Raw genomic sequence first — 54,288 nt, forward strand, 5'->3', positions numbered from 1 at the left:
CCGTCGCCGGCCCCGGGTGGCGGCGGCGGTCCGGGTGGCGGCGGCGGTCCGGGTGGTGGCGGTGGCGGCGGCGGTCCGGGTGGTCCCCCCGTGGCACCGGGCCAGGAGGAGTTCGGGCCGGGTTTCCCGTTCGACGACTGACGTCCGACGACTAGCCCAGCTGGCGGCGGACCTCCGCGGCCACCCGCGAGCCGTCGGCCCGGCCGGCCACGATCCCGTTCGCGGCGCCCATGACCTTGCCCATGTCCTTCATCCCCGAGGCGCCGGTGCGGGTGATGACATCGGCGACGATCGCGGTGAGGTCCGCGTCCTCCAGCTGCGCCGGGAGGTAACCGGCGAGCACCTCGCCCTCGGCCCGCTCGCGCTCGGCCTGCTCGGCCCGGCCGGCGTTGCCGAACGCCTCCGCGGCCTCCTTGCGCTTCTTCGCCTCGCGGCGCAGCACCGCCTGCACCTCGTCGTCGTCGAGCTCGCGGGCCTCCTTGCCGGAGACCTCCTCGGCGCTGACTGCGGTCAGGACCATGCGCAGCGTGGCGGTCCGCAGTTCGTCGCGGGCCTTCATGGCGGTGGTCAGGTCGTCGCGCAGCTGCTTCTTCAGGTCGGACACGTCCCCAGCCTGGCACGACGCGCTCCGGGCGCGCGCCCGTAGGCTCCCTGTCGTGCGCTGGTACACCGTTCCCGCAGCCGTCGCCGCGACCGGCGCCGGCACGCTCGCCTACGCGAGCCTGGTCGAGCGCACGTGGTGGACACTGCGGCGCTTCGACGCGCCGGTGCTCGCCCCGGGCTCGGCCCCGCTCACCGTGCTGCACCTGTCCGACCTGCACATGACCGCCGGGCAGCGGTCCAAGCAGGAGTGGGTCGCGGGGCTCGCCGCCCTCGAGCCGGACCTGGTGATCAACACCGGCGACAACCTGGCCGGCTTCGACGCCGTCCCCGGGACGCTGCGGGCGCTGGACCCCCTGATGGACCGGCCCGGCGCGTTCGTGCTGGCCAGCAACGACTACTTCGCGCCGCGGCCGAAGAACCCGCTCAAGTACTTCTTCCCCGGCCACAAGCGCGTGCACGGCACCGAGCTGCCCTGGCGCGACCTCCGTGACGGGATGCTCGACCGGGGCTGGCTCGACCTGACCAACGCCGCCGGGGAGCTCGTCGTCGGCGGACGGCGGATCACGTTCGCGGGCGTCGACGACTCGCACCTCGGGCGCGACCGGTACGACGTCGTCGGCGGGCCGGCGGATCCCGGCGCCGACCTGCGGATCGGGCTGGCCCACTCCCCCGAGCCGCGGGTGCTCGACCGGTTCGCCGCCGACGGTTACGACCTGCTGCTGTGCGGGCACACGCACGGCGGGCAGCTGCGGGTGCCGTTCTACGGCGCGCTGGTCACCAACTGCGGCATCGACCGGGAGCGGGTGCGCTGGCTGCACCGCTGGGCGCCGCCGGCGGCGGGCCGGCCGAACGGCACCTGGCTGCACGTCTCGGCAGGTCTGGGCACCAGCCCGTACGCGCCGGTCCGCTTCGCCTGTCCGCCCGAGGCGACGCTGCTCACGCTCACCCCGCGCCCGGCCTGAGCCCGCCGCCGGGACCCGCGGGGAGGAGCGTTAGACTCGTCGAGCGCACCTCGGGGTGTGGCGCAGCTTGGTAGCGCGCGTCGTTCGGGACGACGAGGCCGCAGGTTCAAATCCTGTCACCCCGACACACAGCTCAGGGGCCGCCGATGGCGGCCCCTGAGTCGTTCCCGGGGGCTGACTCGATCCCCGGTCCTGGGAGGATGGATCGGTGACCGCCGAGCAGACCGCCCCCGCCCTTCCCCCCGAGGTCACCGCCCGCTGGCAGGCGCGGTTCCGCGCGCCGCGGGTCTCGCTGCCGGACTGGGCCTTCGACGCCCCGCACCGGAACCTGTATGCCTCCGACGTCAGCGGCGTCATCGAGCAGTACGCGTGGGACCGCTCGACCGGCACCCACCGGCAGGTCACCGACCGGCCCAACGGCACGCTCATCGGCACGCTCAGCCCCGACGGCGAGACCATCTGGTGGTTCGCCGACACCGACGGCGACGAGTTCGGCGTCTGGATGACCCAGCCCTTCGGCGGTGGCGAGGACACCGTCGCGGTCGCCGAGGTCGGGCCGGCGTACCCGGCCGGGCTCGAGATCGGCGACCACCTGGTCGCCATCGGCCGGTCGACCGACGACGGCAGCGAGCTGTGGCTGGCTCCGTTCGGCGGCACCCCGCGGGTGATCTACCGGCACTCGGACCCTGCGTCGGTCGACGCCCTCACCCACGACGGCGACCTGCTGGTCATCTCGCACTCCGAGCACGGCGACCCGCGCTATCCGGCGCTGCGGGTGCTGCGGACCAGCGACGACGCCGTCGTCGCGGAGAAGTGGGACGGCGAGGGCCGCGGTCTGCACGCCTCGGAGTTCGCCCCGCTCCCCGGCGACACCCGGCTGCTCGTCGGTCACGAGCGCCGCGGCCGCGAGGAACTGCTCATCTGGGACGTGGTGGCCGACACCGAGACCGAGATCGTCCTCGACCTGCCCGGCGACGTCTCGGCCGGCTGGTATCCCGACGGGACGGCGCTGCTGGTCGGGCACGACCACGCCGCCCGCACCGAGCTGTACCGCTACGACCTCGCCAGCGGCGCGCTGGAGAAGCTGGACACCCCGAAGGGCGTCGTCCGCGGCGCCACCGCCCGCCCCGACGGCACCGTGGAGCTGGCCTGGTCCAACGCCGAACTGCCGCCGGTGATCCGGCGGGCGGACGGCCCCGTCGTCCTGTCGGTGAGCGAGGAGGAGCCGCCGACGGCCTACCCCGTCGAGGACCGGTGGGTGCCCGGCCCGGGCGGCGACGTGCACGCCCTGCTGGTGCGGCCGGCCGGCGAGGGTCCGTACGCGACGGCGTTCCTGGTGCACGGCGGTCCCGAGTCGGCCGACGACGACTCCTACCGCGCCCGCCGGGCCGCCTACGTGGACGCCGGCTACGCGGTGGTGCACGTGAACTACCGGGGCTCCACCGGCTACGGCTCGGTCTGGCGCGACGCGCTCACCGGCCGCCCGGGACTCACCGAGCTCGAGGACGTCGGTGCCGTCTACGACGCGCTCGTGGCCGAGGGGGTCGTCGACCCGACCCGGGCCATCCTGTCCGGCGGCTCGTGGGGCGGCTTCCTCACCCTGCTGGGCCTGGGCACCCAGCCCGAGCGCTGGGCGGCGGGTATCGCCGAGGTGCCGGTGGCCGACTACCTCGCCGCCTACGAGGACGAGATGGAGGGCCTGCGCGCCTACGACCGCGCGCTGTTCGGCGGCTCACCGGACGAGGTGCACGACGTCTACGTGCGCTCCTCGCCGATCACCTACGTCGACGCCGTCGCCGCGCCCGTGCTGGTGGTCGCGGGCGCCAACGACCCGCGCTGCCCCATCCGGCAGATCGACAACTACCTGACCCGGCTCGAGGAGCTCGGCAAGGACCACGAGGTGTACCGGTTCGACGCCGGCCACGGCTCGCTGGTCATCGAGGAGACGATCCGCCAGGTCGAGGTCGCCCTGGCCTTCGCGCTGAAGCACGTGAAGCCCTGAGAGCCCCGTGCGGTCAGGGCTGGGCGGCGATCAGCTCCGCGATCTGGATGGTGTTGAGGGCCGCGCCCTTGCGCAGGTTGTCGTTGCTCACGAACAGCACCAGCCCACGGCCGCCGTCGACGCTCTCGTCCTGCCGGATGCGGCCCACGTAGCTGGGGTCGCGGCCGGCGGCCTGCAGCGGGTTCGGGACGTCGGAGAGTTCCACGCCGGGCGCCGCCGCGAGCAGTTCGGTGGCCCGCTCCGGCCGGATCTCACGCTGGAATTCGAGGTTCAGCGACAGGGAGTGACCGGTGAAGACCGGCACCCGCACGCAGGTGCCCGAGACGCGGAGGTCCGGGATGCCGAGGATCTTGCGGCTCTCGTTGCGGAGCTTCTGTTCCTCGTCGGTCTCGAAGGTGCCGTCGTCGACCACGGAGCCGGCCATCGGCAGCACGTTGAACGCGATCGGCGCGACGTACTTCTGCGGTTCGGGGAAGTCCACCGCGGAGCCGTCGTAGGCCAGCTCGTCCGCCTTGTCGACGACGGCCCTCGCCTGCGCGTGCAGCTCCTGCACACCGGCGATGCCCGACCCGGAGACCGCCTGGTAGGTGCTGGCGACGATGCGGACCAGGCCGGCCTCGTCGTGCAGGGGCTTGAGCACCGGCATCGCGGCCATGGTGGTGCAGTTCGGGTTGGCGATGATCCCGCCGCGCGCCTTCGCGATGTCACCGGGGTTGACCTCGCTGCAGACCAGCGGGATCTCCGGATCCCGGCGGAACGCGGAGCTGTTGTCGATCACGATGACGCCGGCCGCGGCATACCGGGGGGCCTGCGCGCGTGACGTCGTGGCGCCGGCGGAGAAGAGCGCCACGTCGAGCCCGCTGGGATCCGCGGTGGCGGCGTCCTCGACGGTGATCTCGCCGTCGCCCCAGGGCAGGGTGGTGCCGGCCGAGCGCGCGGAGGCGAAGAAGCGGATCGAGGCGATCGGCAGGTCGCGCTCGGCGAGGATCGAGCGCATGGCGGCGCCGACCTGGCCGGTCGCACCGACGATGCCGATGTGGAGCGGTCGCATGCTCATCGTCCGGTCCCTCCGTAGACGACTGCCTCGACGTCGGAGCCGAGGTCGAACGCGTCGTGCACCGCGCGGACGGCGATGTCGACGTCGGTGTCGCGGCAGACCACGGAGATGCGGATCTCCGAGGTGCTGATCAGCTCGAGGTTCACCCCGGCGTCGGCCAGGGCCCCGAAGAAGCGCGCCGACACCCCGGGGTGCGAGCGCATGCCGGCGCCGACCAGCGACACCTTGCCGATGTGCTGGTCGAAGTCGACGCGGCTGAAGCCGACGGTGTGCTTGACCCGCTCGAGCGCCGCGAGCGCCACCGGGCCGTCGCTCTTGGGGAGCGTGAAGGAGATGTCGGCCAGCTTGTCGGCCCCGATCGACACGTTCTGCACGATCATGTCGATGTTGATCTCGGCGTCGGCGAGCACGCGGAACAGCTGCGCCGCCTCGCCCGGCCGGTCCGGCACGTCGTAGACGGTGATCTTGCCTTCGGAGCGGTCGTGCGCGACGCCCGTGATGATCGCCTGTTCCACCGGGAGGTCCTCCATCGAGCCGGCCACGATCGTGCCGGGAAGGTGTGAGTAGGAGCTGCGGACGTGCACGGGGATGCCGTAGCGGCGGGCGTACTCGACGCAGCGGAGCATGAGCACCTTCGCGCCGGAGGCGGCGAGCTCGAGCATCTCCTCGTAGGTGATGGTGTCCAGCCGCTTGGCGTTCGGGACGATCCGCGGGTCGGCGCTGAAGACGCCGTCGACGTCGGTGTAGATCTCGCAGACGTCGGCGTCCAGCGCGGCGGCGACGGCGACGGCGGTGGTGTCGGACCCGCCGCGGCCCAGCGTGGTGATGTCCTTGGTGTCCTGGCTGACGCCCTGGAACCCGGCGACGATGACGATCGAGCCCTCGTCCAGGGCCGACCGCAGCCGGCCGGGCGTGACGTCGATGATCCGCGCCTTGCCGTGGCTGCCGGTGGTGATGACGCCGGCCTGCGAGCCGGTGAACGACCGCGCCTCGTACCCGTGCGTGGAGATGGCGATGGCCAGCAGCGCCATCGAGATCCGCTCGCCCGCGGTGAGCAGCATGTCGAGCTCGCGGCCGGGCGGGTCGTCGGTGATCTGGCTGGCCTGGTCGAGCAGCTCGTCGGTCGTGTCGCCCATGGCGGAGACGACGACGACGACGTCGTCGCCGTTCTTCTTCGCAGCGACGATCCGCTCCGCGACGCGCTTCATGTGCGTGGGCGAGGCGACGGAGGAACCGCCGTACTTCTGGACGACGAGGGCCACGGGTCCACAGGCTACCGACGTATCGCGCGGGCCCGGCGGTTGCGTCCGCCATTCCCGCACGATGGGATCACCCGGTGGACGACCCGGCAGCATGGCTCCTCACCGCCGAGGAGCGCGGCAACACCGGCACGCCCCTGTCCGCCTGGACCGCCGGCAACCTCGTCCGGCCCCTGGTCCACGGCGTCGCCTACTTCGACCGGCTGGTCGAGGAGGTGGAGCGGCTGGGCGAGGGTGACCGGGTCTGGTTCACCGATTGGCGCGGCGACCCGGACGAGCGGCTGCGCCCCGACGGCCCCACCGTCGACCAGCTGTTCAGCGCGGCGTCGCACCGGGGCGTGGACGTCCGCGGGCTGGTGTGGCGCTCGCACACCGACGCCCTCTCCTTCAGCAAGGAGCAGAACCGGGCGCTGGACCGGGAGATCGAGGAGGACGGCGGCAAGGTCGTGCTCGACCAGCGGGTGCGCCGCGTCGGCTCGCACCACCAGAAGATCGTCGTCATCCGCCGCCCGGCCGACCCCTCCCGGGACGTCGCCTTCGCGGGTGGGATCGACCTGTGCCACAGCCGCCGGGACGACGCCGATCACCACGGCGACCCGCAGACGGTGGACATGTCCGACGCCTACGGCCCGACCCCGCCGTGGCACGACGTGCAGGCCGAGATCCGCGGGCCGGCGGTCGCCGTGCTGGACACCGTGTTCCGGGAACGGTGGGACGACCCGACCAGCCCGGTGCAGGGCAATCCGATCGCGTACGTGATCGACCGGTTCCGGCGGGCCCGGCTGGACCCCTCACCCCTGCCGGCCGAGCTGCCCCCACCGCCGGAGTGCGGCCCGCACCTGGTGCAGACGCTGCGCACCTATCCCAAGATCCGGCCCCGGTACGACTTCGCGGCCGAGGGCGAGCGGTCGATCGCCCGCGGGTACACCAAGGCCGTGCAGCGGGCCCGGCGGCTGATCTACCTGGAGGACCAGTACCTGTGGTCCGCGGAGGTCGCGCAGTTGTTCGCGGACGCGCTGACGGCCAACCCCGACCTGCACCTGGTCGTCGTCGTGCCGCGGCTGCCCGATCAGAGCGGGTCGTTCAACGCCACCCCGCAGTACGTCGGCCGCCGGCAGGCGATCGACCTGTGCGTGCAGGCCGGCGGCAAGGCCCGGGTCCACGTCTTCGACGTCGAGAACCACGAGGGCACGCCGGTCTACGTCCACGCGAAGGTCTGCGTGGTCGACGACGTGTGGGCCAGCATCGGCAGCGACAACTTCAACCGCCGTTCGTGGACCCACGACAGCGAGCTGTCCACCGCCGTCCTCGACACGACCCCGGATCAGCGGGAGCCGATCGATCCGGCCGGCACCGGCGACTGCGCCCGCGTGTTCGCGCGGGACCTGAGGCTGGAACTCGCGCGGGAGCACCTGGACCTGGCCCCCGACGGCAGCGAGGACGAGCTGGCCCTCGACCCGGAGCGCTTCGTCGCGACGCTGGAGTCCCGCGCCGCGGCGCTGGCGGAGTGGCACGACGGCGGCCGTCGAGGTCCCCGCCCACCCGGGCGGCTGCGGCCGCACCGGCCGGAGAAGCTGTGCCGGTTGACCCGGCTGTGGGCCACCCCGGTGTACCGGATGCTGGTCGACCCCGACGGCCGTCCGCTGCGCCTGCGCCTGCGCGGAGGTTTCTGACCGGTCCGTCGACGACCCGCCCGTTCCCGGTGCCGCCGCTCCCTGGTCCCGGCCCCCTGGAGAGTCGGCCCTTGCCCCCAGTTGTGGGCAAGGGCCGACTGTCCACAGATCGTCTCGGCACACTCCTGGCCCACGGGTCGGACCGGATGCTGGTCACCGTGTCCTCCGACCTGCCCGGATTGCTCCGCCGCATCCGGCGCACCGCGGACCTCTCACAGCGCCAACTCGCGGAGCGCACGGGCATCCCCAAGTCCACGCTGGGCGCAGCGGAGGCGGGCGTGCGCGACCTGCCTGTCGGCCGGCTGGTGGACGCGGCGGGCGTGGCCGGTCTGCGGATCGCCCTCGTCGACGACGCCGGCCGGGAGCTGCCGCCCATGACCTCGGACGGCGCGCGCGACGGCTCGGGACGCCACCTGCCGGCCCATCTCGACACGTTGCACACCGACGAGGTTCCCGATCGCTGGGAACACCGCCCGGCACGGCGGCAACCGTGGTTCACCTTCGAGCTGGACCGGTCCTCCCGCGATACCCGGCGCGAACGGGACGGGGTCCCCGGCGACCACGACGTCCCGTTGGCAGGTGACTCACCGCCGGAGAGGGCGGCGGCTCGTCGGCGCGCCGCCCGGCAGCGCCGCCAGGCTGAGTGGGCGCGGCGGAGAGCGGCCGGGGAGCTGCGCCCGGCAGAACCGTTCATCTGCACGTGCCCACCCGCGTGCGACGACCTCGACGACTGGTCCCGCCGACCGGTGCACGCGGAGAACTGCCCGTGCTCCTGCGACGTGGGCTGACGCACTGCCTAGACGACGGCTCCGTCCGACCGTCGCGCCGACGCCTTCGGCCGCTCCTTCGCGACCGGCGGCGGGGCCGGCCAGCGCCGGTCCAGCGCGACGGTGAGCGGGACGGCGATGGTGATCGTCGAGATCGTCCCCGCGACGATGCCCAGGACCAGGGCGAACGCGAAGTCGCCGAGCGACTCCCCACCGAGGAACAGCAGCGCGGTGAGCACCAGCAGCGTCGAGGCGCCGGTGTTCACGGTGCGCGGCAACGTCTGCAGCACCGCTTCGCTCGCCACCGCCGGGAAGGGCCGCCGGCCGGGCCCCGTCCACGTCTCGCGGACCCGGTCGAACACGACCACGGAGTCGTTGACCGAGTAGCCGATCACGGTGAGGACGGCGGCGAGGAACACCCCGTCGGCGATCTTCCCGGTCCAGGCGAACACGCCCACGACGATCGTCGCGTTCGCCGTCAGCGCCGCGACCGCGCCCGCGCTGTAGGTCCAGCGGAACCGCACCGCCAGGTAGCCGAGCTGGGCCAGCAGCGCGACGCCGAGGGCGATGAGCGCGTTGCGGCGCAGCTCGTCGCCGAGCGTGGGCCCGATCAGCTCGTCGTTCACGACCTCGGCGCCGTCGCCCGCCGCGGCCAGGGAGTCGCGGATGGACTCCTGCTGCGCGTCGTCGATCGGTCCGGTGCGCACCCGGATGTCGCCGTCGTCGGCCTCCTGCACCACCGCGCCCGGGAAGCCAGCATCGGCGACGGCGGACCGGGCGGTGTCGGCGTCCAGCGTGCTGCCGGTCGAGTACTGGATGCTGCGCCCGCCGGTGAACTCCACGCCCAGGTCGAGCCCGCGGACCGCGAGCCCGGCGCCGGTGAGCACTACGACGAGCAGCGACGCGGCCAGCCACACGCGGGGACGGGCGTAGAGCGTGAGATCCCGGCTGGTGAGCCAGGTGCGGACCCGGCCGAGCGTGTGCAGCCCGGTCAGCGCCGGGCGGCGGACCAGCCAGCGGCGCGTCGCGGCGAGCTCGGCCAGCGACCGGGTGATGACCAGGGCGGAGAACAGCGAGGCCAGCACACCCACGCTGAGCGTCACACCGAAGCCGCGCACCGGGCCCGAGGCGAGGAAGAACAGCAGCCCGGCGGCCAGGAGGGTGGTCACGTTCGAGTCCGCGATGGCCGACAGCGCCCGCTGGAAACCCTTCGTGACCGCGCCGCGCAGGGTGCGGCCCTTCTGGGCCAGCTCCTCGCGGGACCGTTCGTAGACCAGCACGTTCGCGTCGACGGCCATGCCGACGGCCAGCACGAACCCGGCCAGGCCCGGGAGGGTGATCGTGGCGCCCAGCGTGACCAGCGCCGCGTAGGAGATCAGCGCGTAGCAGAGCAACGCCACGACGGCGAGCAGCCCCATGAACCGGTACACGGCCACGATGAACAGTGCGGTCGCCGCCACGCCGAGGAGCACCGCCTGGACGCTGGCGTCGATCGCCGCTTCACCCAGGCTGGGGCCGACGGTGCGCTGCTCGATCACCTCGACCGGCAGCGGCAGCGCGCCGCCCTGCACGAGCGCGGCGAGATCCTGCGCCTCGTCCTGCGTGAACTGGCCGGTGATCCGGGTGCCGCCGCCGGTGATGCCGACCCCGCAGGGGACGTCCGGGTTGACCGCCGGCGAGGAGATGACCTCGCCGTCGAGGACGATCGCGACCCTGCGGGTCGGGTCGTTCAGCGGCGCGCAGGCCGCCTGTCCGGTGAGCTGCTCCCACGCCGTCCGGCCGGAGCCGGTGAAGTCCACCGTCACGAACCAGCCGATACCGGACGCAAGGTCCGAACCGGCCCCGGCGTCGTCGACCCCCTCGCCGGTCAGGGCGGGCGGCGACAGGCGCAGCGGCGCGCCGTCCTCGTCGGGCAGCACCAGCTCCTCGTCCGGTGCGGCGGTCTCGGGGTCGGACTCGGGCGAGTCCGGTTCGGCGAACCCCAGCACCTCGTGGAAGGTGAGCTGGGCGGTCCGGCCGATGACCTCGACCGCCTCGCGGGGCTCCTGGAGCCCGGGCAGCTCTACCACGATGCGGTCCTCGCCGGCCCGGACGATCGTGGGTTCGGCGACACCCAGCGCGTCCACGCGGCGCCGGAGCACCTCCAGCGCGCGGTCGGTCGACTCGGCGTTGGCCTCGACTGACGGCGAGTCCTGGGCCTCGAGGACGATCTGGGTGCCTCCGCGCAGGTCCAGCCCGAGCGTCGGCGACGAGGTGAGGACCGCGGCGGTGGCGGCCGCCAGGACGCCGAGGGAGATCAGCGCCCGGAGCAGCGGACCGCGGCCGGGCGAGGGCTGGGCACTGCCGGTGCTTCGGGATGAGGAAGCCACGAAGCATCTCCAGAGGGTCGGACGCCGGCACCGATCGCGCAGGGAGCAACGGCGAGCCTAGCCGGGACCTGGCCGAGCACCCGCCCCGACCGGCCGGTCCGGTGTGCCGAGGTGCGGCCGTGGGCCAGGAGTCGGTGGCTCTTCCACCGGGCATGGACCGGGCATGACCGACTCCGGTGCAGCTCAGGGGAACGACGCCGTCCTGCTGCGGGCCGGGCGGCGGGCCTGGGCGGCACTCGGCATCGCCGGCATCGTGGTGCTGGTCTACCTCCTGCTGCAGCAGGTGAGCATCATCGCGACACCGCTGGCCGTGGCCCTCTTCCCGGCGGCCGTGCTGTGGCCGATCGCCGGCTGGCTCAAGCGGCGCGGGCTCCCGGCTGCGCTGGTCGCGCTGGGGCTGGTCCTGGCCCTGCTGGCGGCGATCGCCCTGGCGCTGTGGTTCGTGGTGCCACGCTTCGTCGACCAGGTGCCCGACCTCGTCGACAGCGTCGAGCAGGCGTTCGCCGACCTCGACGACGCGCTCGCCGACGCCCCGGTGTCGCTGCCCTTCGACATCGGGGAGGGCGGGCTGGCCGCGGCCGCCGGGGAGGCCCTGGACTCCTTCGACGGCGAGGCCGGTGCCGTCGTGGGGCAGGGCATCGACGTCCTCTCCCGGCTCACCGACGTCGGGACGTCGCTGCTGATCTTCCTGGTGGCGCTGTTCTTCTACCTGCGCGACGGCGAGCGGATCTGGGCCGGGGTGACCAGCGTGCTGCCCTCCGGCACGCGTCGGCACGTCCGTCGCGTGTCGGGGCAGGTGGGCTGGACGCTGGGCGCGTACTTCCGGGCCCAGATGCTGGTGGCGCTGGTCGACGCGGTGGGCATCGGGATCGGCCTCGTCCTGCTCGACGTCCCCCTGGCCCTGCCGCTGGCCCTGCTGGTGTTCCTCGGCGGCTTCTTCCCCATCGTCGGCGCCTTCGCCTCCGGGTTCGTCGCCGTGCTGGTGGCGCTCGCCGACCAGGGGCTGGGGACGGCGCTGCTCGTGCTGGGTGTCGTGCTGCTGGTGCAGCAGGCCGAGGGCAACCTGCTCGAGCCGCTCATCCTCGGCCCGGTCCTGCGCCTGCACCCCTTCGCGATCATCCTCAGCGTCACCGCCGGCGCGGTGACCTACGGCGTGCTCGGGGCCTTCCTCGCCGTGCCGCTGGCGGCCTGCGTCGCCCGGATCGTCGATTACGCCCGCGGGCGCCGCCCGGCCGCCGGCCCGGGCTCCGACCCCGACAACGGCGAGCCGGCCTGGGGGGCCGACGACGACGACGGCGGCGATGCGGACACCGCGGACGCGGAGCGCGAGCCCGGCACGAGCCCGGCCCCGGAGACGACAGGAGGCGCGCCGTCTGCGCGTGGGTGAGGGTGGGATCGGCCGGACCGACACCGTCACGAGGTGAGGAGGAGCCGCGGTGGTGCTGATCGTCGCGCTGTCGGCGATGCTCGTCCTGGCTGCGACCGCTCCCCTGCTCGCCCGTCGGCTCGGGGCGAACACGGGGTACCTGCTCGCCGCGGGTTTCCTGGCGGTCGGCGGGCTGCTGGCGACGCAGGCACCGGCGGTCCTCGACGGCGGGGCGGTGACGACGTCCTGGTCCTGGTTGCCGTCGCTCCAGGTCTCCTTCAGCCTGCGCCTGGACGGGCTCGCCGGACTGTTCTGCGTGATCGTGCTGGGCGTCGGCGCGTTGATCATGGCGTACTGCCCGCGGTACATGGGCGAGAGCTCCGGCAACGGAACCGTGTTCGGTCTGCTCACGCTGTTCGCCGGCGCGATGCTCGGGCTGGTGCTCGCAGCCGACGTGGTGCTGCTCTACGTCTTCTGGGAAGTCACCACGGTCTGCTCCTTCGCCCTCATCGCGACCGCGGGGCAGAAGGCGATCGTGCCGGCCCGGCGGTCGCTGCTCATCACGGTCGCCGGTGGGCTGGCCCTGCTGCTGGCCGTGGTGCTGCTGTCGGTCGTGGCGGGGACGACGGATCTGGCCACGATCCTGGCCGAGAGCGACCGGATCACCAGCTCGCCCCTGGCCTGGCCGATCGGCGCGCTGATCGCCACGGCCGCGTTCACCAAGTCCGCCCAGCTGCCGCTGCACTTCTGGCTGCCCGGCGCGATGGTCGCCATGACCCCGGTGAGCGCCTACCTGCACGCGGCCACGATGGTGAAGGCAGGCATCTACCTGCTCATGCGTTTCACCCCGCTGTTCGCCGACGCGCCCGCGTGGTCCGCGCTGCTGCTCGTCGTGGGCCTCACCAGCGCGGTGGCCGGCGCGTTCATGGCCCTGCGCGAGTACGACCTCAAGGCGATCCTGGCGTACTCGACGGTGAGCCAGCTCGGCCTGCTGATCGCGGTGATCGGGGTCGGCACGCCCGTCGCCCTGGCCGCGGCGATGCTGCACACGTTCGCCCACGCGCTGTTCAAGGCGACGCTGTTCATGCTGGTCGGGATCATCGACAAGGAGACCGGCAGCCGGGACATCCGCGAGCTCTCCGGGCTGCGCCGCGTGATGCCGGTGACGGCCACGGTCACCGCGCTCGCCGCCCTGTCCATGGCCGGCGTACCGCCGCTGCTCGGGTTCGTCAGCAAGGAGTACCTGTTCCAGGGGTTCCTGGAGGCCGACGTCACCCCCTGGGCCGGCCCGGTCGCCGGGGCGCTGGCGGTCACCGCCTCGGCCCTGACCTTCGCCTACGGCATGCGGATCGTCCACGGCGCCTTCGGCGGCCCGCTGCGCCAGCCGAATCTCTACGAGCCCGCGCCGTCCTTCCTCGCGCCGGCCGGCGCGGCAGCGCTGGCCGGCCTGGCGCTCGGCCCCGGCATCGACCTGCTCAACCCCATGGTCACCCGCGCCGCCGCCGACGTCGTGTACGTCGGGGCGGTGCCCGAGTTCTCCTTCTGGCACGGGCTGAGCCCCGAGGTGCTCATGTCAGCGGTCACGATCGCCGTGGGCACGGCCCTCTTCCTCGGCCGCACCTCCGTGGACCGAGGCCTGGAGCGGATCCGGCTGCCCGACGGGGGCGCCCTCTTCGACCGCACGCACGAGGCGACGATCGCCGCCGGGCACGCCGTCGGCCGGCCCGACCGGGCTCCGGGCCTCGCCGCGCACCTGGTCCGCCCGCTCGTGCTGCTGGTCGTGCTGGCGGGCGTGGGCGCCGCGACGGTGGGCGCACTGCCCTCCTCCGCGCCGACGGCGGAGCCGCTGGACTGGCCGGTCCTGGCGCTGCTCGTCCTGACGGTGGCCACCGCGGTGCGGACGACGTCGGCGCTGGCCGCGCTCGCGCTGGTCGGCTTCGTCGGGCTCGTCGTCACGGCGTGGTTCCTGCTGGCCGGTGCGCCGGACGTCGCGCTGACGCTGCTCCTGGTCGAGATCCTGACGGCGGTGGTCGCCGTCCTGGTGCTGCAGCGACTGCCCCGGCGGCTGCTCCCCGTGTCCCGGCCGCGCTCCGCGACGGCGGCGGTCCTGGCGGTCGCGGCGGGGCTGTCGGCCGCCGCGGCGACGATGGCGTTCACCGGCCGCCGCGAGCTGTCCGCCGCCGGCGAGTACTTCCTCGAGTCCGCCGAGCCCGAGACCGGCGGCACCAACGTGGTCAACACCATCCTGGCCGACTTCCGGGGGATGGACACCCTCGGCGAAGCGATCGTCGTGGGTGCCGCCGCGCTGGGCCTGCTGGTCCTGCTCCGCGGTGGTCCCGGGTCCACTCCCCCGCCGGCCGCCTCCGTCCGCTCCCGGGAGACCGACGGTGGCCTGGTGCTGCAGGTGTCCAGCCGGGTGCTGCTGCCCGGCATGGCCGTGCTGTCGGCGTTCCTGCTGTGGCGGGGTCACGACGAACCCGGTGGTGGGTTCATCGCCGCGCTGGTCGCCGGGGTCGGCGTGGGCCTGCACCAGGTCGCCTCCGGCTTCCAGGGCCTGCCCCGCCTGCTGCGGCCGGAGACCCTCGTCGGCACGGGGATGCTCGTGGCACTGGGCACGGGCCTCGCAGCAGTCCTGCTCGGCGAACCCTTCCTCACCCCCTTCGACATCCCGGTGCTGGGCGCTGTGGGGATCGGCTCCGCGCTGCTCTTCGAGCTGGGCATCTACCTGCTGGTCCTGGGACTGATGGCGGCTGCCTTCGACCGGCTCGGCAGCGGACGGGCGGGCACGGCGACGCCGGGCGCACGGGTGGCCGCGGTACGCGTGGCCGACCGGGAGGGAGCACGGTGACCGCTGCCATCGCCGTGGGGGTGCTCGTCGCCGGCGGCGTCTACCTCGTCCTCCAGCGCGGTCTCGTCCGGCTGGTCCTCGGGTTCGTCCTGCTCGGCCACGCCGTCAACATCCTGCTGCTCGCCACGGGCGGAACCGACCGCCGTGGCGTCCCGCTGATCGGTCAGGGCGATCCCGCGGAGATGGCCGATCCGCTGCCGCAGGCGTTCGTCCTCACCGCGATCGTCATCACGTTCGCGGTGACCGTCTACCTGCTCGCGCTCGCCCGCGCCGGAGCGCCCGCGGAGATCGGGGACGACGACGCCGCGCCCGACGACGCGACGGGGCCCCGATGAGCGCGGGCCTGCTGCTCGTTCCCGTCGTCGCCCCGCTGATGGCCGCCGCCGTGCTCGTCGTCGGTCGGCGGGCGGGTCCGGCGCTCCACCGGGCCGTGGCCTGGGGAGTCAGCGTCGCCGTGCTCGTCGTCGCCGGGATCCTGCTCACCGGCACCCTGGACGGCGAGCTGCCCGTGCTCCGTCTGGGCGGCTGGCCGCCGGGGATCGCGATCACCCTGGTGGCCGACGTCTTCAGCGCGCTGATGCTCGGGGTCAGCGCACTGCTGGTCGTGGTCAGCCTGGTCTTCGCCGCGGCCACCGGCGAGGACCGGAGCCCGCTGTTCCTGCCGCTCGCGCTGGTCCTGTCGGCCGGCGTCCACGGTGCTTTCCTGACCTCGGACCTCTTCAACCTCTTCGTGTTCGTCGAGGTGATGCTGCTGCCCAGCTACGTGCTGCTCACCGCCGCCGGCGGCGCGCAACGGCTGGCCGCGGGCCGGCTCTACGTGACGGTGAACCTGCTCGCCTCGACCGTGCTGCTGGCCGGCATCGGGCTGATCTACGGCGTGACCGGCACGGTCGACCTCGGCGGGCTGGCAGGGGTCGGCGGCACCACCCCTGCCGCGGCGCTCGCCGGTGCGGTGATCCTGCTGGCCCTCGCCGTCAAGGCGGCCGTGGTACCGGTGCACAGCTGGCTGCCCCGCACGTACTCCTACACCGGTCCCGCGGTGGCGGTCCTCTTCTCGGGTCTGCTCACCAAGGTCGGCGTGTACGCGCTGATCCGGATCTACGCCGTCATCTACGACGGCGACCGGCAGCACCTGTGGCTGATCATGACCGTGACTCTGCTCACCATGGTCGTGGGGGTCCTGGGCGCCGTCGGCGAGAAGTCGATGCGCCCGGTGCTGACCTTCCACATGGTCAGCCAGATCGGCTACATGCTGGTGGGCCTGGCGCTGTTCACCGCCGCGGGACTGGCCGCGGCGATCTTCTTCCTCGTCCAGTACGTGCTCGTGAAGGCCGCGCTGCTCATGTGCGCGGGAGCCGTGGAGGTGGGGTACGGCACCGGCGAACTGGCCGGCCTCGGTGGCCTGATGCGCCGCGAGCCGGCACTCGCGGTCGCCTTCGCCGGTGCCGCGCTCGCCCTCGTCGGCATCCCACCGCTCTCGGGGTTCGTGGCCAAGCTGGGCCTGGCCACCGCCGCCGTGGCGCAGGAGCAGTACCTGGCCGCCGCCGTCGTGATCGTGGTCAGCCTGCTGACCCTGATGTCGATGCTCAAGGTCTGGAACGCGGTGTTCTGGCAGCCCGCGGCGGCGGAGTCGACCTCCGGGGAGGGCCTGCCCCGCGCTCCCGCTCCCGCTTCCGCTCCCGGTGGTGCGGCGACCAGCACCGCGGCGACCTCCGGCACGCGGCTGCTGGGGCCGGCGCTCACCGCGCCGGCCCTGGTCCTGGCCGGCCTGGCCGTCGTCCTGGGGGTGTGGGCCGAACCGCTGCTCGCGGCGAGCAGCGCCGCGGCCGACGGTTTGGTCGACACCGCCGCCTACGTGAGGGCGGTGACCGGCTCGTGAGCCGACGGTGGGGCCTGCGCCGGGCCACGGCGATCATCCGGTTCAGCGGCTGGTACCTCGTGCAGTTCCTCCGGGCCAACTACACGGTGGCGAAGGAGATCGTGACGCCCGGCGACGGGCTCGCACCGGCGTTCGTCGAGGTCCCCCTGCAGGTCAGGACCCGGTTCGAGATCGCCTCTTACATCAGCCTGGTCACCCTCTCCCCCGGCACCCTGGTCATCAGGGTGAGCGAGGACCGCACCCGGCTCGTGGCACACGGCATGCACGCCGGCGATCCCGCCGTGTTCCGTGCGGACCTGCTGGAGATCGAACGCCGGATGCTGGCCGCCTGGCGCCCGCCGCGGCCGCCGCGGGAACGCACCGCCTCTGCCGACGACCGCACCACAGAAGGAGGACCGACATGATCCTGGTCGACGCGGCCCTGGTCGTGCTGGCACTCGCGCTCGCCGTCGCGACGCTGCGCGTGGCGACGGGCCCGACGGACGCCGACCGCGCCCTGGGCGTGGACCTCGGCTTCGCCGTGGTCATCGCGGCGGTCGCCCTGCTGGCCGTCCGGCTGGACGCCCCGGCGCTCCTCGACCTGGTCCTGGTCACCACACTGGTGGGTTTCCTGTCCACGGTCGCCTTCGCCCGGCTGGTCGCGACGAGGTCCTCGTCGTGACCGCGCAGGAGATCGCCGGGGACGTGTTCGTCGCGATCGGCGTGCTGCTCATCGCCGTCGCCGCGATCGGCCTGCTGCGGCTCCCCGACGTCTACAACCGGGCCAACGCCGTCGCCAAGGCGGCCGGCCTCGGGATGGTGTCGGTCCTGCTCGGGGTCGTGGTGCTCGCCCCTGGGGCCAGCGCCGTGGTGACCCTGCTGGTCGCCATCGCGCTGCAGCTCTTCACCGTGCCCATCGCCAGCTTCAAGATCGGCGAGGCCGCCTACCTGTCCGGGGCGCCGCTCGTCCCGGGCACGTCCGGGAGCGAGCTCGTGCGGCGCCCGCCGGACGACGGGGCCCCGGAGGACTGACCGGCGGCCGCCGGAGCGCAGCGCGGGGCTCAGCCCTCGCGCTCGGCGGGCGCCGCCAGCAGCACCGGGTAGGGCGAGCTCGAGCTCAGCTGCTGGGCGACGCTGCCGAGGACGGCTCGCGACAGCCCCCTGCCCCGGCGTCCCACGACGATCAGGTCGATGCCCTCGGCCTCGGCCAGCTCCAGCAGCGCCCGGGCGGGCAGGCCGGCGACGATCCGCGTCTCCACGGTCGTCGCCGTCCCCAACCGCGCCCCCTCGCGGGCCAGCAGCTCACGGGCGCGGTCCCGGTCCTCGTCGTCCTCGCGCTCGGCGCTGTCCGCCCCGACCACGCTGGCCAGGACGACGCGCCCGCGCGCCCCGCCCACGAACCTCGCCGCGTCGCGCACCGCCTGCTCGGACTCGGGCGACCCGTCCACCCCGACGAGGACGTGCATCTCCCCGTCCGCCGATCCGTCGCGGCCGGTGGCGGCCTCTCCCTGCCGTTCGAGCACCACGCTCTTCATCGCGGACCGCTCGTAGGCGATGGGGATGAACAGCGGTCCGAGTGCGGCGCCGAGGAGGTACCAGGTCCCGTCCCGGTGCCCGCGCCGGTGCAGCAGGAACATCACCGCGGCGACGCCGGAACCCACCCACACCAGGACCAGCAGCGTCCAGGGCAGCCAGCTCATGCCCGACCGCCCCCCTCGCGCCCCGGTCCGCGCCGGAGGGCGGCCGGTGACGCCTGCCTCGAGGGGCGGCGCTCCTGGCGGGACGGGCGACGGTCACGGGCAGGTCGGATCGATCGCATGGCTCCGACGCTAGACAGCATCCCGCGGTTCGGACAGGCGGGGCCCGCGACGCCGGCTCCGCGACGCGGACGAGCGCACGCCTGCGCCCGTCCCCCTGGCGCTGCTACCGTGGCTCCGTGCGCGGCAGCCTCCTGCTTATCCGCCGCGGCGAGGCCCTCTCCTAGGTCGGCCCCCTCGCCGCGGTGATCTGCCGTGATCGAGTGCGTTCCCGGCGCCTGCTGACCGCCCCACCGGAGCTGAGTCCAGCCCGCGCCAGAGGAGCCCTCCCATGAGCACGACCCCGCACAGCGAGCATCCCCACGTGCGCCATCCGCAGCAGCCCTCGCGGATGCCGATCCACCGCTACGCGCCGTTCACGCCGGTCGTCCTGCCCGACCGCACCTGGCCCGACACCGTCACCACCCAGGCCCCGCGCTGGTGCGCCGTCGACCTGCGCGACGGCAACCAGGCGCTGATCGACCCGATGACGCCCGACCGCAAGCGCCGCATGTTCGAGCTGCTGGTCCGCATGGGCTACAAGGAGATCGAGGTCGGCTTCCCGGCGGCCAGCCAGACCGACTTCGACTTCGTCCGCCAGCTCATCGAGGACGACCTGGTACCCGACGACGTCACGATCCAGGTGCTCACCCAGGCCCGCGACGAGCTGATCGAGCGCACCTACGAGTCGCTGCGCGGGGCACGGCAGGCGATCGTCCACCTCTACAACTCGACGAGCACCCTGCAGCGCCGGGTCGTGTTCGACTCCGACCGCGCCGGCATCGTCGACATCGCCGTGCACGGGGCGCAGGTCGTCCGGAAGTTCGCCGAGCAGATGGGCGACACCGAGATCCGCTTCGAGTACTCCCCCGAGTCGTTCACCGGCACCGAGCTCGAGTTCGCCGTCGAGATCTGCGACGCCGTCACCGACGTCTGGGAGCCGACCCCCGACCGGCCCACGATCCTCAACCTGCCGGCGACCGTCGAGATGGCCGAGCCGACCGTCTACGCCGACCAGATCGAGTGGATGCACCGCAACCTGGGCCGGCGCGACTCCGTCGTCCTGTCCCTGCACCCGCACAACGACCGCGGCACCGCCGTCGCCGCCGCCGAGCTGGGCTACCGCGCCGGCGCCGACCGCATCGAGGGCTGCCTGTTCGGCAACGGCGAGCGCACCGGCAACGTCGACCTGGTCACCCTGGGCCTGAACCTGTTCAGCCAGGGCATCGACCCGCAGATCGACTTCACCGACATCGACGAGATCCGCCGCACCGTCGAGTACTGCAACCAGCTCGGCGTGCACGAGCGGCACCCCTACGGCGGCGACCTGGTCTACACCGCGTTCTCGGGCTCCCACCAGGACGCGATCAACAAGGGGTTCAAGGCGCTGGAGGCCGACGCGCGCGCCGCCGGGATCCCCGTCGAGCAGCAGGCCTGGGCCGTGCCCTACCTGCCCATCGACCCCAAGGACGTCGGTCGCAGCTACGAGGCCGTCATCCGGGTGAACAGCCAGTCCGGCAAGGGCGGCGTCGCCTACATCATGAAGACCGAGAACCACCTCGACCTGCCTCGCCGGCTGCAGATCGAGTTCAGCGCCGTCATCCAGCGGCACACCGACGACGAGGGCGGCGAGGTGACCGCCGCCCAGATGTGGGCCGCGTTCTCCAGCGAGTACCTGCCCGACCCGGACGCCCCGTGGGGCCGGTTCGGACTGGCCGGCCACCGGCACACCGCCAACGGCGAGCAGCACGACGAGATCGCCGTGGACCTGGTCGACGGCGGCGTCCCGGTGACCCTGCAGGGGCGGGGCAACGGCCCGATCGCCGCGTTCGTCGACGCCATGCACTCCGTCGGCGTGGACGTCCGCGTGCTCGACTACGCCGAGCACGCCCTGTCCGCCGGTGGTGACGCGCGCGCCGCGGCCTACGTCGAGTGCGCCGTCGGCGACCGGGTGCTGTGGGGCGTGGGTATCGACGCCAACATCGTGACCGCGTCCCTCCGCGCGGTCGTGTCCGCGGTCAACCGCGCCCAGCGCTGAACCGGCGGGGAGGACGGGGCGCGCCGGCTCAGCGCGCCTCGTCCTCCCGCTTGCTCTGCACCAGCGCCCGGCCCGGTGCCTCGGGCGGCGCGTCCGCCGGTTCGTCGCCGCGGTACACCTGGTCCGGGCGGCTCTCGGGGCGCAGTTCGTCCACGAACAGCCGGTCGCGGCGCACGTGCCGCCGGCGGTAGGCCACCCGGCTGATCATGTGGGCGCTCACCGGTGCCGTGAGCATCTGGAAGACCGCCACCAGCAGCAGCATCCACGTCGCCGACCACCCCTGCAGGCGGAACGCCGCACCCACCATGATCAGCAGGACGCCGAGCACCTGCGGCTTGGTGCCGGCGTGCATCCGGGTCAGGACGTCGGGGAAGCGCACCAGCCCCAGCCCCGCGGTGAGGCACAGGAACGCGCCCAGCAGCAGCAGGACGACGGCGACGACGTCGGTCACCGACTGCACGTCGTTCACCGGTCCACCTCCGCGCTCCGGGCGATGCGCTCCTCGGCGGCCTCGGGCAGCCCGACGTCCTGGCCGTCACCGGTGGACGTGATGAGCATGCCGCCGATGTACCGGGCCACCGACACCGAGCCGACGAAGGCCAGCAGGGAGACCACCACGAGCACCGGCACGACCGTCGGGTCCCGCTGCAGCCCGGCGTGGACGGCGAGCCCGGCGGCGATGATCACCAGCAGCGTGTCGGTGGCGACCACGCGGTCGAGCAGGGACGGCCCCAGACCGAGGCGGACCAGCGCGAGCAGGGCGCCCACCCCGAGCAGCCCGTAGGCCAGCCAGTAGACGACGGTCACGGCGTCCTCCTCCCCTCGCCGGAGATCGTCGTCCCCGGCGGGATGTCCAGGGCCGCGATCTCCTCCGGCGAACCGAACGCCCGCACCACGCGCTCCTCCTCCGCCAGCACCGACTCGCGCTGGCGCTCCACGTCGCTCTCGTCCCGCACGTGCAGGATGTGCAGCGCGAGCATGCGGCGCTCCCGGTCCAGGTCGATGACCATCGACCCGGGCACCAGCGTCAGCGACTCGGACAGGATGGTCAGCAGCAGGTCCGAGTCGGTGCGCAACTCCACGGTGATGATCGCGCTGCGGTCGATGCCCGCGGGTCGCACGGTCTGCCAGGCCACCAGCGCGCCGGAGCTGATCAGGTCGACCACGAAGTGCCCCACGAAGCGCATCAGGGCCACGGGGCGCAGGCGGGAACCGCCGACGACGGGCGGCAGGGGCAGCAGCAGCGTGACGCCCAGTGCGACGACGACACCGCCGATCAGGTTGGCCCACGACCACGTGCCCCACAGCAGGTTCCAGACCAGGACCAGCCACAGCAGCAACGGCAACTGGTGCCGCAGCCGGTGCCGGGTGTCCTGACCGGCCTCGGGGCCGACCTCGGCGCTCACTGCGGGTCCTCCGTGCCGAAGACCGCGGTGATGTAGGGCGTGCGGTCGAGCAGGTCCCCGGCGGCCCGGTCGGCCACCGCGTAGAGCGGACCGGCCACGGCGGTGAGCCCCACGGTCACGACGACCATCGCCGCCGTCGCCCCGACCATCACCCGGGGCAGGGGCTGCAACGGCCGCGCCCGCCCCTGCTCCACCTCCCCGCCGAGACCGTCGGTCGCGGGGGTGGACGCGGTGGCCACGGCCGCGTGCCGCACCCAGGCGGCCCGCCGGGCGGCCTGGCGGCCACCGGACGCCGTGGACGCCCCGACCAGGTCCTCCGCGGGGTCCCCACCGGAACCCGGGTCGACGTCGTCCGTGCCCGCCGCACCCGGCGCGTCGGCGGCCACCGCCGCCGGCTTGATCTCGGGGCCGGCATCCGCCGCGGCCGCGTCCGAGGTGTCGCCCTCGGGCGCCTGCGCCGGCGGCCGCCAGAAGGCGCGGTTCCACACCCGGGAGATGGCCAGCAGGGTCAGCAGGCTCGTCACGGCCCCGCCCGCCACCAGCACGATCGGCAGCCACCCGCCGTCGGCGACCCCGGCCTCCAGCAGTCCGAGCTTGCCGATGAACCCGGAGAACGGCGGGATGCCGGCGAGGTTCATCGCCGGGACGAAGTAGAGGATCGCCAGCACCGGTGACGCCAGGGCGAGCCCGCCGAGCCGGTCGACCGAGGTGGAGCCGCCCTGCCGTTCGACGAGCCCGGCGACGAGGAAGAGCGTCGTCTGGATCGCGATGTGGTGGACGACGTAGAAGATCGCTCCCGCCAGCCCCGCCTGGGAGGCCAGCGAGATGCCGAAGATCATGTAGCCGATGTGGCTGACCAGCGTGAAGGACAGGATCCGGCGGATGTCGGTCTGCGCCACGGCGCCGAGGATGCCCACGACCATCGTCGCCAGCGCGGCCCACATGAGCACGTGGTCGAGCGCGCCGCCCGGGAACAGCAGGGTCTGGGTGCGGATGACCGCGTAGACGCCGACCTTGGTCAGCAGGCCGGCGAACACCGCGGTGACCGGGGCCGGCGCGGTCGGGTAGCTGTCGGGCAGCCAGGCCGAGAGCGGGAAGACCGCCGCCTTGATGCAGAACGCGATCAGCAGCATCGACTGCAGCAGCAGCTGGGTGCCGTCCGGGAGCTCCTGGAGGCGGACGGCCAGCTGGGCCAGGTTCACCGTGCCGGTCGCCCCGTACACCAGCGCGATCGCCGCCAGGAACAGCAGCGAGCTGAGCAGGCTCACGACGATGTAGGTGATGCCCGCGCGGATCCGGGGCGCGGAGCCGCCGAGGGTCAGCAGCACGTAGCTCGCGGTCAGCAGGATCTCGAAGCCGACGTAGAGGTTGAACAGGTCGCCGGCCAGGAAGGCGTTGGCCACGCCGGCGATGAGCACCAGGAACGTCGGGTGGAAGATCGAGATCGGCGTCTCCTCGTCGCCGTCGGCGGCGCCCTGCCCGACCGCGAAGACCAGCACCCCCAACGCCACCGTCGCGGCCACGACGAGCATGAGCGCGGACAGCCGGTCGACGACCAGCACGATCCCCAGCGGGACCGGCCAGCCGCCCACCGAGACGGCGGCCGCCCCGTCGGAGTCGGCGAGGACGAGCAGCGCGACCGACACGGCGAGCACCGCGCTCAGCACCAGGATGCTGAGCACCCGCTGCGTCCCGGGATGGCGACCGCCGACGAGGAGCGCGGCCGCGGCGCCGAGCAGCGGCAGCAGCACCGGCAGCGGGGTGAGGACGCTGATCATCGGTCGCCCCGCCGCGTCGGGGGCAGGTCGACGTCGTCCGAGGGGATGCCCGCGTAGTCCCGTGCCAGTGCCCGCTCCACTTCCTGGTCCTCCGACAGGGTGTCGGCGTGCATGGCGGGCCGGTCCTCCGGCGCCAGGTCGTCCGGGTCGATCTCGTCGGCGTCGGTGGACGACCGGCGGGCGATCCGGCGGTCCTCCTCGTCCACGCCGACCACTTCCTGCCGCACCAGGCGCCACGACCGGTAGATCAGCGCCAGCAGGAAGGCGGCGATCCCGAAGGTGATCACGATGGCGGTGAGGATCAGTGCCTGCGGGAGCGGGTCGCTCATCTCCTCCGGCTCGGCGTACCCCAGGATCGGCGCCAGCCCGGTCGGTCCGCCCGAGGCCAGCAGCAGCAGGTTGGTGGCGTTGCCCAGGAGCAGGAAGCCCAGGAGCACGCGGGTGAGGCTGCGGTCGAGCAGCAGGTAGACCCCGGCCGCGTACAGGCCGCCGATGATCACCGGCAGGACCACGGTGGGGGTCATCGGGCGATCACCTCTCCGGGTTGGACGTCGACGGGGTCGTCCTCGTCGGCCTGGCGGTCCAGCTCGGCACCCAGGCTGCGGAGGATGTCGAGCACCAGCCCCACGACGATCAGGTAGACGCCGATGTCGAAGAACAGCGACGTCACCAGCTTCACGTCGCCGAGAACCGGGAAGGTGCTCTCCAGGATGGCCGTCTGCAGCACCTCGGCCCCCAGCATCAGGCCCACGGCACCGGTGCCGCCCGCGAACAGCAGCCCGACCCCGAGGAGCAGGCCGGGATCGACCGGCGCCGCCTCACCGAGCTCGTAGCGGCCGCCCGCCAGGTATCGGAGCACCAGCGCCAGGCCGGCGACCAGACCGCCGGCGAAGCCACCGCCGGGCTCGTTGTGGCCGCTGAACAGCAGGAAGATCGAGAACACCAGGATGGTGTGGAAGAGGACCCGGGTGATCACCTCGAGGATCACCGACCGGCGCTCGGGTTCCAGGGCGGCCGTGGCGGAGAGCCACTGCCCGCGCGGGGCCCGGCGGGCGGAGCGCTCCTGGCGGGCCAGCGCGACCGGGTCCAGCCGGTCCACCGCGCCGGTCCGCTTGCGCAGGAAGACCAGGCTCGCGACCCCGGTGGCGGCGACGACCACCAGCGAGATCTCGCCCAGGGTGTCCCAGGCGCGGATGTCGACCAGCGTCACGTTGACGATGTTCTGGCCGCCACCGAAGTCGTAGGCCGCCTCCGGGTAGGCGACCGACACCGGCGTGGCGGTGCGCACACTCATCGCCACCGCGCCGGCGGCCGCCATCAGCGCGCCGACCGCGACCGCGATCACCCCCCGGCCCGCCCGCTCCCGCGGCCGGTGCCGGTCGGTGATGTCCTTGGGCAGCTTGCGCAGGACCAGCACGAAGACGACGAGGGTGAGCGTCTCGACGAGGAACTGGGTGAGGGCGAGGTCGGGAGCGCCCTGGAGGGCGAACAGCACGGCGAGCCCGTAACCGGTCACGCCGACGACCAGCACGGCGGACAACCGCTGGCGGATGCGCAGGGCGAGCACGGCGGCGATCAGGACCACGGCCCCGACCAGGGCCTGGATCGGGCTGTCCCAGGCGCGCCACTCGTCCGGCCAGGGGGCGCGGAAGACCAGGATGGTGCCCGGAAGTGCGAGGACGACCACCAGGATCGTGCCGAGGTAGGCCGGCAGCGAGCCGCGCTGCGTGGTGCCGGTGACGAGCACGGCGACGCGGTCCAGGCCCTGGAGGATGTTCCAGTAGCCCTCGTCCGCGGAGGCGTGCACCGCCACCCGCCGCTGGAACCGGTTGACGCGGGCGCGGAACGCGAAGATCGCGTAGCCGCCGAGCAGGGTGATCGCCGAGAGCGCGAGAGCCGGCTGCAGCCCGTGCCAGAGCGCGAGCTTCTCGGCCTCGGGCGCGATCAGGGCCAGGTCGTCGGCGTAGCCGGCCGCCAGCGGCTCGAGCAGCGGGCTGGCCGGGCCGAGGACCAGGCTCGCGAGCGCCAGCACGGCCGGGGCGGCGAGGAACAGCGGCGCCGGCGGGTGGGCCAGCTCGGTGTCCTCGCAGCCGGGCTTGCGGGCGAAGGCACCCCACAGGAACCGGAACGTGTAGGCGGCGGTGATCACCGAGCCGAGCACCAGTCCGGCCAGCTCGAACAGCGCGGTCGTGCGGTCGGGCAGCCCGCCGTCCAGGAGCGCGGTGAACGCCGCCTCCTTGCCGACGAAGCCGAGCAGCGGGGGCACGCCGGCCATCGAGGCCCCGGCCAGCCCGCCGACGACGGCGAGCACCGGCAGCCGGCGGCCCAGCCCCGAGAGCACCCGCAGGTCCCGGGTGCCGGTGGCGTGGTCGATGACGCCGACGGTGAGGAACAGCGTGGACTTGAACAGCGCGTGCGCGACGACCATCGCAAGGCCGGCGGCGGCCATCTCCTGGGACCCGGCGCCGACCAGGACCATGAGGAACCCGAGCTGGCTGACGGTGCCGAACGCCAGCAGCAGCTTGAGGTCGTTCTGGCGGACCGCGCGGTAGCCGCCGACGAGCATGGTCGCCAGGCCCAGCCCGAGCACGATCGGCCGCCAGCCGGGCACGTCGGCGTAGCCGGGGGCGAGCCGGGCCACCAGGTAGATGCCGGCCTTCACCATGGCCGCGGCGTGCAGGTAGGCGCTGACCGGCGTCGGCGCCTCCATGGCCGCGGGCAGCCAGAAGTGGAACGGCACCATCGCCGACTTGGTGATCGCCCCGATCAGCACCAGCGCGGTGCCGGCGATCAGGAACGGACCCTCGCCGGGGTTCGCGACCACCTCGGACAGCAGGTAGCTGCCGCTGGTCTCGCCGATCATGATCAGCCCGACCAGCATCGCCAGCCCGCCGGCGGTGGTGAGGATCAGCGCCTGGCTGGCCGCCCGCCGGGCCGCCAGCCGCGTACCGGAGCCACCGATCAGCAGGTAGGAGAAGATCGTGGTCAGTTCCCAGAACACGTAGAGCAGGAGCAGGTCGTCGGCCAGGACCAGGCCGAGCATGGAGCCGGCGAAGGCGGTCAGGACGCCGGCGAAGCGGGCGGTGTCCTCGTCGGCGGGCTCGAAGTACCGGGCGCAGTAGAGCAGCACCAGCGCGCCGACGCCGGTGACCAGCGCGGCCAGCGTCAGGGAGAGCGCATCGAGCCGCAGCGCGATCTCGAGGTCGAGCGCGGGCACCCACGGCGTCGTCTCCCGGACCTCGCCGCCGTCGGTGATCGTGCCGAGCTGCGCCATGGTCCAGACGAACCCGCCGCCCGGCACGAGGGCCAGCACGAGGAAAGCCTGCCGTCCCCACCAACGCACCAGCAGCGGTGCGGCCGTCGCGGCGACCAGGTGGAGGAGCAGCAGTGCGAGCACGGGTCTCCGGGAGTCTCGAGGGGCTCGGGGGACCACAGACGTCGGGGAGACACCGGCGGTGCTCCCCAGGTTACCCGGGCCTTCTCAGCCTCCGCCCGGGGTGACCAGGCCGCTCTCGTAGGCGAAGGCGACGGCCTGCACGCGGTCGCGGAGACCCAGTTTGAGCAGGATCCGGCTGACGTGGGTCTTCACCGTCGCCTCGCCCAGGTACAGCCGGGCGGCGATCTCGGCGTTGGACAGCCCGCGGGCGACCAGCGAGAGGACGTCGACCTCCCGCTCGGTGAGCGCGGCCAGGGCGGCGGCGCGGGCCGGGTCGGGCGCAGGTGCGGCGGCGTAGCCCTCGATGACCCGCAGCGTGAGCGCCGGATCGAGCAGGCCGTGTCCCGCCGCGACCGTGCGCACGGCGGCGACCAGGTCCTCGGGCGGCGCGACCTTGAGCAGGAAGCCGCTCACCCCGGCGCGCAGGGCGGCGGCCACGTACTCGTCCTCGTCGAAGGTGGTGAGGACGACGACGCGCGTGGGCACGTCGGCGGCGAGGATCCGCCGGGCGGCCTCGAGCCCGTCCATCTCGGGCATGCGCACGTCGAGGAGGACGACGTCGGGCCGCAGCTCGGTGACGACGCGGACACCGGTGGCGCCGTCGGCGGCCTCGCCGACCACCTCGATGTCGCTCTCGGCGGAGAGCACCATGCGCAGGCCGGTGCGGACCATCGCCTGGTCGTCGACGAGCACGACGCGGATCACGCGGTCACCTCCCGCACCGGTGCGGCCGCGCCGGGCGCCGACCGCGGGAGGGGGAAGTCGGCGCAGACGCGGTAGCCGCCCCCGCGCACCGGCCCGACGTCGAGCCGCCCGCCGGCGACGGCGGCGCGCTCGCGCATGTGCAGCTGACCGTGCCCGCCGACCGACGGGGCCCGGGGCGGCGAGGGGACGCGGGCCCGGCCGTCGTCGGTGACCGTCACGGTCAGCCGGTCGGCCGCCCAGGCCAGTTCGACGCGGGTCGCCGCCGCCCCGGCGTGCCGGAGCACGTTGGACAGCGCCTCCTGCACGATCCGCACCGCGGACACGTCCACGAGCTGGGGCAGCTCGCGCGGGCGGCCGGTGACCACGAGCTCGATCGGCATGCCGCCGGCACGGAGATCGGCCAGCATCGGCTCGAGCCGGCTCAGCGAGGGCTGCGGCGCCGGGGTGCCGTCGGCGCCGTCGCGCAGGATGCCGACCACCCGGCGCATCTCGTCGACCGAGTCGCGGCCCAGCCGCTCGAGGTCCAGCAGCACCTGCTGGGCCTCCGGGTGGTCGGGCAGCAGCCGGCGCAGCCCGCCCATCTGCAGGACCATCACGCTCACCGCGTGCGCCACCGAGTCATGGACCTCGCGGGCGATGCGGGCCCGCTCGGCGGTGACCGCGGCCGCGGCCACGGCGTCCTGCTGCTCGGCCAGCCGGGCCGCGAGCACCTGCAGCTCGGCGGAGCGCTGCTGCACCTGGCGGACCAGCGTGCCCACGGCCCAGCCGGCGCCGGTGACCACGGAGTAGAAGACGCCCTCCCACGGTGACACCGAGAACAGGGACCCGGTGACCAGCACGACCGCCGAGCTGGCGACGGCCGCCCGCACTCCGGCAGCCCGCGGGAGCACGGCCGCGGCGTGCCCCACCAAGAGGCCCATGCCGACCAGCTGGGCGCCACCGGGACCGGGGGTGTCCATGGCGAAGTTGCCGAGGATGGCCAGCGAGCCGGCCACGGCGGCGGCCTCCGGCCAGCGCGGGCAGACGGCCAGGAGCAGGCCCACGACCAGCGCGGGGACGACGGTGACCAGCGGGTAACCGTAGAACTCGTCGGTCAGGTTCTCCACGACCGACAGTGCGGCGATCGCCAGGCCGACCGCCGGCCACAGCAGGCGGCGGCGCGCCGGCGTCGAGGCGGTCCAGAGAGGCACGACGAGGACGCTAGAGGCCGCGCGGAGCTTCCGGCGTCCCCCGTGCGGCCGAACGACGGCCCGGCGCGTTCCCCCGCAAGGTGGACCCAGGTCGGTGCGTTCCGGCGGACGCGCCGGCACCCCCGCCGTCCCTAGCTTTTCGAGCCATGACGACGCACCTCGCTACCCCCGCCCCCACGACTCCCGCCGAGCGGCCCGCCCGCTCCGCCGGCGCCCGCCTCCTGCCGCTGGCCGGCGGCGCGCTGATCGCCGGCTCGCTGCTCTACGTCGCCGGCATGGCCGTCTCGCCCCCGGCCGACTCGATGTCCGACGCCGACTACATCACCTCGCTGGCCCGCGACGAGGGCCGCACCACGCTCTCGGCCATGCTCCTGCACTACGGGAACCTGGCGCTGGCCCTGGCCTGGCTGGCCGCACCGGCGCTGGTCCGCGGTCGCCGCGGGAGCACCACCACGATCGTGGGTGCGCTCCTCTCGGCGATCGGCCTGGTGACCGTCACCGGCATGGTGCAGTTCGACTACTGGACCGGCGCGATCGGCAGTGAGCTCGACCAGGCCACAGCCGTGGCGCTGTTCGAGACCGTGAACGGCTCCGTGGGGGTCGCCGTCGCCGGCACGCTCACCCTCTTCGGGCTGCTCGGCCCGGTGATCGGCTACTCGGGCCTGGCGCGGGCCGGCGTGATCAGCTGGTGGCTGGTCGCACCGTGCGTCGCGTCCCTGGTCGTCTCGATGGCGACGCCCTTCAGCCCGGTTCTGTTCGGCGCCTACGCCCTCGTCGGTGCCGTTCCGGCGTTCGCGGTCGGCCTGCGGATGATCCAGCGCAGCCGGATCGAGTCCGCCGTCTGACCCCAGGGACACCTCGTCCGCACAGTTGGCCTCTGCCCACCCTGGTGGGCAGAGGCCGACTGTGCGTGCAGGTACTTGTCGCGGAGAGCCCGGTCAGCCCTCGGCGAGCTCGGAGGCGGCCAGCCAGGCCTCCTCGACCTCGGTCTTCTCCGCCTGCAGCTCCTTGAGCTTCGCGTCGAGCTCGGCGGACTTCGCGTAGTCGGTCGCAGCCGCGGCCAGCTGCTCGTGCAGCTTCTTCTCGTCGGCGTCCAGCTTGAGCATCCGCCGCTCCAGCTTGGCCGCCTCCTTCCTCGCCGCGCGGGCGTCGCCCGCCGAGGCCGCCGGCCGGCTCGCCGCCGAGCCGCTCGACGAGCCGCCCCCGGACGCCGTCGTCAGCGGGGCTCCCCCGGCCGCCCGGCGCCGCAGGTACTCGTCCACCCCGCCGGGCAGCTCGGCGAGCGTGCCGTCGCCGAGCAGCGCCACCACCTTGTCGCACACCCGGTCGACGAAGTACCGGTCGTGGCTGACCACCAGCACGGTGCCGGGGAACGAGTCGAGCAGGTCCTCCAGCGCGGTCAGGGTGTCGATGTCGAGGTCGTTGGTCGGCTCGTCGAGCACCAGCACGTTCGGCTCGGCCATGAGCAGCCGCAGCAGTTGCAGCCGCCGCCGCTCGCCGCCGGAGAGGTCACCGACCGGCGTCCACTGCCGGTTGGCGGCGAACCCGAACCGCTCGGCCAGGGTCGAGGCGGAGATCTCCTGGTTGCCGATCCGCGCGATGCGGGCGACGTCCTGCACCGCCTCGAGCACCCGGGCCTTCGGCGGCAGTTCGGTGACGTGCTGCGACAGGTAGGCCGGTGCCACGGTCTGCCCGACGACGATGCGGCCGGAGTCCGGCTGCGTCTCGCCCACGAGCAGCTTGAGCAGCGAGGTCTTGCCCGCGCCGTTCACGCCGACGATGCCGATCCGGTCGCCGGGCCCCACGTTCCAGGTCAGGTCCTTGAAGAGCGTGCGCGGCCCGTCGTCGGTGGGGACGGCGTAGGAGACGTCCTCGACGTCGTAGACCGTCTTGCCGAGCCGCTTGGCGGCGAAGCCCTTGAGCGCCATCGAGTCGCGGGCCGGCGGCTCGTCGGCGATGAGCGCCTGCGCGGCCTCGATGCGGAACTTCGGCTTGCTGGTGCGGGCCGGCGGGCCACGCCGCAGCCAGGCCAGCTCCTTGCGCACCAGGTTCATCCGGCGCTCCTCGGTGACCGCCGAGATCCGGGCCCGCTCCGCCCGAGCCAGGGTGTACGCCGAGTAGCCGCCCTCGTAGGAGTGCACGCTGCCGTCGGCGACCTCCCACGTCGTGGTGCAGACCTCGTCGAGGAACCACCGGTCGTGGGTGACGACCACCATGCCGCCGGCGCGGGCCTTCACGTACTCGGCCAGCCAGGCGACGCCCTCGACGTCGAGGTGGTTGGTCGGCTCGTCGAGCACCAGCAGGTCCAGGGGGCGGATCAGCTGCGCGGCCAGCGCGACGCGGCGCCGCTCGCCACCGGACATGGGGGCGACGGGCGCGTCCAGGCCCATCCGGTCGAGCTCCAGGCCGGCGAGCACGCTGCGCACGGCGGGGTCGGCTGCCCACTCGTGCTCGGCGGCGAACATCGACGTCGGCAGCACGACGTCGCGCACCGTCGTCCCCGGCGGGAGCGTGCCGAGCTGGTCGAGGACGCCCATGGCGAGGTCGCCGCGGCGGGTGACCCGTCCGGAGTCGGGCTCGTCGGTGCCGGTCAGCAGGGACAGCAGCGTGGACTTGCCGCCGCCGTTGCGCCCGACGACGCCGATCCGTTCGCCGGCGGCGACGCCCAGGGAGACGTCGTCGAGGATCACGGTCGTGCCGTGCGCCTTGTGCACCCGCTCGAGGTTGACCAGGTTCAGGGGTGCGCTCATCACCCCCCAGTATCCCCGGAGTCCCCCGGCCTCCTCCGTCAGGGGACGACGACCTCCGCGGACACCGAGTCGCTGTTGCCGCCGAAGTCCGCGACGGTCAGCTGCACGAGCAGCGGGGTGCCGCTCTCCAGCGTCTCGAAGTCGTACTGCAGGTTCGGCAGGTCGGCGTACAGGCCGACGTCGGTCGCCGGCTCCCAGGACTGCGTGCCGTCCGCGGCGACCACCAGCAGCTTGGGCACGATGATCCCCTCCGGGTCGGCGGTGAGCTCGCCGTAGGTGCCCGCGGCGGAGTAGCCGTAGTAGGTCTCGTTGAGCACCTCCCCGCTCTCCGGGTCGAACGTGATGGTCAGCGTGACGTCCCGGTACTCCTCGTCCTCGCCCGGCGCGTAGTAGGCCAGCGGGACGTCGATCGTGGCGACCTCGGCGTCGTCGTCGTAGGCCAGCGTCAGGTAGGCGTAGGAGGTGTCGATGCCGTCGCTGATCGTCATGACCGTGAGGTCGAAGATGCCCAGCACGTCACCGGAGCCGTCCTCGGCGACCTCGGCCTGCTCCTCGCCGAAGTAGGTGACCGAGCCGTCGTCGCCGGGCTCGCCGTAGCTGATCGACGACCACACCACGTTGTCGGCCGCGGCCGAATCGAAGCTGGCGAAGAAGTTCAGGCCGTCCTCGTCGAAGAAGACCTCCGCACTGCCGTCGCCGGCGAAGACCGGCTGCCGGTCGACGGGGATCGAGGAGCCCGCGTCGAAGTAGCTGGACAGGAAGCCGCCCCACGCCTGCGCGCTCTCCACCGAGGCGTAGTCCGGGCTCAGCAGGTCCTCCGTCGGCGGGAAGTAGATCGACAGCCCGCTGGCGCCCAGAGCCGCGGGCCCCGCCACCTTGTAGGGGACGGCGTCGTCGATCGCCCGGATGAGCGCGTCGGCCCGGTCGGAGACGTCGAGCGCGTCGACGCCGATCTCCGCGGCCAGCAGGCCGAGGTCGGCCATGTGCGTGTCGACCTCCGGGTCGGGGTCGCGACCGAAGGAGAGCACCTCGGCGCGCTCCCGGCCGACGACGGGGGCGATGTCCGCGGCCCGCGAGCTGAGGGCGTCGCTGAACTCGGCGAGGGCCTCGTCGACGGCGGCCATCCGGTTCAGGTCGATCATCGACAGGGTGATGTCCGCGCCGGTGCCTTCCTCGTCGGCCTGCGCGGCGAACCCGTCGACGATCGCCGTCCCCAGGGTGTCGACGTCGGCGTCCGGGTCGTCGGCGGCCACCTGGAAGGCGCGGTAGTCCCAGCCGTGGCCGGGCTCCAGCTCCTGGCTGGCGATCATCCGGTCGGCCAGCGGCGCCATCGCGCTCGCCGTCTCGTACGTGGCCATCAGGCAGGCGTCGAAGCCGAGCAGGTCCAGCTTCTCCAGCCCGGCCTCCTCCAGCCCGTCGGCGATGCCGTCGTGCAGCTCCTCCAGGGTGAGCGTGCTCATGTCCGAGCCCTCGTCCCCGCCGACGCCGGGCCACGAGGCGCCGTGGTCGCTGATGACCAGCGCGTAGCGCTCGGCGGGGTGGTCGGCGATGCCGCGGGCGATGAAGTCGGCCAGCTGCTCGGGGTCGCCGGTGTCGACGTCGCCCAGGTCCTCGAGCTCCTCGGCGCTGCCCTGCCCGATGGACAGGTACTTGGCTCCCACCCAGTCGTCGATGCCGAGCAGGGGATCGCTGCTGTAGCCCTCCGCGCGGTCCACCATGGCCGCGACCTGCAGGTTCTCCTGCGAACCCACCTCGGCGAACTCGTCGAGGTCGGCGAGCAGGTAGGGCTCGAGGTCGGTGTCGGCGATCGAGTAGACGAGCACCGTCCAGCCCTCGCCCTCGGCGACCGCACCGGCGCCCGGTTCCCCGGACCCGCCCGTGCACCCCGCCGTCACCAGCACGCACGCCGTCACACCCAGGACCGACCACCGACGACGCATGGACCCTCATCCGCTCCGCCCTCCGCCGCGGTGGCCGGGGCACGGCGGCATCGTGGCAGGTCAGCGGGCGGCAGCGGGTCGGATCGCCCCCGGTGTGTCTCCGCTCACGCCAGGCGGGTGACCTCCACCGTCACGGTGTGCCCCTCGCTGCTGGGGCCGGAGAACAGGCCCTTGAACGGCGGGACGTCGCCGTAGTCCCGGCCCCGCCCGAGGGTCACGTGCCGGCTGCCGATCGGCACGGAGTTGGTCGGGTCGAAGCCGTTCCAGCCGCCGTCCCACCACTCGACCCAGGCGTGGCTCTCCCCGGTGACCGCGGTGCCGATCTCGCCGTCCGGCCGGGGGTGCAGGTAGCCGGAGACGTAGCGCGCCGGCAGCCCGAGTGCGCGGAGGAGTCCGATGGTGACGTGCGAGATGTCCTGGCAGACGCCCTTGGCCGACCGCCAGGCCTGCATCGCGTTGGTCTTCACGTTGGTGGACCCCGACAGGTACTCCATGTGGTCGTGCACGAACGCGCAGACCAGCGGCCCGGCGTCGCGCGGCAGTGCGTCGCCGAGGGCGTCCCGGGCGGCGGCGACGACGTCGTCGTCGATGGCGGTGAGCGGGGTCGGGCTCAGGAACTCGCCGTACTCCTCGCGCACCTCCCGGCCGGTCAGCGCCGCCCAGCCCAGCCGGTCGTGCGCGGCCAGGTCCGGCCCGGCTTCCACGATCGACGTGCCGGTCACCACGAGCTCGGAGTGCGGGGAGTGCAGGTCGAAGGCGGTCACCGTCGACCCCCAGTAGTCGCGGTACGCGTAGGCGGTGGCCGCCGGCTCGATCTCCACCCGTGAGCGCAGCGTCGTCTGCCGGGCGCTGTTCTCCGGCGTCAGCCGGGCCTCGTTGTAGGAGGAGCGGACCGGCCCGCTGTAGTGGAAGCGGGTGCGGTGCACGATCTGCAACCGCCACCGGGTCGCCGTCCGGGGGCTCGTCGCCTGCGCCTGGGCCTGTGTCTGCGTCACCCTGCCTCCTCCGGCACCCACACCTGAGGCGCCTGCTCGGTGAAGAAGCGGTGGGTCACCGCGGCGCTGGCCGCCGAGCACGTCCGCTGCAGCTCCTCCAGCCGGGCCGGCAGCTGCGCCAGCAGGTCCGGCGTGCTCATGAACTCCAGCATCGTGCGCGCCCGGCCGACGATGCGGTGGGCCTCCCCGGCGACCCCGATCCGGGCGGCGTCGCGCACCGTCGAGCGCTCGAGCTCGGCCAGGCACGCCTCGGCCTGCACCAGGGAGGCGAACACCGACCGCGGGAAGAGCCGGTCGAGCAGCAGGAACTCCGCCGCCCGGCTGGAGTCGACGACGCCGCGGTAGGTGCGCAGGTAGGGCTCGTAGGCGCCGGTCGAGCGCAGCACCAGGGTCCAGGACGGCGCGGCGTCACCGGCCAGCACGCGGGTGGACAGCATCCGCGAGGTCATGTCGATGCGCTCGAGCGAGCGGCCGAGGATGAGGAACAGCCAGCTCTCGTCGCGGCTCATCGTCGCGTCCGCCAGCCCGAACACCATCGCCGAGCGCTCGCGGACGAACCGGAACAGCGAGTGCGGTCCGTACCGGCGGGCCATCGTGCGCTGCTGCGGGAGCGCGTTGTGCGTGACGTTGAGCGACTCCCAGATCTCCGCGCTCAGCACCTCGCGGGCGCCGCGGGCATTCTCGCGGGCGGCGGACAGTGCGCCGACGATGGAGCTCGGGCTGGTGCGGTCGAACGCGAGGGCGGCCAGCACCCGCTCGGTGTCCGCCTCCGGCTGCGCTTCCTCCCGCCCCTCCACCCCGACGGCATCCGGGGCGCCCATGAGCGCGAGCAGGTTGGCGCAGGCCCGGCGCTCGTCGATCCACGGGTCCTCGACCAGGCGCTGCGTGTGCACGTCGAGGATCCGCGAGGTGTCGTCGGCCCGCTCGACGTAGCGGCCGATCCAGAACAGCGACTCCGCGATCCGGCTCAGCACGAGCGACCACCCCCACCAGCGAGGTCCTTCTGCTGTTGCTGCTGCTGGGACTGGGCGAGCGCGTGGTCGGTGACCGGGCCGGGATCGGGAGCCGGCACCTCGTCGGGCGGGTCGACCGGCGTGAGGTCGAGGGTCGTGGAGTCGCGCGGCTCGTCGTCGCCGGCGCCGGCCGGCCGGGGTGGGCTGAGCACCCAGGTGTCCTTGGACCCGCCGCCCTGGCTCGAGTTGACCACCAGCTCGCCCTCGGGCAGCGCCACGCGGGTGAGCCCACCGGGGAGCACCCACACCTTCTCCCCGTCGTTGACCGCGAACGGCCGGAGGTCCACGTGCCGGGGCGCGATCCGGCCGCCGATCAGGGTCGGGCAGGTGGACAGGCCGATCGGCTTCTGGGCGATCCAGTCGCGCGGCCGGGCCCGCACCTTGCCGGCGAGCTCGGTCAGCGTCTCCTCGTCGGCCCGCGGGCCGATGACGATCCCCTTGCCGCCGGAGCCGTCGACCGGCTTGAGGACCAGCTGGTCGAGCGAGTCCAGCACCCACTCGACGGTGTCCCGGTCGTCGAGCCGGTGCGTCTCGGCGTTCTGCAGCACCGGCTCCTCCCCCAGGTAGTAGCGGATCAGGTCGGGCACCCACGTGTAGATCAGCTTGTCGTCGGCGACGCCGTTGCCGACGGCGTTGGCGATGGTGACCCGGCCGGCGCGGGCGGCGTTGAGGACGCCGGCGCAGCCGATCACCGAGTCGGGCCGGAAGTGCACCGGGTCGAGGAACTCGTCGTCGATCCGGCGGTAGATGACGTCGACGCGGCGCTGGCCGTCGGTCGTCCGCATGCTCACCTGGTTGCCGGCGCAGACGAGGTCGCGGCCCTCGACCAGCTCGACACCCATCTGCCGGGCGAGCAGCGCGTGCTCGAAGTACGCGGAGTTGTAGACGCCCGGGGTGAGGACGACGACGGTCGGGTCGGCGAGGTTCGAGGGGGCGCTCGCCTTGAGCGCGGCCAGCAGCCGGCTGGGGTAGTCGTCGACCGGCTGGATGCGGTGGTCGGCGAACAGCTCGGGCAGCACCTGGCTCATCGCCGCGCGGTTGGTGATCACGTAGCTGACGCCCGACGGGGAGCGCAGGTTGTCCTCGAGCACCCGGAAGTCGCCGGCCTCGTCGCGGACCAGGTCGATGCCGCTCACGTGCACCCGGACGCCGTTGGGCGGCACCAGCCCGTGCGCCTGGCGGTGGAAGTGCGCGCTGGTGGTGACCACGCTGCGCGGGACGATGCGGTCGGCGAACACCTGACCGGCGCCGTAGACGTCGGCGAGGAAGGCCTCCAGTGCGTGCACCCGCTGGGCGACGCCGCGCTCGATGACGTCCCACTCCTCGGCGCCGATGACCCTCGGCACGATGTCCAGCGGGAACGGGTGTTCCTCGCCGGCGTGCGCGAAGGTGACGCCGGCGTCCCGGTAGGTCTGGCTGAGCAGGTCGGCCCGGGCGACGAGCTCGTCGCCGTCGATCGGCTGCAGCGAGGCGAACAGTCCCGCGTACGGCGGTCGCGCCCGGCCGGCCTCGCCGAACATCTCGTCCCACTGGTCGCCCAGCGGGTAGTCGTCGAAGAGGTCCGCCATGAGCCGAACCTAGTTGACGGAGCCCCTGCCCCCCACCGCTCGCAGGCACGCGCCGGGCCCTGCAGGAGGCCACGACAAGTCACCGTGCGAGCCACGGACGCAGGGCGCCGTCGGCCAACAACCGCCGGTATGTGCGCGCCCCTCGGCGTCGACGGCACCGTCGAGCCGAGTCCCGTGCGGCGCTCCCCGGAACCAGCGGGGAAGACAGCAGGGGCCGGGACGGTTACGGTGGCACTAGTTGAACTCTCAACCGAGGAGGCCGGCATGCCTGCCGTGACCGTCGACGACACCACCGCGCTCCCGCGCGTCCCGCTGCCCGAGCCGCGCACGGTCCGGCGCCGGACGCGGTCGGTCACGACGGCGCCCTCCGGCTACGAGGGCGAGGGCTTCCCGGTCCGCCGCGCGTTCGCGGGCGTCGACCTGCGCGATCTCGACCCGTTCATCCACATGGACCAGATGGGCGAGGTGGAGTACGCGCCCGGGGAGCCGAAGGGCACCTCCTGGCACCCGCACCGCGGCTTCGAGACCGTCACCTACATCATCGACGGCACCTTCGAGCACGCCGACTCCCACGGTGGCGGCGGCACGATCACCGACGGCGACACCCAGTGGATGACCGCCGGCGGCGGGGTCCTGCACATCGAGCGCCCGCCGGAGCAGCTGGTCCTGAGCGGCGGGCTCTTCCACGGCCTGCAGCTGTGGGTGAACCTGCCGCGGGCGCAGAAGTGGGTGGAGCCCCGGTACCAGGACCTCCGCGCGCGGGAGTCGGTCCTGCTGGCCAGCCCCGACGCCGGCGCGCTCCTCCGCGTGATCGCCGGAGAGATAGCCGATGCCGGCCGCTCCGTCGTCCATCGGGGCCCCGGGTCGACGTACACGCCGATGGCCATGGTGCACGCCACCGTCTCCCCCGGCGCGACGCTCGACCTGCCGTGGCGACCCGACTTCAACGCGCTGGTCTACGTCCTCTCCGGCGCGGGCTCGGTGGGGATCGACGGGGCGCCGGTCCGCACCGGCCAGCTCGCCGTGCTGGGCCCGGGTGACACCGTGACGATCCGGGGCGCGGTCCACCAGGAGTCGCGCACGCCGGCACTCGACGTCGTCGTCCTCGGCGGCGCGCCGATCCGGGAGCCGATCGCCATGGCCGGGCCGTTCGTGATGAACAGCCGACAGGAGGTCCTCGACGCCTTCGAGGACTTCCAGAAGGGACGGCTGGGCGCCATCCCGGCGGCGTACGGCCGCCGGGAGCCCGTACCGCACGCCCACGTCCGCGGCGAGGCGCGCTGACTCCGGCGTAGCGGGCTTCAGCCCTCGTCGGCCACCTGCATCACCGAGAACGCAGCCCCCCAGGGGTCCTCGAGCACGGCGAACCGGCCGAACTCGGTGTCCTCGGCGGGGTGCAGCGCCTTTCCGCCCTGCGCCCGACCCGTGCGACCACCTCGTCCGTGGAGGCCACGGCGAAGCACACGGTCCACCCCGTGGGCAGCCCCGGCTCGATCCGGCTCAGCCCACCGAGGGGGCGGTCGTCGGTGCGGAAGGTGGCGTAGGGCTCCATGCCCTCCATCGGGTCCCACGCGAAGCCGAAGACCGCGGTGTAGAACTCCCGGGCAGCATCGGGGTCGGTGACGGCCGCCTCGTTCCAGACCAGCGATCCCGGCTCGTTGAAGCGCTGGACGCCGGTGTGCTCGCCGGACTGCCAGAGCCCGAACGGGAAGCCCTGCGGGTCCTGTGCCACGACCATCGTGCCCAGCGGTCCGATCTCCATCGGCTCGACCACCACCGTGCCGCCGGCCTCGCGGATGCGGGCCACGGTCGCCGCGGCGTCGTCGGTGGCGAAGTACGTCGTCCAGCTCGGCGCATCGTCCTCGCCCATGAGCGGGCCCAGGCCCGCCACCTGGGCGCCGTCCCTGGTCGCGTTCAGGTATCCGCCGAACTCCTCGTCCCCGCCGGTGCAGCTCCAGCCGAAGAGCTCTCCGTAGAAGGCGGTGGCCGCCTGGACGTCGGCCGCTCCGTAGTCGATCCAGCAGGGCGTGCCGGCGGGCCAGGGGGTGTCGCGAGTGGGCATGTCTCCTCCTCGATGTGAGGTGGATCACGGTGCCAGCAGGGTCCGACAGTTCCCAGGGGTCCGGGCGCCAGGAGCCGGGTCAGAAGCGGCCGCCCCCACCCCGGCCCCCACCGCCGCCGAAGCTGCCACCGCCACCCCGGCCCCCACCGCCGCCGATGCCGCCGAACCCGCCGCCGCCCCATCCACCGCGCATGCCTCCGGCGAGGATGCCGCCCAGCACGAGGCTGCCCAGGTCCACGCCGCCGCGCCGGTAGCCCCCGCCGTACCCGCCGCCGAAGCCGCCGGGCCCCGGGCCGTAGCCGCCACCCCAGCCGGAGACGTCCCGCTGGGCGAGGTCCAGCGCGTGCTGGGCGAGGGAGCCGGCGCGGTGGGCCTCGGCCAGCGCAGCCTCGACGTCGTCGGCGCTCAGTTCCATCGCGAGGTCGAGGTGCCGCTGCGCCTCCGCCAGCCGGGTGCGGGCCTCCGGGCCGACGGCGCCGCGGCGGGTGGCGATGAAGTCGCGCGCGGAGCCGATGGTGGAGCGCGCCGTCCTCACCGACTGCTCGAGGGCCGCGGCGGCACGGCGCTGCCGGCTCGCGGCGTCCCGTGCCACCGACAGCGCCTGCTCCAGCGCGATGCCGGCTTCCTCCAGCTGCCGCAGAGCGGTCATCGGGTCTGGCCGCGGTCCCGCCATCGCGGCATCGGCGGCCGTCATCGCGGCCTCGGCGCGGGCGATCTGGGGCGGCAGCCCGCTCCGGTTGCCGGCCGCCACGAACGAGCGCGCCTCGGCCACGTCGCGCTCGGTCTCCGTGCGGACGGCGTCGACCCGCCCGGCCGCCTCCTCGAGCTCGGTCGCCAGCCGGCCGACGGCGTCGAGCAGCGTGGCCGTCGAGGCCACGGCGTCCTCGGCGGCGCGGACGTCACCGACCGCGTCGCCGTTGCGTCCCTCACCGAGGGCGTCCAGCGCCTCGTTCACCTCCGCCTCGGCGGCGGCCAACCGGGCGCGGGCCTCGGTCACGTTGTCGCGCACCGGCGCGATCGCGGTGTCGGCGTAGCGCTCCGCCAGGACGGCCAGTTGCTGCTCCTCGCGCGGGATGCGGTCGCGCAACTGCGCGATCCGGGGGGCCAGCGCCTCGAGCACCTGCGGCGCGTTGTGCTCCAGGTCCCGCAGCCGGGCGAAGGCCTCGGCCTGCTCGTCGAGACGCGCGTCGGCGGCCTGGGTCAGCTGCAGCATCTCGCCGAGCATCTGGCGGGTGGTCGGCTCGTCCTCGGGGATGTCGTCGTCCAGCAGCTGGCGCAGGTGGAAGGCCCGGTTGAGCTCGTCGCGGGAGGCGGCCAGCGCCTGGTCGAACCCGGTGACCGCCTCGACGCCGTAGGAGGCGCGGGCGTAGTCGAGGTCGAGCTGGGAGCTCGTGATCGCCTCGTCGAGCGCCAGCAGCGCCTCGCTCGCACGGCCGTGCAGCTCCTCGGTCGACGTCCCGGCGTAGGGGTCCGGCCGCTCCAGCCGCTGCACCGGCGGCGCCGCGTCCCGCTTCCGGCGCTGGTTCCGCGAGACCAGGTAGGCGCCCCCACCCACGAGGGCGATCGCGCCGACCACCAGCAACGCGCCCCCGCCGCCGTCGCCACCGGAACCGCCGTCCGCCCCGGTGCGCAGGATGTCGGCGAAGGCGACCACTCCGGCACCCCAGTCCCCGTCGACGAAGTCCGGCTCCATCTCCTGGGCGGCGCGCTGCTCGATCTCGGCGCGCGACAGCTCGAAGTTCGCGGGCTCGTAGAACCCGTAGAGGCGGTCGTCCACCGCCACGGCCAGGAGAGCATCGGTGCTGCCCAGCTGCGAGAGCTGGGCCGTCTCCCCGGCCCACTGGAATCCGTCGGCCCCCTCGAAGGTGTCGACGAAGACGACGAACAGCTGGGTGCCGTCCTCCGCCTGGAGCTCGTCGAGCGCGTCCTCGATCTGCGACTCGTCGCCGCTGAGCTCGCCGGTCTCGTCGACGACCTGCTCGTCGAGCCGGAACGGTTCCTCGGCCAGTGCCGGGCCACCCGCCAGCAGGACGCCGGTGCACCCGGCCAGGACGACCAACAGCCGGCGTACGGCTCCCTCGACGCGGATCACCAATCGACAGTACCGACGCGACGGTGGGTCCGAACCCCGCCCGACGGGTAGGGCCGCCGACGTCCCACCCCCGAACCCGAGGAGTGCCCGTGCCGGACCCCGACCGGATCCCTGCCGCCGACCTACCGCCCGGCACGGTCCGCCGCGTCGGCGACTGGGCGGTGGGCAACCGCGGCCCCGGCCCGGACGGCCGCGACCGCTACTTCGCCGTCTCCCGGCTGTGCCGGCACCAGCTCGCCGACCTGTCCGAGGGCACCGTGGACGACGACGGCTGCCTGGTCTGCCCCTGGCACCAGAGCCGCTACGACGTGCGGACCGGCGAGATGGTCGAGGGTCCGCGCGGGTTCCTGGCCTACCACGGCCCGACGCCGGGCTACACCGAGCTCGTGGCGGCCGCCGGCAAGCTGGCGAAACTGCGCGTGCGCCGCGCCTACCGCGACGGGGACGACGTCGTCCTGGAGTAGCGGACGCCGTCCATCGTGATCAGCACCGGTCCACCGGGGCCTCGAGCGCGTCGAGACCCCGCTGGAGCGGTGGTGATCACGCGGAGGACGACGGTGTCACGGTGTTACGTCCGCTCGATCGGGGCGTCGATGCCCTGGACGAGCGCGTCGCTCTCGGGGTTCTCCGCACCGGTCGCCGCGACGGACACCCCCTGGGTGGCGGCGACCTCCTCCGGCGACTTCGGGCGCAGGACGCCGTCGCGGATCTCCTCGGCCCAGTGGCAGCTGACCAGCCGCCCGGGCGCGAGCTCGCGCAGCACCGGCACCTCGGTGTCGCAGCGGGTCTCCTGCCGCCACGGGCAGCGGGTGTGGAACCGGCAGCCGCTGGGCGGGTTCGCCGGGGACGGCAGGTCGCCGGCGAGCAGGATGCGCTCCCGGCGCTCCTCGACCACGGGGTCGGGCACCGGGACGGCGCTCATCAGCGCCCGCGTGTACGGGTGCAGCGGCTCCTCGTAGAGCTCGTCGGCCGGGGCCTGCTCCACCAGCGACCCGAGGTACATGACGCCGACGACGTCGCTGATGTGCCGGACGACGGCGAGGTCGTGCGCGATGACCAGGTAGGTCAGCCCCAGCCGGTCCTGCAGCTCCTCGAGCAGGTTGATGACCTGGGCCTGGACCGAGACGTCGAGGGCGGACACCGGCTCGTCGGCGATGAGGAGGTCGGGCTCGAGGGTGAGCGCCCGCGCGATGCCGATGCGCTGCCGCTGGCCGCCCGAGAACTCGTGCGGGTAGCGGCGCAGCGACGCGACGGGCAGGCCCACGGCGTCCAGCAGTTCGCGGATGCGGGCCGCGATCCCGGCCGTGCCGTCGCCCAGCCCGTGCGCGCGCAGCGGCTCCGACAGCAGCGACTCCACGGTCTGCCGCGGGTCGAGGCTGCCCAGCGGGTCCTGGAAGACCATCTGCATGCGCCGGCGCATGTGCCGCAGGTCCTCACCCTTCAGCCCCGCGACGTCGGTGCCGTCGAAGACGACCTCGCCCTCGGTCGGCTCGGTCAGCCGCAGCACCGCGCGCCCGAGCGTGGACTTGCCGCAGCCGGACTCGCCCACCAGTCCGTAGGTGGTGCCGCGGTCGATGGAGAGGTCGACGCCGTCGACCGCGCGGACGTGCCCCACCGTGCGGTCGATGAGGATGCCGCGCTTGATCGGGAAGTGCACCTTGAGCCCGCGCACCCGCAGCAGCGGTTCCGCGGCGGGGACGGCGGTCATCGGGGAGCTCCTGAGGCGGTCGCGCCGGAGGAGGCCGGCGGGTACTGGATCGGGTGCCGGCAGCGGAGCTCCCGCCCGGGGCCGTCGGACTCCAGCGGCACCGTGCTGCCGGCCACCTCGGTGAGGCAGTCGTCCTGGGCGTGGTCGCAGCGCGGGGCGAAGGCACACCCCTCCGCCCAGGGGATGGTGTCGCGAGCCGAGCCGCGGATCGGGGTGAGCCGGGCGCCCTTGCCGCCGTCCAGCCGGGGCACCGAGGCCAGCAGACCACCGGTGTAGGGCTGGCGCGGGCGGGCGAAGAGGTCGTGCCGGTCCGCGGTCTCGATGATCTTGCCGGCGTACATCACGTGCACGCGGTCGCAGAGCCCGGCGACGACGCCGAGGTCGTGGGTGATCATCACCAGCGCCGTCCCGGTGTCGACGACGAGCTCGCGCAGCAACTCCAGGATCTGCGCCTGGATGGTCACGTCGAGCGCCGTCGTCGGCTCGTCGGCGATGAGCAGCCGCGGCGAGCAGGACAGCGCCATCGCGATCAGCGCACGCTGGCGCATGCCGCCGGAGAGCTGGTGCGGGTACTCCTTGAGCCGGCGCTCGGGGTCGGGGATGCCGACCCGGTCGAGCAGCCGCACGGCCTCCTGCTGCGCCTCGTGCCGGTTCAGGTCGCGGTGCTCGAGGAGGACCTCGGTGACCTGGACGCCGATCGGCACCGTGGGGTTGAGCGAGGACAGCGGGTCCTGGAAGACCATCGCCATGTCGGCACCGCGCAGCCCGCGCAGGGTGGACTGCGAGGCGCCGATCAGCTCCTGGCCCTGGAACCGGACCGAGCCGCCGACCTCCACGCCGCGCCGCGGGAGCAGCCCCATGACGGCCAGCGAGGTCACCGACTTGCCGCAGCCGGACTCGCCGACCAGCCCGACGGTCTCCCCCGGCCCGACGGAGAAGCTGATGCCGTCCACCGCGCGGGTGGGCTCCTCCCCGCGCCGGGTGAACCGGACCTGGAGGTCGTCCACCTCCAGGACGGGGTCGCCGGCCGCCGACGTCGATGACCCGATCGACATCCCGCTCACCTCCGGAACTTCGGGTCGAGGGCCTCACGGAGCGATTCACCGAGCAGGGTGAACCCCAGGGCGACGACGATGATGCAGATCGCCGGGTAGAAGGCGAGTTCCGGCCGGACCGACAGGAACGCCTGCGCGTTGGCCAGCATCGCGCCCCACTCGGGCCGCGCGAGGTCGGGGTCGCCGAGACCGAGGAACGACAGCGCCGCCGCCTCGATGATCGCCGTCGCCAGCGACAGCGTGGCCTGGACGATCACCGGCGAGAGCGAGTTGGGCAGCACGTGCCCGAAGACGATCCGGGTCTTCTTCACCCCGAGGGCCCGGGCGGCGAGGGCGTAGTCGCTGTCGCGCTGCGCCAGCATCGATCCGCGCAGGAGCCGGGCGAAGATCGGCACCTGGGTCACCGCGATCGCGATCATCAGCGCGTACTGGTTCTGGCCCAGCAGCACCGAGATGCTGATCGCCATCAGCAGGCTCGGGATCGACAGCACGATGTCGATGAACCGCATGACCAGCGTGTCGACCCAGCCGCCGAACGCGCCGGCGAGCACCCCGAACGCCATGCCGACGACGACGCCGAGCACGGTGGCGACGACGCCGATCATCAGCGACTGCCGCGAGCCCCAGATCAGCCGGGAGAGCATGTCGCGGCCGAGGTTGTCCACGCCCAGCGGGAAGCCCTCGCGCGAGCCGGGGATGTTGCCCGGGCGGATCTCCGACAGCAGCGTCTGGGCCAGCGGGTCACGCGGCGCGAGCCACGGCGCGAAGGCGGCGACGATCAGGAAGGTGATCACGATGATCGCCCCGATGATCGCCACCGGGTTGCGGCGCAGCCGCCGGAAGGCGCTGCGGGTGAGCGAGACGCCGCCCTCGCCCTCGGGCACCGCGCCGGCGCGGGCGGCCAGCTCGTCGATCCGCCGCCGCTTCACGTCCCCCATCGCCGTCATCGGACCCTCACCCGGGGATCGAGCAGACCGTAGGAGATGTCGACCAGCAGGTTCACGAGCACGTAGACCACCGCGAGCATGAGGATGAAGCCCTGCAGGACGGCGAAGTCCCGCGCGAACAGCGCGTCGTAGATCGCCGACCCGACCCCGCCGAAGGCGAACACCGACTCGGTCAGCACCGCCCCGGACAGCAGCAGGCCGGTCTGCAGGCCGATCGTCGTCGACACCGGCAGCAGGGCGTTGCGGATGATGTGCCGCCGCCGCACCGTCGCCGTCGCCAGGCCCTTGGCGTTCGCCGTCCGCACGTAGTCCTCGTTGACCACGTCGAGGACCGAGGCCCGGGTGATCCGGACGATGATGGCCAGCGGGATGGTGCCGAGCGCGATCGCGGGCAGGATCAGGTGCGTCATGGCGTCCCAGGCGGCGTCCCACTCCCGGGTGAGGAGCCCGTCGAGGACGTAGAAGTTCGTGATGCGGGTGGCGTCCATGCGCACGTCCTGGCGCCCGGAGCCGGGCAGCAGGCCCAGTTCGACGGCGAACACCAGGCGGAGCAGGTAGGCGAGGAAGAAGACCGGGATCGCGACGCCGATCAGCGAGCCGATGACCGACGTCGAGTCCAGCCAGCTGCCGTGCCGGCGGGCGGCCAGGTAGCCGAGCGGGATGCCGAGGCCGATGGCGAAGACCATCGCGAGCAACGTCAGCTCGATGGTTCCCGGCATCCGCTCGAGGAACTCGGTGGTCACCTCGCGGCCGGTGCGGGCCGAGGTGCCGAAGTCCAACCGGACGGCCCGGCCGACGAACCGCAGGTACTGGACGATCAGCGGCTCGTCGAGGCCGAAGAGCTCGTTGTAGCGGGCGATCGCCTCGGGCGTGGCCCGCTCACCGAGTGCGGCCTGCGCGGGGCCGCCGGGGAGGGCCCGCAGCCAGGCGAAGAGCAGCACCGACAGCCCGAGCAGGATCGGGATCAGCTGCAGGAGCCGCCGGATGATGAAGCGGAGCACGCGCTCAGGTCCCTCTCACGGAACGGATCCACCCGACAGGCTCGCGGCCGGCCCCGGTGAGGGGGCCCGCCGCGAGCCTGCGTGCGGTAGGGGCGAGGGTCCTTCCTCAGTCGTTCAGGGACACCGTCTTGAAGACCTCGGCGGTCAGCGGGCTGGGCTCGAGGCCCTGCACGCGCTCGGAGACCACGAGCGCCGGCGGGGAGTGCGAGATCGGCACGCCCGGCAGGTACTCCATGATCAGCCGGTTGGCCTCCTCGTACATCTCCGTCCGGGCGTCCGCGTCCGGCTCGGCGTCCGCCTCGGCCAGGGCGGCGAAGATCTCCGGGGCGCTGAAGGCACCGAACTCGGCCGACGCCTGGTTGTTCGACGCCTCGGCGAAGAACGTCCCGATGAAGTTGTAGGCGTCGTTGTAGTCACCGGTCCACCCGAGCAGGTGGATGTCGGCCTGACCGGACTGGACCGCGTTCAGGTAGTCCGGGTTCCAGGGCAGCGCCACCGGCTCGATGGTGAAGCCCGCGTCGGTCAGGTTCTGGCTCACGACCTGGAACATCGCGGCCGCGTCCGGCAGGTAGGGCCGGGTGACGTCGGTCGGGTAGTAGAACCGCAGCGTGGTGCCCAGGGCGCCGGCCTCGGTCAGCAGCTGACGCGAGAGCTCCGGGTCGTACTCGTAGGTGGGAACGTCGTCGGCCCAGCCCTCGACGGTCGGCGGCATGAACTGGGTGGCCGCCTCCGCGCCCTCGGGCAGGAGCGAGTTCACGATCGTCTCGCGGTCGATCGCGTGCGCGATCGCCTGGCGGACCTGCGGGTTCTGCAGCGCCGGGTTGGCGTTGGTGCCGGGCACGTTCCCGCCGTTGAAGCCCAGGTACAGGATGTTGAACGGGTCGCGGACCAGGACCTCGAAGCCGTCGTCCTGCAGCGACTCGTAGTCGGCCGGGGCGACGAAGTCGAACGCGTCGATCGAGCCCGACTGCAGCTCCTGGCGGCGGGTGTTGCCGTCACTGATCGTGCGGAAGATGATCTTGTCGAGCTTGGCCGGCTCGCCCCAGTAGTCCTCGTTGCGGACGATGGTGACCTCGCCGTTGCCCCGGTCCCAGCTGTCGAACTTGAACGGGCCGGTGCCGACCGGGTTCTCCAGCGAGTACTCGGAGTAGCTCAGCGAGTCCTCGCTGCCGGAGAGGTTGTCGGCGTCGCCCTCCTCCAGCGCCGTGGGGCTCTGGATCGAGAAGGCGGGCAGCACCAGGGCCGCGGGGAACTTCGACGTGGTCTGGGTCAGCCGGATGACCGCGGTGTTCTCGTCGGTCGCCTCGCAGCTCTCGTAGATGCTGGGGGTGTCCGGCGTGCTGGCGAAGCCGCCGAAGACCGCCTGGTAGTAGTACGAGGCGCTCGGGCTGGTGGCCAGGTCCTCGAAGTTGTACCAGCGGTCGAAGTTGAAGCAGACCGCCTCGGCGTTGAAGTCGGTGCCGTCGTGGAACGTCACGCCCTCGCGCAGGCTGAAGGTGTACTCCAGGCCGTCGTCGCTGACCTCGTAGTCCTCGGCGAGCTCGGGCACCGGCTCGGTGCCACCGACCTCGTTGGTCAGCAGGGTCTCGTGGATCTGACGGACGACGCGGAACGTCTCGCCGTCGCTGGCGAAGGCCGGGTCGAACATGGCCGGGTCACCGGCCGCGCCGAAGACCAGGGTGCCGCCGGTCTCGCCGCCGCCACCCCCGCCCTCGTTGCCGGACTCCCGGTCGCTGGAAGCACAGGCCGACAGCGTGACTGCGATGAGTGCGGCCGACGAGGCGGCGAACACTCGGGTGGTTCGACGACGTGACATCGCGGGAAAACCTGCCTTCTCGACCCATGCGGGCCGGATGAGCTCCGGAGATGACTGCCGTGGACGCGAGAGCCTCCACGAGCGTTCACCGGACACTAGGTGCAGGTCCTCGCCACGGCGAAGGCCGCTTTCCCATCGACACCAAGCCGTGACCTTCGCTCCGGCCCCGGATGCCGGCGCCGTCCTCAGAAGGCCGGCAGCACGGCGCCTTCGTAGTTGTCCTCGATGAACTGACGCACCTCGTCCGAGTGCAGCAGCTCCTCGAGCAACCGGATGCGCTCGTCGCCCTCGTCGCCGCTGCGCACGACCAGCAGGTTGGCGTTCGGGTTGCCCTCGCCCTCCTCCAGCACCAGCGCGTCCTCGGCCGGCGAGAGGTCGGCGTCGATCGCGTAGTTGCCGTTGATGACCGCGGCGTCGACGTCGGCCAGCGAGCGGGGCAGCTGGGCGGCCTCGACCTCCTGGATCTCGAGGTTCTTCGGGTTGTCCTCGATGTCGAGGGACGTCGGGGCGGAGTCCCCGGTGTCGGCGAGCGCGAGCAGGTCGTTCGCCTCGAGCAGGCGGAGCGCGCGGCCGGCGTTCGTCGGGTCGTTCGGGATCGCGATCGTGGCGCCGTCGGGCAGGTCGGCCACGTCGGTCAGCGACTCGGAGTAGAGGCCCAACGGCTCGATGTGCACCGGCTCCAGCGCGGTGAAGTCGTAGCCGGCGTTGGCCTCCTGCTCTTCCAGGTAGGGCACCGTCTGGAAGTAGTTCGCGTCGAGCGAGCCGTCGTCCAGGGCGACGTTGGGCTGCACGTAGTCGGTGAACTCCACGACCTCGAGCTCCAGGCCGGCCTCCTCGGCGAGCTCCTCGGAGATGAAGTCGAGGATCTCGCCGTGCGGCACTGGGGAGGCGCCGACGCGCAGCGGCTCGTCGGCACCCGAGAGCTGGGCGTCCCCTCCCCCGCAGGCGGTGAGGGCCAGGACTGCTGCGGTGGCGGCGGCGGCGAGGGCGGACTTCCGGGGGCGGCGCATGAGTGGGTCTCCTTGCGAGGTGGGTCGTACGGGTACGGGGGTTCAGGCGTGCGCGAGCCGGCGCGACCAGCGATCGCCGACCCATTGGAGGAGCTGGACGATCACCAGCAGGAGGACGACGGTCGCGACCGTGATGTCGGTGCGGAACTGCTGGTAGCCGTAGCGGATGGCGAAATCGCCCAGCCCGCCGCCGCCGATGGCGCCGGCCATCGCCGAGTAGCTGATCAGCGCCACGACGGTGACGGTGACACCGGCGACCAGCGACGGCAGCGCCTCGGGCAGCAGCACGGTGCGGACCACGTCGCGCCGACGGGCGCCCATGGACAGGGTGGCCTCGACCTTGCCGGGGCTCACCTCGCGCAGGCTGGTCTCCACCAGGCGGGCGAGGAACGGGACGGCGCCGATGGTGAGCGGGACGATCGTCGCCGTCGAGCCGATCGTGGTGCCGACGATGCCGCGGGTCACCGGGGCCACGAGCACCAGCAGGATGATGAACGGCAGCGAGCGGCCGAGGTTGACGACCAGGCCGAGCGCCCGGTGGAGCACCGGGCGCGGGGAGAGCGCGCCGGGCGCGGTGATGGTCAGCAGCACGCCGAGCGGCACACCGATCAGCACGGTGAGCACCGTGGAGACGCCGACCATGTAGAGGGTGTCCCACGTGGCCTCGGCCAGCTGCGGGGCGATCCGGGACCAGTCGTTCACCGCTGCACGTCCGGGGCGTCGAGGAAGCGGGGTTCGTAGGGCGCGTGGACCGGGTCGCCCTCCGACCCCTCGGGCTGGTCGTGGACGTCGATCGGGAGCGGCTCGTCCCCCGGCACGGCCCGCTCCACCAGCGAGCCGCCGTCCCGGAGCCGCTGCAGCGCGCCGTCGAGCCGGCCGTCGTCACCGGAGACCGACAGCAGCAGCCGCCCGAACCGCCGGCCGGCGACGGTCTCCACCGAGCCGCCGACGATCTCGACGTCCAGCCCGAGTTCGCCGGCGAGGGTGCGCAGCACCCGGCCCTCCGGGGCCGCCTCGGTGACCGTCACGCGCACCAGGTCGCCGGTCGCGCCTGCGACGGCGGGTGCGGGCAGCAGCTGCGCGGCCAGCGGCGAGTGCGGTCGGGTCAGCACCTCGGCGAGCGGGCCGCCGTCGACCACCCGGCCATGATCCAGGAGCACGGCGCTGTCGCAGACCGCCCGGACGACGGCCATCTCGTGGGTGATCAGCAGGACGGTGAGCCCCAGCTCCGCGCGGACCTGCCGGAGGAGCTCCAGGACCCCGGCGGTGCTGGCGGGATCCAGCGCGCTGGTCGCCTCGTCGCAGAGCAGCACCTTGGGGCGGGCGGCCAGCGCCCGGGCGATCGCCACGCGCTGCTTCTGCCCGCCCGAGAGCTGCCCGGGGCGGGAGCCGTGCCGGTCGCCGAGCCCCACCAGATCCAGCAGGTCGGCCACGCGGCGGCGCCGCTCGCTCCGCCCCATGCCGGCCAGTTCGAGGGGATGCTCGACGTTCCCGGCGGCGGTCCGTGAGTCCAGCAGGTTGAAGTGCTGGAAGATCATGCCGACGGAGCGGCGGGCCGTCCGGACACCGTCGTCGTCGAGGTCGGTGAGCACCTGGTCGTCGACGACGACCCGGCCCGAGGTCGGCCGTTCCAGCAGGTTCACCATGCGGGCGAGGGTGCTCTTGCCCGAGCCGCTGGGACCGACGACGCCGGCGAACTCCCCGGCCGCGACCGACAGCGAGATGCCGTCGACAGCGGTCACCTCGGCCGCCCCGCGGCGGGCGGGGAAGACCTTGCGGACGTCGGTCAGTTCGATCACGGGGGGCCTCGGCGGAGCTCGGCGGTGCGGCACGGGACTGGGCGCCGGCGCGGGAGTACCCCGTGCGGGCGCGAAGGAGTCCGGAGCTAGAGCCGGCTGGCCGTGCGCATGAGATCGATGGCGCGCCGACGCGTCAGCACACCACCCCGCAGCATCCGCCGATCATCCCCCCACGACGCTCGCCCCTGCCACGTAGGGGCCCCGATGTGAGACAACCCTCAACTGCTTGGTGACGTACTGGAACGGCCCCGCTGCAGGGGCCCGCCGCGAGCGTGCGAGCGGTGGGGGCAGCGGGGTCCTTTCTCAGGCGTTGATGCGGCGGCGGCCCTCGAAGGCACGCCCCAGGGTGACCTCGTCTGCGTACTCGAGGTCACCGCCCACGGGCAGCCCGCTGGCCAGGCGGCTCACGGTGAGGCCCATCGGGCCGACCAGGCGGGCCAGGTAGGCGGCGGTCGCCTCGCCCTCGAGGTTGGGGTCGGTGGCGATGATCAGCTCGGTGACCGCGCCGCTCATCAGCCGGGTCATGAGCTCCTTGACCCGCAGGTCGTCCGGGCCCACGCCGTCGATCGGGCTGATCGCGCCGCCCAGCACGTGGTAGCGGCCGCGGAACTCACGGGTGCGCTCGATGGCGACGACGTCCTTGGGCTCCTCGACGACGCACAGCACGTCCTCGGAGCGGCGCGGGTCGCGGCAGATCCGGCACTGCTCGGCCTCGGCGACGTTGTAGCAGGTGACGCAGAAGCGGACCTCGGCCTGCACCCGGTTGAGCGCGGCGACCAGCCGGCTCACGTCGGCGGACTCGGACGCGAGCAGGTGGAAGGCGATGCGCTGCGCGCTCTTGGGCCCGACGCCGGGCAGGCGGCCGAGCTCGTCGATGAGGTCCTGGACGGCACCCTCGTACACGGTGTCCCTCGATCTGTCGGGGAGTCGGGAAGGCCGGTCAGAGCCCGGGCAGGCCCAGGCCTCCGCCCGGTCCACCACCGAGGCCGCCGGCCAGCGGGCCCATGGTGTCGGCCGCGAGCTGGTCGACGGCGCGCTTGGCGTCGCGCACGGCGGCGACCACGAGGTCCTGCAGGGTCTCCAGGTCGTCGGGGTCGACGGCGTCCGGGGCGATGGTGAGCGCGGTGAGGTCACCGCCACCGGTCATCGTCGCCGAGACGAGCCCGCCACCGGCGGTGCCGGTGACCTCGCGGGCGGCGAGCTCCTCCTGCGCCGCGACGAGCTGCTGCTGCATCTGCTGCGCCTGCTTCATCAGCTGCGCCAGGTCGGGCTGGCCTCCACCGGGGAACATGCCCCGAGAGTAGGCCCCGGGTACGACCGGCGGCGCCGCGCCGACCACCGCCGCCCCCTGGGCCTCAGCTCTCCCGGTCGCGCTCGACGAGCCGCCGGACGATGACGTTGCGCTGGATCTCGTTGGTGCCCTCGCCCACGATCATCAGCGGGGCGTCGCGGAAGTAGCGCTCGATGTCGAGCTCGGCCGAGTAACCGGCGGCGCCGTGGATCCGCATGGCGTCCAGGGCCACCTGCATGCAGGCCTCGGAGGCGAACAGCTTGGCCATGCCGGCCTCGAGGTCGCTGCGCCGCCCGGCGTCGATGCCCGCCGCCGCGTCGAGGACCAGCAGCCGCGAGGCGTGCACCTTGGTCGCCATGTCGGCCAGGAGGTTGCCCACCGACTGGTGCTCCCAGATCGGCTTGCCGAACGTCTCGCGCTGCTGGGCGTAGGCCAGCGCGTCGTCCAGCGCCGCCTGCCCGACCCCGACCGCGCGGGCGGCCACCTGGACCCGGCCGAGCTCGAGGCCGGACATGAAGTGGGCGAAGCCCTGCCCCTCCTCGCCGCCGAGGAGGTTGCCGGCCGGGACGCGCGAGCCGGCGAAGGACAGCTCGCAGGACTCCACGCCCCGGTAGCCGAGCTTGGGCAGGTCGCGGGAGACCTCCACCTGGCCCGGCTCGACGAGCAGGATGCTGATCCCGCTGTGCCGGGGGCTGGCCTGCGGGTCGGTCTTCACCAGCGTGGCGATCAGTCCGGCGTGCCGGGCATTGGTGATCCAGGTCTTGCTGCCGTCGACGACGTACTCCGCGTCGGATCCGGAGCCGTCCCGCACCGCGCGGGTGCGGATGTCCTGGAGGTCGCTCCCGCCGCTGGGCTCGGTGAGCGCCATCGCGGCGCGGACCTCGCCGGTGGCCATCCGAGGCAGCCACCGCTCCTGCTGCTCCGGGGTGCCGTACCGGGCGAGCATCAGCGCGACGACGCTGTGCCCCCCGATCGCGCCGGCCAGGCTCATCCAGCCGCGGGCCAGCTGCTCGGTGACCAGCGCGAAGCAGCGGGTGGAGACGGCCGACTCGCTCCACCGCCCGGGGACGGCGAGCCCGAAGACGCCCATCTCCTTCATCTGGTCGATCAGCGCGTGCGGGTACTCCTGCGCGCGCTCCAGGTCGCCGGCGCGCGGCCGCACCTCCCGGTCGACCCACGTCGCGACCGCCTCGACGATCGCCTGCTCGTCCTCGGGGAGGCCCCGCACGTCCACTCCGCTCATCCGTCGATCGGCCGGGCGCCGAGCTGGGCCTTCAGCAGCGACAGCGCCGCCTGTTCGGGGTCGACGGCGGGCTCGGGCTCGCGGCCGGCTCCGGCGGACGCCTCCTCGGCGCGCTCGGCCATGAGCTCACGCGCCTCCGCCGCCTCGGCCGCGCGCGCCGCCTCCTGGGCGTCCGCCCGGCTGACCGCGGGACCCGGTGCCGCGGCGCCCTCGACGACGACCTGCACCTTCCAGCGGACGCCGAGGAGCTCCTGCAGCGCCGTGCGGAGGACGTCCTTGTTGAGGTCGTCACCCAACATCTTGGCCAGGGCGGGCGAGGTGGCGGCCAGCGTGAGGACGCCGCCGGCGAGGTCGTGCACCTGGGCGCTCTTGAGCAGCGCCTCGGTCGTGCGCTTGTGCCCGCGGACCACCTTGAGCAGTTCGGGCCACACCCGGCGGACGTCGCTCGTGTTCAGCGCCCCCTCGGCCTCGGGTGGGTTGGCGGAGACCACCGGCGTCGGGTCACCGCCCCGGGGCGCCGGGGAGGACTCCGCGGCCGGAGGCGGGGCCGCAGGCGTCGGTGCCGCGACCCGTGCGGCGGCGGCCGCGACCGCCCCGGCTGGGCGGGGTGCGGCCAGTCCTCGTCGTCGGTGGGCTCCGGCGGCAGCGGGATGTCGGGCTCCCGCGGCGCCTGACGCGCGGCGGAGCGCCCGCCCGATCCGGGCTGCACCGTCTCCGGCCAGCCGTCGCCGGCAGGGTCCGGAGCCGGTGCCGCCGCGGCGGCGGGCGCGGGAGTCGGGGCCTCGGGGCGCTGCGAGGGGCGCTGGTACTCCCGCTTGGCGGGGGTGGCGGCCGGTGCGGACGTCCGGTGGACCGGAGCGGCCGCGGGCGCCTGCGGAGCCGGTG

General features: G+C 73.4%; 46 protein-coding genes, 1 tRNA gene and 1 pseudogene. 16 read left to right on the forward strand and 32 right to left on the reverse strand.

What is annotated here, in order from left to right; genetic code table 11:
• Window positions 1–151: 151 nt before the first annotated feature.
• Complete coding sequence (locus BN344_RS07055) at window positions 152–604, reverse strand: GatB/YqeY domain-containing protein (RefSeq protein ID WP_040337498.1); 453 nt, start codon at window positions 602–604, stop codon at window positions 152–154.
• Between the two features lie 52 nt (window positions 605–656).
• Here BN344_RS07055 and BN344_RS07060 point away from each other — a divergent pair, with 52 nt between their 5' ends.
• The 3 genes from BN344_RS07060 (at window position 657) to BN344_RS07070 (ending at window position 3,567) form a co-directional block, all read left to right on the forward strand.
• Window positions 657–1,565 (forward strand): metallophosphoesterase, encoded by a 909-nt coding sequence (locus tag BN344_RS07060; protein ID WP_040337499.1) that lies wholly within the window; start codon window positions 657–659, stop codon window positions 1,563–1,565.
• Between the two features lie 51 nt (window positions 1,566–1,616).
• Window positions 1,617–1,690, forward strand: a tRNA-Pro gene (locus tag BN344_RS07065).
• 83 nt (window positions 1,691–1,773) lie between these two features.
• Window positions 1,774–3,567, forward strand: a complete 1,794-nt coding sequence (locus tag BN344_RS07070; protein ID WP_040337500.1) for a S9 family peptidase — start codon at window positions 1,774–1,776, stop codon at window positions 3,565–3,567.
• A gap of 13 nt (window positions 3,568–3,580) precedes the next feature.
• Here BN344_RS07070 and BN344_RS07075 read toward each other — a convergent pair whose 3' ends face one another.
• Window positions 3,581–4,624 carry an aspartate-semialdehyde dehydrogenase gene (locus BN344_RS07075; RefSeq protein ID WP_197022246.1) on the reverse strand — a complete coding sequence of 348 codons (1,044 nt, stop codon included), beginning with the start codon at window positions 4,622–4,624 and terminating at the stop codon, window positions 3,581–3,583.
• Window positions 4,621–5,886 carry an aspartate kinase gene (locus BN344_RS07080; protein WP_040337502.1) on the reverse strand — a complete coding sequence of 422 codons (1,266 nt, stop codon included), beginning with the start codon at window positions 5,884–5,886 and terminating at the stop codon, window positions 4,621–4,623. Before BN344_RS07080 ends, BN344_RS07075 begins: the two co-directional genes overlap by 4 nt.
• Before the next feature lie 74 nt (window positions 5,887–5,960).
• Between BN344_RS07080 and BN344_RS07085 the strand changes: the two genes are divergently transcribed.
• On the forward strand, window positions 5,961–7,556 hold the full coding sequence (locus tag BN344_RS07085; RefSeq protein WP_040337503.1) for a phospholipase D family protein: 1,596 nt from the start codon (window positions 5,961–5,963) through the stop codon (window positions 7,554–7,556).
• Window positions 7,557–7,714: 158 nt separating this feature from the next.
• Window positions 7,715–8,344: a helix-turn-helix domain-containing protein gene (locus BN344_RS18945; protein ID WP_166518196.1), complete on the forward strand. Its 630-nt coding sequence runs from the start codon at window positions 7,715–7,717 to the stop codon at window positions 8,342–8,344.
• 8 nt (window positions 8,345–8,352) lie between these two features.
• Here BN344_RS18945 and secD read toward each other — a convergent pair whose 3' ends face one another.
• Window positions 8,353–10,692: a protein translocase subunit SecD gene (gene secD, locus BN344_RS07095; RefSeq protein WP_197022247.1), complete on the reverse strand. Its 2,340-nt coding sequence runs from the start codon at window positions 10,690–10,692 to the stop codon at window positions 8,353–8,355.
• A 163-nt stretch (window positions 10,693–10,855) separates the two neighbouring features.
• Between secD and BN344_RS07100 the strand changes: the two genes are divergently transcribed.
• Genes BN344_RS07100 through mnhG (BN344_RS07130) form a run of 7 tightly spaced genes read left to right on the forward strand, consistent with a single transcriptional unit; the run spans window position 10,856 to window position 17,796 of the window.
• Window positions 10,856–12,079, forward strand: a complete 1,224-nt coding sequence (locus tag BN344_RS07100; protein ID WP_051515608.1) for an AI-2E family transporter — start codon at window positions 10,856–10,858, stop codon at window positions 12,077–12,079.
• Between the two features lie 49 nt (window positions 12,080–12,128).
• Window positions 12,129–14,906 carry a hydrogen gas-evolving membrane-bound hydrogenase subunit E gene (gene mbhE, locus BN344_RS07105; RefSeq protein WP_040337504.1) on the forward strand — a complete coding sequence of 926 codons (2,778 nt, stop codon included), beginning with the start codon at window positions 12,129–12,131 and terminating at the stop codon, window positions 14,904–14,906.
• Window positions 14,903–15,241: a sodium:proton antiporter gene (locus tag BN344_RS07110; protein ID WP_040337505.1), complete on the forward strand. Its 339-nt coding sequence runs from the start codon at window positions 14,903–14,905 to the stop codon at window positions 15,239–15,241. The genes mbhE and BN344_RS07110 overlap by 4 nt, the downstream gene beginning before the upstream one ends.
• Entirely contained in the window at window positions 15,238–16,785 is a 1,548-nt protein-coding gene (locus tag BN344_RS07115; protein ID WP_040337506.1) for a monovalent cation/H+ antiporter subunit D family protein, read from the forward strand. The genes BN344_RS07110 and BN344_RS07115 overlap by 4 nt, the downstream gene beginning before the upstream one ends.
• A complete protein-coding gene (locus BN344_RS07120) occupies window positions 16,782–17,189 on the forward strand; it encodes a Na+/H+ antiporter subunit E (protein ID WP_051515609.1) in 408 nt (135 codons plus the stop codon). Before BN344_RS07115 ends, BN344_RS07120 begins: the two co-directional genes overlap by 4 nt.
• Entirely contained in the window at window positions 17,186–17,446 is a 261-nt protein-coding gene (locus tag BN344_RS07125; protein WP_040337507.1) for a monovalent cation/H+ antiporter complex subunit F, read from the forward strand. The genes BN344_RS07120 and BN344_RS07125 overlap by 4 nt, the downstream gene beginning before the upstream one ends.
• Window positions 17,443–17,796: a monovalent cation/H(+) antiporter subunit G gene (gene mnhG / locus BN344_RS07130; RefSeq protein ID WP_051515610.1), complete on the forward strand. Its 354-nt coding sequence runs from the start codon at window positions 17,443–17,445 to the stop codon at window positions 17,794–17,796. Before BN344_RS07125 ends, mnhG (BN344_RS07130) begins: the two co-directional genes overlap by 4 nt.
• A gap of 29 nt (window positions 17,797–17,825) precedes the next feature.
• Here the strand turns inward: mnhG (BN344_RS07130) and BN344_RS07135 are convergent, their stop codons facing one another.
• Window positions 17,826–18,464 (reverse strand): universal stress protein, encoded by a 639-nt coding sequence (locus tag BN344_RS07135; RefSeq protein WP_051515611.1) that lies wholly within the window; start codon window positions 18,462–18,464, stop codon window positions 17,826–17,828.
• 388 nt (window positions 18,465–18,852) lie between these two features.
• Between BN344_RS07135 and leuA the strand changes: the two genes are divergently transcribed.
• Window positions 18,853–20,598: a 2-isopropylmalate synthase gene (leuA, locus tag BN344_RS07140; RefSeq protein ID WP_040337508.1), complete on the forward strand. Its 1,746-nt coding sequence runs from the start codon at window positions 18,853–18,855 to the stop codon at window positions 20,596–20,598.
• A gap of 28 nt (window positions 20,599–20,626) precedes the next feature.
• Here leuA and mnhG (BN344_RS07145) read toward each other — a convergent pair whose 3' ends face one another.
• The 8 genes from mnhG (BN344_RS07145) to BN344_RS07180 all read right to left on the reverse strand — a co-directional run bounded on the left by mnhG (BN344_RS07145) (window position 20,627) and on the right by BN344_RS07180 (window position 29,113).
• Window positions 20,627–21,067 (reverse strand): monovalent cation/H(+) antiporter subunit G, encoded by a 441-nt coding sequence (mnhG, locus tag BN344_RS07145; protein WP_040337509.1) that lies wholly within the window; start codon window positions 21,065–21,067, stop codon window positions 20,627–20,629.
• On the reverse strand, window positions 21,064–21,405 hold the full coding sequence (locus tag BN344_RS07150) for a monovalent cation/H+ antiporter complex subunit F (protein WP_040337510.1): 342 nt from the start codon (window positions 21,403–21,405) through the stop codon (window positions 21,064–21,066). Before BN344_RS07150 ends, mnhG (BN344_RS07145) begins: the two co-directional genes overlap by 4 nt.
• Window positions 21,402–22,004 (reverse strand): Na+/H+ antiporter subunit E, encoded by a 603-nt coding sequence (locus tag BN344_RS07155; RefSeq protein WP_051515612.1) that lies wholly within the window; start codon window positions 22,002–22,004, stop codon window positions 21,402–21,404. Before BN344_RS07155 ends, BN344_RS07150 begins: the two co-directional genes overlap by 4 nt.
• Window positions 22,001–23,782, reverse strand: a complete 1,782-nt coding sequence (locus tag BN344_RS07160) for a Na+/H+ antiporter subunit D (protein ID WP_040337511.1) — start codon at window positions 23,780–23,782, stop codon at window positions 22,001–22,003. The genes BN344_RS07155 and BN344_RS07160 overlap by 4 nt, the downstream gene beginning before the upstream one ends.
• The gene (locus BN344_RS07165) at window positions 23,779–24,306 is read right to left on the reverse strand and encodes a Na(+)/H(+) antiporter subunit C (protein WP_040337512.1); all 528 of its coding nucleotides are present in this window, start codon (window positions 24,304–24,306) and stop codon (window positions 23,779–23,781) included. Before BN344_RS07165 ends, BN344_RS07160 begins: the two co-directional genes overlap by 4 nt.
• Complete coding sequence (locus BN344_RS07170; protein ID WP_040337513.1) at window positions 24,303–27,179, reverse strand: Na+/H+ antiporter subunit A; 2,877 nt, start codon at window positions 27,177–27,179, stop codon at window positions 24,303–24,305. The genes BN344_RS07165 and BN344_RS07170 overlap by 4 nt, the downstream gene beginning before the upstream one ends.
• 84 nt (window positions 27,180–27,263) lie before the next feature.
• Complete coding sequence (locus tag BN344_RS07175; RefSeq protein ID WP_040337514.1) at window positions 27,264–27,923, reverse strand: response regulator; 660 nt, start codon at window positions 27,921–27,923, stop codon at window positions 27,264–27,266.
• Window positions 27,920–29,113, reverse strand: a complete 1,194-nt coding sequence (locus BN344_RS07180; protein ID WP_051515613.1) for a sensor histidine kinase — start codon at window positions 29,111–29,113, stop codon at window positions 27,920–27,922. The genes BN344_RS07175 and BN344_RS07180 overlap by 4 nt, the downstream gene beginning before the upstream one ends.
• 146 nt (window positions 29,114–29,259) lie before the next feature.
• Between BN344_RS07180 and BN344_RS07185 the strand changes: the two genes are divergently transcribed.
• Window positions 29,260–29,958: a hypothetical protein gene (locus BN344_RS07185; RefSeq protein ID WP_040337515.1), complete on the forward strand. Its 699-nt coding sequence runs from the start codon at window positions 29,260–29,262 to the stop codon at window positions 29,956–29,958.
• Between the two features lie 93 nt (window positions 29,959–30,051).
• Here the strand turns inward: BN344_RS07185 and BN344_RS07190 are convergent, their stop codons facing one another.
• From BN344_RS07190 to BN344_RS07210, 5 genes are all read right to left on the reverse strand, one after another.
• Complete coding sequence (locus tag BN344_RS07190; RefSeq protein ID WP_040337516.1) at window positions 30,052–31,863, reverse strand: ABC-F family ATP-binding cassette domain-containing protein; 1,812 nt, start codon at window positions 31,861–31,863, stop codon at window positions 30,052–30,054.
• A gap of 38 nt (window positions 31,864–31,901) precedes the next feature.
• On the reverse strand, window positions 31,902–33,803 hold the full coding sequence (locus BN344_RS07195; protein ID WP_081788408.1) for a clostripain-related cysteine peptidase: 1,902 nt from the start codon (window positions 33,801–33,803) through the stop codon (window positions 31,902–31,904).
• A gap of 104 nt (window positions 33,804–33,907) precedes the next feature.
• Window positions 33,908–34,798 (reverse strand): transglutaminase family protein, encoded by an 891-nt coding sequence (locus tag BN344_RS07200; protein WP_051515614.1) that lies wholly within the window; start codon window positions 34,796–34,798, stop codon window positions 33,908–33,910.
• On the reverse strand, window positions 34,795–35,772 hold the full coding sequence (locus tag BN344_RS07205) for an alpha-E domain-containing protein (RefSeq protein WP_040337518.1): 978 nt from the start codon (window positions 35,770–35,772) through the stop codon (window positions 34,795–34,797). The genes BN344_RS07200 and BN344_RS07205 overlap by 4 nt, the downstream gene beginning before the upstream one ends.
• Window positions 35,766–37,379, reverse strand: coding sequence for a circularly permuted type 2 ATP-grasp protein (locus BN344_RS07210; RefSeq protein WP_040337519.1), 1,614 nt, complete (start codon window positions 37,377–37,379; stop codon window positions 35,766–35,768). The genes BN344_RS07205 and BN344_RS07210 overlap by 7 nt, the downstream gene beginning before the upstream one ends.
• Window positions 37,380–37,643: 264 nt before the next feature.
• On the opposite strand from BN344_RS07210, the gene BN344_RS07215 reads away from it, so the two are divergent.
• Window positions 37,644–38,663: a pirin family protein gene (locus tag BN344_RS07215; RefSeq protein WP_040337520.1), complete on the forward strand. Its 1,020-nt coding sequence runs from the start codon at window positions 37,644–37,646 to the stop codon at window positions 38,661–38,663.
• A 40-nt stretch (window positions 38,664–38,703) separates the two neighbouring features.
• Here the strand turns inward: BN344_RS07215 and BN344_RS07220 are convergent, their stop codons facing one another.
• Together BN344_RS07220 and BN344_RS07225 are read right to left on the reverse strand one after the other, a co-directional pair.
• Window positions 38,704–39,441: a VOC family protein gene (locus BN344_RS07220; protein WP_231486569.1), complete on the reverse strand. Its 738-nt coding sequence runs from the start codon at window positions 39,439–39,441 to the stop codon at window positions 38,704–38,706.
• A 79-nt stretch (window positions 39,442–39,520) separates the two neighbouring features.
• Window positions 39,521–41,533, reverse strand: a complete 2,013-nt coding sequence (locus tag BN344_RS07225; RefSeq protein ID WP_231486571.1) for a TPM domain-containing protein — start codon at window positions 41,531–41,533, stop codon at window positions 39,521–39,523.
• Between the two features lie 89 nt (window positions 41,534–41,622).
• On the opposite strand from BN344_RS07225, the gene BN344_RS07230 reads away from it, so the two are divergent.
• Window positions 41,623–41,997 (forward strand): Rieske (2Fe-2S) protein, encoded by a 375-nt coding sequence (locus BN344_RS07230; RefSeq protein ID WP_040337521.1) that lies wholly within the window; start codon window positions 41,623–41,625, stop codon window positions 41,995–41,997.
• Between the two features lie 104 nt (window positions 41,998–42,101).
• Here BN344_RS07230 and BN344_RS07235 read toward each other — a convergent pair whose 3' ends face one another.
• The 12 genes and pseudogenes from BN344_RS07235 to BN344_RS20645 all read right to left on the reverse strand — a co-directional run.
• Window positions 42,102–43,241 carry an ABC transporter ATP-binding protein gene (locus BN344_RS07235; protein WP_040337522.1) on the reverse strand — a complete coding sequence of 380 codons (1,140 nt, stop codon included), beginning with the start codon at window positions 43,239–43,241 and terminating at the stop codon, window positions 42,102–42,104.
• Window positions 43,238–44,296 (reverse strand): ABC transporter ATP-binding protein, encoded by a 1,059-nt coding sequence (locus BN344_RS07240; RefSeq protein WP_051515615.1) that lies wholly within the window; start codon window positions 44,294–44,296, stop codon window positions 43,238–43,240. The genes BN344_RS07235 and BN344_RS07240 overlap by 4 nt, the downstream gene beginning before the upstream one ends.
• 5 nt (window positions 44,297–44,301) lie before the next feature.
• Window positions 44,302–45,234, reverse strand: a complete 933-nt coding sequence (locus BN344_RS07245) for an ABC transporter permease (protein ID WP_231486573.1) — start codon at window positions 45,232–45,234, stop codon at window positions 44,302–44,304.
• Window positions 45,235–45,239: 5 nt separating this feature from the next.
• The gene (locus BN344_RS07250) at window positions 45,240–46,244 is read right to left on the reverse strand and encodes an ABC transporter permease (protein ID WP_040337524.1); all 1,005 of its coding nucleotides are present in this window, start codon (window positions 46,242–46,244) and stop codon (window positions 45,240–45,242) included.
• Between the two features lie 106 nt (window positions 46,245–46,350).
• Complete coding sequence (locus BN344_RS07255; RefSeq protein WP_040337525.1) at window positions 46,351–48,060, reverse strand: ABC transporter substrate-binding protein; 1,710 nt, start codon at window positions 48,058–48,060, stop codon at window positions 46,351–46,353.
• Window positions 48,061–48,245: 185 nt separating this feature from the next.
• Entirely contained in the window at window positions 48,246–49,070 is an 825-nt protein-coding gene (locus BN344_RS07260; protein ID WP_040337526.1) for a MetQ/NlpA family ABC transporter substrate-binding protein, read from the reverse strand.
• A 42-nt stretch (window positions 49,071–49,112) separates the two neighbouring features.
• Window positions 49,113–49,772 (reverse strand): methionine ABC transporter permease, encoded by a 660-nt coding sequence (locus BN344_RS07265; protein WP_051515616.1) that lies wholly within the window; start codon window positions 49,770–49,772, stop codon window positions 49,113–49,115.
• Window positions 49,769–50,869, reverse strand: a complete 1,101-nt coding sequence (locus BN344_RS07270; RefSeq protein WP_040337527.1) for a methionine ABC transporter ATP-binding protein — start codon at window positions 50,867–50,869, stop codon at window positions 49,769–49,771. The genes BN344_RS07265 and BN344_RS07270 overlap by 4 nt, the downstream gene beginning before the upstream one ends.
• Window positions 50,870–51,172: 303 nt before the next feature.
• Entirely contained in the window at window positions 51,173–51,772 is a 600-nt protein-coding gene (gene recR / locus BN344_RS07275) for a recombination mediator RecR (RefSeq protein ID WP_040337528.1), read from the reverse strand.
• A gap of 37 nt (window positions 51,773–51,809) precedes the next feature.
• Window positions 51,810–52,160: a YbaB/EbfC family nucleoid-associated protein gene (locus tag BN344_RS07280; protein ID WP_040338104.1), complete on the reverse strand. Its 351-nt coding sequence runs from the start codon at window positions 52,158–52,160 to the stop codon at window positions 51,810–51,812.
• Window positions 52,161–52,224: 64 nt separating this feature from the next.
• Window positions 52,225–53,403 (reverse strand): acyl-CoA dehydrogenase family protein, encoded by a 1,179-nt coding sequence (locus BN344_RS07285; RefSeq protein WP_081788410.1) that lies wholly within the window; start codon window positions 53,401–53,403, stop codon window positions 52,225–52,227.
• Window positions 53,400–54,288 (reverse strand): annotated as a pseudogene (locus tag BN344_RS20645) (DNA polymerase III subunit gamma/tau); the annotation flags it as partial. The pseudogene BN344_RS20645 and the gene BN344_RS07285, both read right to left, overlap by 4 nt.

The sequence above is a fragment of the Candidatus Blastococcus massiliensis AP3 genome (assembly GCF_000582785.1).
Lineage (GTDB): Bacteria > Actinomycetota > Actinomycetes > Mycobacteriales > Geodermatophilaceae > Blastococcus > Blastococcus massiliensis.

Excerpts from the sequence above, each read along its gene's own strand:
- BN344_RS07075 (WP_197022246.1), bottom strand. The coding sequence starts at position 4,624 with ATGAGCATGCGACCGCTCCACATCGGCATCGTCGGTGCGACCGGCCAG.
- BN344_RS07100 (WP_051515608.1), top strand. The coding sequence starts at position 10,856 with ATGACCGACTCCGGTGCAGCTCAGGGGAACGACGCCGTCCTGCTGCGG.
- BN344_RS07115 (WP_040337506.1), top strand. The coding sequence starts at position 15,238 with ATGAGCGCGGGCCTGCTGCTCGTTCCCGTCGTCGCCCCGCTGATGGCC.
- BN344_RS07125 (WP_040337507.1), top strand. The coding sequence starts at position 17,186 with ATGATCCTGGTCGACGCGGCCCTGGTCGTGCTGGCACTCGCGCTCGCC.
- BN344_RS07135 (WP_051515611.1), bottom strand. The coding sequence starts at position 18,464 with ATGAGCTGGCTGCCCTGGACGCTGCTGGTCCTGGTGTGGGTGGGTTCC.
- leuA (WP_040337508.1), top strand. The coding sequence starts at position 18,853 with ATGAGCACGACCCCGCACAGCGAGCATCCCCACGTGCGCCATCCGCAG.
- BN344_RS07160 (WP_040337511.1), bottom strand. The coding sequence starts at position 23,782 with ATGATCAGCGTCCTCACCCCGCTGCCGGTGCTGCTGCCGCTGCTCGGC.
- BN344_RS07165 (WP_040337512.1), bottom strand. The coding sequence starts at position 24,306 with ATGACCCCCACCGTGGTCCTGCCGGTGATCATCGGCGGCCTGTACGCG.
- BN344_RS07185 (WP_040337515.1), top strand. The coding sequence starts at position 29,260 with ATGACGACGCACCTCGCTACCCCCGCCCCCACGACTCCCGCCGAGCGG.
- BN344_RS07190 (WP_040337516.1), bottom strand. The coding sequence starts at position 31,863 with ATGAGCGCACCCCTGAACCTGGTCAACCTCGAGCGGGTGCACAAGGCG.
- BN344_RS07195 (WP_081788408.1), bottom strand. The coding sequence starts at position 33,803 with ATGCGTCGTCGGTGGTCGGTCCTGGGTGTGACGGCGTGCGTGCTGGTG.
- BN344_RS07210 (WP_040337519.1), bottom strand. The coding sequence starts at position 37,379 with ATGGCGGACCTCTTCGACGACTACCCGCTGGGCGACCAGTGGGACGAG.
- BN344_RS07215 (WP_040337520.1), top strand. The coding sequence starts at position 37,644 with ATGCCTGCCGTGACCGTCGACGACACCACCGCGCTCCCGCGCGTCCCG.
- BN344_RS07220 (WP_231486569.1), bottom strand. The coding sequence starts at position 39,441 with ATGCCCACTCGCGACACCCCCTGGCCCGCCGGCACGCCCTGCTGGATC.
- BN344_RS07235 (WP_040337522.1), bottom strand. The coding sequence starts at position 43,241 with ATGACCGCCGTCCCCGCCGCGGAACCGCTGCTGCGGGTGCGCGGGCTC.
- BN344_RS07240 (WP_051515615.1), bottom strand. The coding sequence starts at position 44,296 with ATGTCGATCGGGTCATCGACGTCGGCGGCCGGCGACCCCGTCCTGGAG.
- BN344_RS07245 (WP_231486573.1), bottom strand. The coding sequence starts at position 45,234 with ATGGGGGACGTGAAGCGGCGGCGGATCGACGAGCTGGCCGCCCGCGCC.
- BN344_RS07255 (WP_040337525.1), bottom strand. The coding sequence starts at position 48,060 with ATGTCACGTCGTCGAACCACCCGAGTGTTCGCCGCCTCGTCGGCCGCA.
- BN344_RS07260 (WP_040337526.1), bottom strand. The coding sequence starts at position 49,070 with ATGCGCCGCCCCCGGAAGTCCGCCCTCGCCGCCGCCGCCACCGCAGCA.
- BN344_RS07280 (WP_040338104.1), bottom strand. The coding sequence starts at position 52,160 with ATGTTCCCCGGTGGAGGCCAGCCCGACCTGGCGCAGCTGATGAAGCAG.
- BN344_RS07285 (WP_081788410.1), bottom strand. The coding sequence starts at position 53,403 with ATGAGCGGAGTGGACGTGCGGGGCCTCCCCGAGGACGAGCAGGCGATC.